At 70.1% G+C, this 54,358-nt stretch carries 59 protein-coding genes, 1 tRNA gene, 4 pseudogenes and 1 riboswitch (1 of these 65 cut by a window edge); of the genes and pseudogenes, 44 read left to right on the top strand and 20 right to left on the bottom strand.

Annotated elements, in window-relative coordinates; all coding sequences use genetic code 11:
* The 4 genes from ACH4VX_RS27865 to ACH4VX_RS27850 all read left to right on the top strand — a co-directional run.
* Window positions 1-62, top strand: the final stretch of a protein-coding gene (locus tag ACH4VX_RS27865) for a type II toxin-antitoxin system death-on-curing family toxin (RefSeq protein WP_398371100.1). Its footprint begins 319 nt before the window's first position; only the last 62 of its 381 coding nucleotides appear in the window; the start codon falls outside the window, past its left edge; it ends in the stop codon at window positions 60-62.
* A 126-nt stretch (window positions 63-188) separates the two neighbouring features.
* Window positions 189-1,982: a DEAD/DEAH box helicase gene (locus ACH4VX_RS27860; RefSeq protein ID WP_398371099.1), complete on the top strand. Its 1,794-nt coding sequence runs from the start codon at window positions 189-191 to the stop codon at window positions 1,980-1,982.
* Between the two features lie 277 nt (window positions 1,983-2,259).
* Complete coding sequence (locus ACH4VX_RS27855; RefSeq protein ID WP_073931606.1) at window positions 2,260-2,901, top strand: IclR family transcriptional regulator; 642 nt, start codon at window positions 2,260-2,262, stop codon at window positions 2,899-2,901.
* 200 nt (window positions 2,902-3,101) lie between these two features.
* Entirely contained in the window at window positions 3,102-3,893 is a 792-nt protein-coding gene (locus ACH4VX_RS27850; RefSeq protein ID WP_398371097.1) for a S16 family serine protease, read from the top strand.
* Here the strand turns inward: ACH4VX_RS27850 and ACH4VX_RS27845 are convergent.
* Genes ACH4VX_RS27845 through ACH4VX_RS27825 form a run of 5 tightly spaced genes read right to left on the bottom strand, consistent with a single transcriptional unit; the run spans window position 3,890 to window position 8,124 of the window.
* Window positions 3,890-4,855: a glycine betaine ABC transporter substrate-binding protein gene (locus tag ACH4VX_RS27845; protein ID WP_398371096.1), complete on the bottom strand. Its 966-nt coding sequence runs from the start codon at window positions 4,853-4,855 to the stop codon at window positions 3,890-3,892. The two genes, ACH4VX_RS27850 and ACH4VX_RS27845, sit on opposite strands and share 4 nt — an antisense overlap.
* Window positions 4,852-5,727 carry an ABC transporter permease gene (locus tag ACH4VX_RS27840; RefSeq protein ID WP_398371094.1) on the bottom strand — a complete coding sequence of 292 codons (876 nt, stop codon included), beginning with the start codon at window positions 5,725-5,727 and terminating at the stop codon, window positions 4,852-4,854. Before ACH4VX_RS27840 ends, ACH4VX_RS27845 begins: the two co-directional genes overlap by 4 nt.
* Complete coding sequence (locus ACH4VX_RS27835; protein ID WP_398371092.1) at window positions 5,724-6,983, bottom strand: betaine/proline/choline family ABC transporter ATP-binding protein; 1,260 nt, start codon at window positions 6,981-6,983, stop codon at window positions 5,724-5,726. Before ACH4VX_RS27835 ends, ACH4VX_RS27840 begins: the two co-directional genes overlap by 4 nt.
* Window positions 6,976-7,623 (bottom strand): ABC transporter permease, encoded by a 648-nt coding sequence (locus ACH4VX_RS27830; protein WP_398371090.1) that lies wholly within the window; start codon window positions 7,621-7,623, stop codon window positions 6,976-6,978. The genes ACH4VX_RS27835 and ACH4VX_RS27830 overlap by 8 nt, the downstream gene beginning before the upstream one ends.
* Before the next feature lie 30 nt (window positions 7,624-7,653).
* Complete coding sequence (locus ACH4VX_RS27825; RefSeq protein ID WP_351999922.1) at window positions 7,654-8,124, bottom strand: Lrp/AsnC family transcriptional regulator; 471 nt, start codon at window positions 8,122-8,124, stop codon at window positions 7,654-7,656.
* A gap of 122 nt (window positions 8,125-8,246) precedes the next feature.
* Between ACH4VX_RS27825 and hppD the strand changes: the two genes are divergently transcribed.
* From hppD to ACH4VX_RS27800, 5 genes and pseudogenes are all read left to right on the top strand, one after another.
* On the top strand, window positions 8,247-9,395 hold the full coding sequence (gene hppD / locus ACH4VX_RS27820) for a 4-hydroxyphenylpyruvate dioxygenase (protein WP_398371088.1): 1,149 nt from the start codon (window positions 8,247-8,249) through the stop codon (window positions 9,393-9,395).
* Window positions 9,396-9,410: 15 nt separating this feature from the next.
* Window positions 9,411-9,818, top strand: a pseudogene (locus tag ACH4VX_RS27815) (IS200/IS605 family accessory protein TnpB-related protein); the annotation flags it as partial.
* Window positions 9,815-11,230, top strand: a complete 1,416-nt coding sequence (locus ACH4VX_RS27810) for an FAD-binding oxidoreductase (RefSeq protein WP_398371087.1) — start codon at window positions 9,815-9,817, stop codon at window positions 11,228-11,230. The pseudogene ACH4VX_RS27815 and the gene ACH4VX_RS27810, both read left to right, overlap by 4 nt.
* Before the next feature lie 114 nt (window positions 11,231-11,344).
* Entirely contained in the window at window positions 11,345-12,826 is a 1,482-nt protein-coding gene (locus tag ACH4VX_RS27805; protein WP_398371085.1) for an RDD family protein, read from the top strand.
* A gap of 82 nt (window positions 12,827-12,908) precedes the next feature.
* Window positions 12,909-13,577, top strand: a complete 669-nt coding sequence (locus ACH4VX_RS27800) for an RDD family protein (RefSeq protein ID WP_398371083.1) — start codon at window positions 12,909-12,911, stop codon at window positions 13,575-13,577.
* Between the two features lie 14 nt (window positions 13,578-13,591).
* Here ACH4VX_RS27800 and ACH4VX_RS27795 read toward each other — a convergent pair whose 3' ends face one another.
* Window positions 13,592-13,900 (bottom strand): hypothetical protein, encoded by a 309-nt coding sequence (locus ACH4VX_RS27795; protein WP_398371082.1) that lies wholly within the window; start codon window positions 13,898-13,900, stop codon window positions 13,592-13,594.
* A gap of 389 nt (window positions 13,901-14,289) precedes the next feature.
* Between ACH4VX_RS27795 and ACH4VX_RS27790 the strand changes: the two genes are divergently transcribed.
* Complete coding sequence (locus tag ACH4VX_RS27790; RefSeq protein ID WP_398371080.1) at window positions 14,290-16,647, top strand: immune inhibitor A domain-containing protein; 2,358 nt, start codon at window positions 14,290-14,292, stop codon at window positions 16,645-16,647.
* A 134-nt stretch (window positions 16,648-16,781) separates the two neighbouring features.
* The gene (locus ACH4VX_RS27785; RefSeq protein WP_398371079.1) at window positions 16,782-17,111 is read left to right on the top strand and encodes a hypothetical protein; all 330 of its coding nucleotides are present in this window, start codon (window positions 16,782-16,784) and stop codon (window positions 17,109-17,111) included.
* A 187-nt stretch (window positions 17,112-17,298) separates the two neighbouring features.
* Here ACH4VX_RS27785 and ACH4VX_RS27780 read toward each other — a convergent pair whose 3' ends face one another.
* Both ACH4VX_RS27780 and ACH4VX_RS27775 read right to left on the bottom strand, forming a co-directional pair.
* Entirely contained in the window at window positions 17,299-17,886 is a 588-nt protein-coding gene (locus ACH4VX_RS27780; RefSeq protein WP_398371078.1) for a nicotinamidase, read from the bottom strand.
* A 252-nt stretch (window positions 17,887-18,138) separates the two neighbouring features.
* Entirely contained in the window at window positions 18,139-19,485 is a 1,347-nt protein-coding gene (locus ACH4VX_RS27775; protein WP_398371077.1) for a nicotinate phosphoribosyltransferase, read from the bottom strand.
* A gap of 177 nt (window positions 19,486-19,662) precedes the next feature.
* On the opposite strand from ACH4VX_RS27775, the gene clpS reads away from it, so the two are divergent.
* From clpS to ACH4VX_RS27740, 7 genes are all read left to right on the top strand, one after another.
* Window positions 19,663-19,980: an ATP-dependent Clp protease adapter ClpS gene (gene clpS, locus ACH4VX_RS27770; protein WP_398371076.1), complete on the top strand. Its 318-nt coding sequence runs from the start codon at window positions 19,663-19,665 to the stop codon at window positions 19,978-19,980.
* A gap of 56 nt (window positions 19,981-20,036) precedes the next feature.
* Window positions 20,037-20,639: a DUF2017 domain-containing protein gene (locus ACH4VX_RS27765; protein ID WP_398371222.1), complete on the top strand. Its 603-nt coding sequence runs from the start codon at window positions 20,037-20,039 to the stop codon at window positions 20,637-20,639.
* 366 nt (window positions 20,640-21,005) lie between these two features.
* Window positions 21,006-22,538, top strand: coding sequence for an alanine/glycine:cation symporter family protein (locus tag ACH4VX_RS27760; RefSeq protein WP_398371074.1), 1,533 nt, complete (start codon window positions 21,006-21,008; stop codon window positions 22,536-22,538).
* A 156-nt stretch (window positions 22,539-22,694) separates the two neighbouring features.
* A complete protein-coding gene (locus tag ACH4VX_RS27755; RefSeq protein WP_398371073.1) occupies window positions 22,695-23,117 on the top strand; it encodes a Mov34/MPN/PAD-1 family protein in 423 nt (140 codons plus the stop codon).
* Between the two features lie 98 nt (window positions 23,118-23,215).
* A complete protein-coding gene (locus ACH4VX_RS27750; RefSeq protein ID WP_324617155.1) occupies window positions 23,216-23,311 on the top strand; it encodes a putative leader peptide in 96 nt (31 codons plus the stop codon).
* A gap of 102 nt (window positions 23,312-23,413) precedes the next feature.
* Window positions 23,414-23,692: a MoaD/ThiS family protein gene (locus tag ACH4VX_RS27745; RefSeq protein WP_398371071.1), complete on the top strand. Its 279-nt coding sequence runs from the start codon at window positions 23,414-23,416 to the stop codon at window positions 23,690-23,692.
* Window positions 23,693-23,698: 6 nt separating this feature from the next.
* The gene (locus ACH4VX_RS27740; protein WP_398371070.1) at window positions 23,699-24,649 is read left to right on the top strand and encodes a PLP-dependent cysteine synthase family protein; all 951 of its coding nucleotides are present in this window, start codon (window positions 23,699-23,701) and stop codon (window positions 24,647-24,649) included.
* A gap of 44 nt (window positions 24,650-24,693) precedes the next feature.
* Here ACH4VX_RS27740 and ACH4VX_RS27735 read toward each other — a convergent pair whose 3' ends face one another.
* A complete protein-coding gene (locus ACH4VX_RS27735) occupies window positions 24,694-24,825 on the bottom strand; it encodes a hypothetical protein (RefSeq protein ID WP_398371069.1) in 132 nt (43 codons plus the stop codon).
* 202 nt (window positions 24,826-25,027) lie between these two features.
* Between ACH4VX_RS27735 and ACH4VX_RS27730 the strand changes: the two genes are divergently transcribed.
* On the top strand, window positions 25,028-25,780 hold the full coding sequence (locus tag ACH4VX_RS27730) for an MBL fold metallo-hydrolase (protein WP_398371068.1): 753 nt from the start codon (window positions 25,028-25,030) through the stop codon (window positions 25,778-25,780).
* Between the two features lie 118 nt (window positions 25,781-25,898).
* On the opposite strand, the gene ACH4VX_RS27725 is transcribed toward ACH4VX_RS27730, so the two are convergent.
* Both ACH4VX_RS27725 and ACH4VX_RS27720 read right to left on the bottom strand, forming a co-directional pair.
* On the bottom strand, window positions 25,899-27,161 hold the full coding sequence (locus ACH4VX_RS27725) for a PTS transporter subunit EIIC (protein WP_398371067.1): 1,263 nt from the start codon (window positions 27,159-27,161) through the stop codon (window positions 25,899-25,901).
* Between the two features lie 278 nt (window positions 27,162-27,439).
* A complete protein-coding gene (locus ACH4VX_RS27720) occupies window positions 27,440-28,747 on the bottom strand; it encodes a PTS transporter subunit EIIC (protein ID WP_398371065.1) in 1,308 nt (435 codons plus the stop codon).
* A gap of 211 nt (window positions 28,748-28,958) precedes the next feature.
* On the opposite strand from ACH4VX_RS27720, the gene ACH4VX_RS27715 reads away from it, so the two are divergent.
* From ACH4VX_RS27715 to rdgB, 4 genes are all read left to right on the top strand, one after another.
* Complete coding sequence (locus ACH4VX_RS27715; protein WP_398371063.1) at window positions 28,959-29,192, top strand: glucose PTS transporter subunit EIIB; 234 nt, start codon at window positions 28,959-28,961, stop codon at window positions 29,190-29,192.
* A gap of 96 nt (window positions 29,193-29,288) precedes the next feature.
* A complete protein-coding gene (gene rph, locus ACH4VX_RS27710) occupies window positions 29,289-30,026 on the top strand; it encodes a ribonuclease PH (RefSeq protein ID WP_398371061.1) in 738 nt (245 codons plus the stop codon).
* A gap of 144 nt (window positions 30,027-30,170) precedes the next feature.
* Complete coding sequence (locus ACH4VX_RS27705) at window positions 30,171-30,569, top strand: hypothetical protein (RefSeq protein WP_398371060.1); 399 nt, start codon at window positions 30,171-30,173, stop codon at window positions 30,567-30,569.
* 37 nt (window positions 30,570-30,606) lie between these two features.
* Window positions 30,607-31,209: an RdgB/HAM1 family non-canonical purine NTP pyrophosphatase gene (rdgB, locus tag ACH4VX_RS27700; protein WP_398371059.1), complete on the top strand. Its 603-nt coding sequence runs from the start codon at window positions 30,607-30,609 to the stop codon at window positions 31,207-31,209.
* A 41-nt stretch (window positions 31,210-31,250) separates the two neighbouring features.
* Here the strand turns inward: rdgB and ACH4VX_RS27695 are convergent.
* The 4 genes from ACH4VX_RS27695 to bcp all read right to left on the bottom strand — a co-directional run bounded on the left by ACH4VX_RS27695 (window position 31,251) and on the right by bcp (window position 33,098).
* A tRNA-Leu gene (locus ACH4VX_RS27695) sits at window positions 31,251-31,333 on the bottom strand.
* 13 nt (window positions 31,334-31,346) lie between these two features.
* On the bottom strand, window positions 31,347-31,817 hold the full coding sequence (locus tag ACH4VX_RS27690; protein WP_398371057.1) for an HNH endonuclease: 471 nt from the start codon (window positions 31,815-31,817) through the stop codon (window positions 31,347-31,349).
* Window positions 31,818-31,855: 38 nt separating this feature from the next.
* Window positions 31,856-32,494: an HNH endonuclease signature motif containing protein gene (locus tag ACH4VX_RS27685; RefSeq protein WP_398371056.1), complete on the bottom strand. Its 639-nt coding sequence runs from the start codon at window positions 32,492-32,494 to the stop codon at window positions 31,856-31,858.
* Between the two features lie 136 nt (window positions 32,495-32,630).
* Window positions 32,631-33,098: a thioredoxin-dependent thiol peroxidase gene (gene bcp, locus ACH4VX_RS27680; protein WP_398371054.1), complete on the bottom strand. Its 468-nt coding sequence runs from the start codon at window positions 33,096-33,098 to the stop codon at window positions 32,631-32,633.
* 140 nt (window positions 33,099-33,238) lie between these two features.
* On the opposite strand from bcp, the gene ACH4VX_RS27675 reads away from it, so the two are divergent.
* The 3 genes from ACH4VX_RS27675 (at window position 33,239) to ACH4VX_RS27665 (ending at window position 34,451) form a co-directional block, all read left to right on the top strand.
* Window positions 33,239-33,568 carry a DUF3618 domain-containing protein gene (locus tag ACH4VX_RS27675; protein ID WP_398371053.1) on the top strand — a complete coding sequence of 110 codons (330 nt, stop codon included), beginning with the start codon at window positions 33,239-33,241 and terminating at the stop codon, window positions 33,566-33,568.
* Between the two features lie 45 nt (window positions 33,569-33,613).
* Window positions 33,614-33,970, top strand: a complete 357-nt coding sequence (locus ACH4VX_RS27670) for a GroES family chaperonin (protein WP_398371051.1) — start codon at window positions 33,614-33,616, stop codon at window positions 33,968-33,970.
* Between the two features lie 65 nt (window positions 33,971-34,035).
* Window positions 34,036-34,097, top strand: a riboswitch (guanidine-III (ykkC-III) riboswitch).
* Window positions 34,098-34,130: 33 nt separating this feature from the next.
* Window positions 34,131-34,451, top strand: a complete 321-nt coding sequence (locus ACH4VX_RS27665) for a DMT family transporter (RefSeq protein ID WP_398371049.1) — start codon at window positions 34,131-34,133, stop codon at window positions 34,449-34,451.
* A gap of 12 nt (window positions 34,452-34,463) precedes the next feature.
* Here ACH4VX_RS27665 and ACH4VX_RS27660 read toward each other — a convergent pair whose 3' ends face one another.
* The gene (locus ACH4VX_RS27660; protein WP_398371047.1) at window positions 34,464-36,788 is read right to left on the bottom strand and encodes a transglycosylase domain-containing protein; all 2,325 of its coding nucleotides are present in this window, start codon (window positions 36,786-36,788) and stop codon (window positions 34,464-34,466) included.
* Window positions 36,789-37,011: 223 nt separating this feature from the next.
* Between ACH4VX_RS27660 and ACH4VX_RS27655 the strand changes: the two genes are divergently transcribed.
* From ACH4VX_RS27655 to ACH4VX_RS27640, 4 genes are read left to right on the top strand one after another with little or no spacing between them, the layout of a single operon-like run.
* Window positions 37,012-37,812 (top strand): ABC transporter permease, encoded by an 801-nt coding sequence (locus ACH4VX_RS27655; protein ID WP_398371046.1) that lies wholly within the window; start codon window positions 37,012-37,014, stop codon window positions 37,810-37,812.
* A complete protein-coding gene (locus ACH4VX_RS27650; protein ID WP_398371044.1) occupies window positions 37,805-38,626 on the top strand; it encodes an ABC transporter permease in 822 nt (273 codons plus the stop codon). The genes ACH4VX_RS27655 and ACH4VX_RS27650 overlap by 8 nt, the downstream gene beginning before the upstream one ends.
* A 6-nt stretch (window positions 38,627-38,632) precedes the next feature.
* On the top strand, window positions 38,633-39,637 hold the full coding sequence (locus ACH4VX_RS27645; protein WP_398371043.1) for an ATP-binding cassette domain-containing protein: 1,005 nt from the start codon (window positions 38,633-38,635) through the stop codon (window positions 39,635-39,637).
* A gap of 43 nt (window positions 39,638-39,680) precedes the next feature.
* Window positions 39,681-40,400 (top strand): DUF1707 domain-containing protein, encoded by a 720-nt coding sequence (locus ACH4VX_RS27640; RefSeq protein ID WP_398371042.1) that lies wholly within the window; start codon window positions 39,681-39,683, stop codon window positions 40,398-40,400.
* Between the two features lie 248 nt (window positions 40,401-40,648).
* Here the strand turns inward: ACH4VX_RS27640 and ACH4VX_RS27635 are convergent, their stop codons facing one another.
* Window positions 40,649-42,016 carry an SGNH/GDSL hydrolase family protein gene (locus ACH4VX_RS27635; protein WP_398371041.1) on the bottom strand — a complete coding sequence of 456 codons (1,368 nt, stop codon included), beginning with the start codon at window positions 42,014-42,016 and terminating at the stop codon, window positions 40,649-40,651.
* A 200-nt stretch (window positions 42,017-42,216) separates the two neighbouring features.
* Between ACH4VX_RS27635 and ACH4VX_RS27630 the strand changes: the two genes are divergently transcribed.
* The 3 genes from ACH4VX_RS27630 (at window position 42,217) to ACH4VX_RS27620 (ending at window position 45,835) form a co-directional block, all read left to right on the top strand.
* Entirely contained in the window at window positions 42,217-43,590 is a 1,374-nt protein-coding gene (locus ACH4VX_RS27630; protein WP_398371039.1) for a DUF445 domain-containing protein, read from the top strand.
* A 309-nt stretch (window positions 43,591-43,899) separates the two neighbouring features.
* Window positions 43,900-45,420 carry an MFS transporter gene (locus ACH4VX_RS27625; RefSeq protein WP_398371037.1) on the top strand — a complete coding sequence of 507 codons (1,521 nt, stop codon included), beginning with the start codon at window positions 43,900-43,902 and terminating at the stop codon, window positions 45,418-45,420.
* 55 nt (window positions 45,421-45,475) lie between these two features.
* Complete coding sequence (locus ACH4VX_RS27620) at window positions 45,476-45,835, top strand: VOC family protein (protein ID WP_398371035.1); 360 nt, start codon at window positions 45,476-45,478, stop codon at window positions 45,833-45,835.
* Between the two features lie 41 nt (window positions 45,836-45,876).
* Here ACH4VX_RS27620 and ACH4VX_RS27615 read toward each other — a convergent pair whose 3' ends face one another.
* Entirely contained in the window at window positions 45,877-46,179 is a 303-nt protein-coding gene (locus ACH4VX_RS27615) for a hypothetical protein (protein WP_398371034.1), read from the bottom strand.
* 214 nt (window positions 46,180-46,393) lie between these two features.
* Here ACH4VX_RS27615 and ACH4VX_RS27610 point away from each other — a divergent pair, with 214 nt between their 5' ends.
* The 5 genes from ACH4VX_RS27610 (at window position 46,394) to ACH4VX_RS27590 (ending at window position 49,237) form a co-directional block, all read left to right on the top strand.
* A complete protein-coding gene (locus ACH4VX_RS27610) occupies window positions 46,394-46,825 on the top strand; it encodes an Hsp20/alpha crystallin family protein (protein ID WP_398371221.1) in 432 nt (143 codons plus the stop codon).
* A gap of 157 nt (window positions 46,826-46,982) precedes the next feature.
* The gene (locus ACH4VX_RS27605; RefSeq protein WP_398371032.1) at window positions 46,983-47,459 is read left to right on the top strand and encodes a DUF2267 domain-containing protein; all 477 of its coding nucleotides are present in this window, start codon (window positions 46,983-46,985) and stop codon (window positions 47,457-47,459) included.
* Window positions 47,460-47,656: 197 nt separating this feature from the next.
* A complete protein-coding gene (locus ACH4VX_RS27600; RefSeq protein ID WP_398371030.1) occupies window positions 47,657-48,031 on the top strand; it encodes a VOC family protein in 375 nt (124 codons plus the stop codon).
* Window positions 48,032-48,090: 59 nt separating this feature from the next.
* On the top strand, window positions 48,091-48,675 hold the full coding sequence (locus ACH4VX_RS27595) for a sugar O-acetyltransferase (protein ID WP_398371028.1): 585 nt from the start codon (window positions 48,091-48,093) through the stop codon (window positions 48,673-48,675).
* A 16-nt stretch (window positions 48,676-48,691) separates the two neighbouring features.
* A complete protein-coding gene (locus ACH4VX_RS27590; RefSeq protein WP_398371026.1) occupies window positions 48,692-49,237 on the top strand; it encodes a TetR/AcrR family transcriptional regulator in 546 nt (181 codons plus the stop codon).
* Window positions 49,238-49,440: 203 nt separating this feature from the next.
* On the opposite strand, the gene ACH4VX_RS27585 is transcribed toward ACH4VX_RS27590, so the two are convergent.
* Window positions 49,441-50,064, bottom strand: a complete 624-nt coding sequence (locus ACH4VX_RS27585; RefSeq protein ID WP_398371025.1) for a hypothetical protein — start codon at window positions 50,062-50,064, stop codon at window positions 49,441-49,443.
* 247 nt (window positions 50,065-50,311) lie between these two features.
* Here ACH4VX_RS27585 and ACH4VX_RS27580 point away from each other — a divergent pair.
* Both ACH4VX_RS27580 and ACH4VX_RS27575 read left to right on the top strand, forming a co-directional pair.
* Window positions 50,312-50,452 (top strand): annotated as a pseudogene (locus ACH4VX_RS27580) (GNAT family N-acetyltransferase); the annotation flags it as partial.
* Window positions 50,443-50,823: pseudogene (locus ACH4VX_RS27575) on the top strand (hypothetical protein); the annotation flags it as partial. The pseudogenes ACH4VX_RS27580 and ACH4VX_RS27575, both read left to right, overlap by 10 nt.
* A 79-nt stretch (window positions 50,824-50,902) precedes the next feature.
* Here ACH4VX_RS27575 and ACH4VX_RS27570 read toward each other — a convergent pair.
* On the bottom strand, window positions 50,903-51,313 hold the full coding sequence (locus ACH4VX_RS27570; protein WP_398371023.1) for a RidA family protein: 411 nt from the start codon (window positions 51,311-51,313) through the stop codon (window positions 50,903-50,905).
* A gap of 79 nt (window positions 51,314-51,392) precedes the next feature.
* Here ACH4VX_RS27570 and ACH4VX_RS27565 point away from each other — a divergent pair, with 79 nt between their 5' ends.
* The 4 genes and pseudogenes from ACH4VX_RS27565 to ACH4VX_RS27550 all read left to right on the top strand — a co-directional run.
* Window positions 51,393-51,764, top strand: coding sequence for a winged helix-turn-helix transcriptional regulator (locus ACH4VX_RS27565; protein ID WP_398371021.1), 372 nt, complete (start codon window positions 51,393-51,395; stop codon window positions 51,762-51,764).
* 462 nt (window positions 51,765-52,226) lie between these two features.
* Window positions 52,227-52,604: a hypothetical protein gene (locus tag ACH4VX_RS27560; RefSeq protein WP_398371019.1), complete on the top strand. Its 378-nt coding sequence runs from the start codon at window positions 52,227-52,229 to the stop codon at window positions 52,602-52,604.
* 204 nt (window positions 52,605-52,808) lie between these two features.
* The gene (locus ACH4VX_RS27555; protein ID WP_398371017.1) at window positions 52,809-53,720 is read left to right on the top strand and encodes an ADP-ribosylglycohydrolase family protein; all 912 of its coding nucleotides are present in this window, start codon (window positions 52,809-52,811) and stop codon (window positions 53,718-53,720) included.
* Between the two features lie 32 nt (window positions 53,721-53,752).
* Window positions 53,753-54,274, top strand: a pseudogene (locus ACH4VX_RS27550) (hypothetical protein); the annotation flags it as partial.
* Window positions 54,275-54,358 lie beyond the last annotated feature (84 nt).

Raw genomic sequence — 54,358 nt, 5'->3', positions numbered from 1 at the left:
CGACCGGCAGCCTGGATGAGATCAAAGCCATCTCCGAAGTGCTGAGGGACCTGGCTGAGTAGGGCGATGTGACCTGAGTCCCATCCCGGGCGGTCTCGGCCCCGTACCGGCGTTGACACCACCGGGCCATCGGTAGGGTGGCCCGGTTGTCATACGCAGACGCGCCGCCCGACCCACCCCCGGAGATCGTGACTACCACCGCCGGCACCGCCTCGCACCACCTGTCCCCGGCCTTCCCCGGACGTGCCCCCTGGGGTACGGCCGGCAAGCTGCGCGCCTGGCAGCAGAAGGCGATGGAGAAGTACATCCAGGCGCAGCCCAGGGACTTCCTGGCCGTGGCCACCCCCGGCGCCGGCAAGACGACCTTCGCGCTGACGCTGGCGTCCTGGCTGCTGCACCACCACGTCGTGCAGCAGGTGACCGTCGTCGCGCCCACCGAGCACCTGAAGAAGCAGTGGGCCGAGGCCGCCGCGCGGATAGGCATCAAGCTCGACCCCGAGTACAGCGCGGGCCCGCTCGGCAAGGACTACGACGGGATCGCGATCACGTACGCCGGTGTCGGCGTCCGCCCCATGCTGCACCGCAACCGCGTCGAGCAGCGCAAGACCCTCGTCATCCTCGACGAGATCCACCACGCCGGTGACTCCAAGTCCTGGGGCGAGGCCTGTCTGGAGGCGTTCGAGCCGGCCACCCGGCGGCTCGCGCTCACCGGTACGCCGTTCCGCTCCGACACCAACCCCATCCCCTTCGTGGTGTACGAGGAGGGCGACGACGGGATCCGGCGGTCGTCCGCCGACTACACCTACGGGTACGGCTCCGCCCTCGCCGACAACGTCGTCCGCCCCGTCATCTTCATGTCGTACAGCGGCAACATGCGCTGGCGCACCAAGGCCGGCGACGAGATCGAGGCCCGCCTCGGCGAGCCCATGACCAAGGACGCCGTCAGCCAGGCCTGGCGCACCGCGCTGGACCCGCGCGGTGAGTGGATGCCGGCCGTGCTGCGCGCCGCCGACCAGCGCCTCACCGAGGTCCGCAAGGCCATCCCGGACGCCGGTGCCCTCGTCATCGCCGCCGACCAGGACTCCGCGCGGGCGTACGCCAAGCTGATCCGCGAGATCACCGGCAGCAGGGCCACCGTCGTCCTGTCCGACGACGCCGGCGCCTCGAAGAACATCGACACGTTCAGCGGGAACACCGACCGCTGGATGGTCGCCGTCCGCATGGTGTCCGAGGGCGTCGACGTACCGCGCCTCGCGGTCGGCGTGTACGCCACCACCATCTCCACCCCGCTGTTCTTCGCCCAGGCCGTCGGCCGTTTCGTACGGTCCCGGCGGCGCGGCGAGACCGCGTCCGTGTTCCTGCCGACCATCCCGGACCTGCTCGGCTTCGCCAACGAGATGGAGCGCGAGCGCGACCACGTCCTCGACAAGCCCAAGAAGGAGGGCGAGGAGGACCCGTACGCCGAGTCCGAGAAGGAGATGGAGGAGGCGAACCGGGAGCAGGACGAGGACACCGGTGAGCAGGACATGCTGCCCTTCGAGGCGCTGGAGTCCGACGCCGTCTTCGACCGGGTGATGTACAACGGCGCCGAGTTCGGCATGCAGGCCCACCCCGGCAGCGACGAGGAGCAGGACTACCTCGGCATCCCCGGCCTCCTCGAACCCGACCAGGTGCAGCTGCTGCTCCAGAAGCGGCAGGCCCGGCAGATCGCGCACAGCCGCAAGAAGCCGGACACCGAGGCCGACCTGCTCGAACTGCCCGCCGAGCGGCGGCCCGTGGTCTCCCACAAGGAGATGATGGAGCTGCGCAAGAAGCTCAACAACCTCGTCGGCGCGTACGTCCACCAGAGCGGCAAACCGCACGGCGTGATCCACACCGAGCTGCGCCGGGTCTGCGGCGGCCCGCCCTCGGCCGAGGCCACGGCGGGACAGCTGCGCCAGCGGATCGAAAAGGTGCAGGAGTGGGCCACGCGCATGCGGTGACTCCGCGTGTACGTATGAGGACAAACGGCACCACTTCCCTGTGAGAGTGCCCGGATTCTGGACGGAGCCTTCCGCTGACCGAACCGGCTCGCTACTGTCCCCGCTACGCACACGCCCCGTGGCAGCGCCGCCGCGGAGCGCAGCCGTGAAGCGACTGTGCCCGGGTCAAGGCCGGGCCGCCGGCCGATCGGCGGCCTCTGAAGCGCGTGACCGACGGGACTCGGTGACGCATCTGCCGCGAGGGGACCGCCGACCTCACCACTAAGGAGTGGGCGTCGTGACCGCGGAGACCTCTCAGACGCTCGACAGGGGACTGCGTGTCCTCAAGCTGCTGGCCGATACGGACCACGGGCTGACCGTCACCGAGCTTTCCCACAAACTGGGCGTGAACCGGACTGTCGTATACCGGTTGCTCGCCACACTGGAGCAGCACGCTCTCGTACGCCGTGACCTCGGCGGACGGGCCCGGGTCGGGCTGGGTGTGCTGAGGCTGGGCCGACAGGTGCACCCGCTGGTGCGGGAGGCCGCGATGCCGGCGCTGCGGTCGCTGGCGGAGGACATCGGGGCGACCGCGCATCTGACCCTGGTCGACGGCGCGGAGGCGTTGGCGGTGGCCGTGGTGGAACCGTCGTGGACGGACTACCACGTGGCGTACCGGGCCGGGTTCCGGCATCCGCTGGACCGGGGGGCCGCGGGGAAGGCGATCCTGGCCGCCCGGCAGCGGGCGGCGGACGAGCCGGGGTACACGCTGACGCACGGGGAGCTGGAGGCCGGGGCGTGCGGGGCGGCCGCGCCGCTGCTCGGGGTGACCGGGGTCGAGGGCAGCGTGGGTGTGGTCATGCTGGCGGAGGTCGTTCCCGAGCGGGTGGGGACGAGGGTGATGGACGCGGCGCGGGAGGTGGCGGAGGCACTGCGCTGACGCCTGCGCGGCTGTGGGCGGGCCTCACCGGTGCCTCACCGGTGCCTGCCGGGAGGAGATCGCGCAGCCCGGCGCTCACGGGGTGCTGTCCGCGCCCACCCGTGCCGCCCTGCGGCACGACTGCCCGCGGGGCGGGTGCCTGCGGGGCGGGTGCCCCTGTGGGGGGACTGCCCGTAGCGGAGGCACGTTAGATTGACTCCGTGTTCTCCCGCCTCACGCGTCCCCAAGCCCTCGCCGTCCTGGCCGCCCCCGTCGCCGCGCTGCTGGCCACAGCCGCGTTCGCACCGCTCCCCTTCTCCGTCGCGCAGCCCGGCATGACCGCGAACGTGCTCGGCGAGAACAAGGGCACCCAGGTCATCACGATCACCGGCGCCCCCGTACGGGAGACCAGCGGGCAGCTGCGGATGACCACCATCGAGGCGACCTCCCCGGACACCCGCGTCGACCTCCCGGACGTCATCGACAGCTGGTTCGGCACCGACCGGGCGGTCATGCCCCGTGACTCCGTCTACCCCAGCGGGGACAGCGTCAAGGAGATCGAACGGTACAACCGTGAGCAGATGGAGGAGTCCCAGGACGAGGCCACCCGGGCCGCCCTGAACCACCTGAACCGCGAGGACGACGGCATCGAGGTCACCCTCGAACTCGCCGACGTCGGCGGCCCCAGCGCCGGCCTGCTGTTCTCCCTCGGCATCGTCGACAAGCTGAACGGCGACGGCAGCGGCGGCGACCTCACCGGCGGCCGGGTCATCGCCGGCACGGGCACGATCGACGCGGACGGCACCGTCGGCGCGGTCGGCGGCGTACCCCTGAAGACGCAGGCGGCCAAGCGGGACGGCGCCACCGTCTTCCTGGTGCCGAAGGACGAGTGCTCCGACGCCCGGGCCGAACTCCCCGAAGGGCTGCGCCTCGTCCCGGTCACCACCCTCAAGAGCGCCGTCGACGCCCTGGTCGCCCTGGAGAAGGGCACCGGGAAAGTCCCCGGCTGCTAGCCCTCCTTGACGAACCCCTCCTCCACCATCCAGTCCAGCGCCACCTCGTGCGGGTCCTCCCCGCCGACGTCCACCTTGGCGTTGAGGTCCTGCGCCACGGTGTTGTCGAGCTTCGCCGTCACCGGGGCGAGGACCTCCGCGATGGCCGGCCACTTCTCGAAGGTGTCGAAGTTGACCGTCGGGGCCGCGTTGTAGTTGGGGAAGAACTTCCTGTCGTCCTCCATCACCACCAGGTTCATGGACTTGATGCGCCCGTCGGTCGTGAAGACCTCGCCGTACGTGCAGGCGCCCTTGGCCGTCTGGGTGTAGATGATCCCGGTGTCCATCTGCGTGACGTCGCGCGCCGGGATGTTCATGCCGTACGCCTTCTCCATGCCCGGCAGCCCGTCCGCGCGGTTGGCGAACTCGCCCTCCACGCACAGCGTCACCGCGCCCGGATCGGACTTCGCCAGCTCCGCCACCTCGGAGAGGGTCCGCGTGCGGTACTTCTCGTAGTTCGCCTGGTTCATGGCGAGGGCGTAGGTGTTGTTCAGCTCCGACGGCTCCAGCCAGGTCACCCCGTTCTTCACGTCCGCGTCGCGCACCGCCTCCCACTGCTTGCGCGGATCCGGGATCGGCTTGCTGTTGCCCTGGTACGTGATCCACGCCGTGCCCGTGTACTCGAACCCGGCGTCCGCCTCGCCGTTGACGACCGCCTCCCGGGAGCCGACCGAGCCCTGGATGCCGGTCCGGTCGATGACCTCCGCGCCCGCCGCCTGGAAGGCGATGCCCATGATCGCGCCGAGGACGAGCTGCTCGGTGAACTCCTTCGACGTGACGGTGAGCTTCGCGCCCTCCAGCGGCTTCCCCCTGCCGACCGATCCCGGTTCCACGTCGTCGACCATGGGGGAACCGCTGGTCAGCCCGCAGCCCGAGGCCGCCGCCAGCAGCGCCCCGGCCAGGAACAGGCGGACACCTCTCATGCACCGGCCTCCAGACCCCGCGGCCGCAGCAGCAGCTCCGCCAGGGAGGCCAGCCAGTCCACCAGCAGCGCGAGCACGACGGTGAGGACCGAGCCCACCACCAGTACCGGCATCCGCTGGCTGGTGATCCCGGTGGTGATCAGTACGCCCAGCCCGCCGCCCCCGCCGAAGGTCGCCAGCGTCGCCGTGCCGACGTTCAGGACGAGCGCCGTCCGCACCCCCGCCAGGATGAGGGGGACGGCCAGCGGCAGCTCCACCCGCGTGAGCACGCCCATCGGGGACATGCCGATGCCGCGCGCCGCCTCCAGCAGCGTCGGGTCGTTGGCCCGCAGACCCGCGATGGTGTTGGACAGCACCGGCAGGATGGCGTAGGCGATGATGCCGATCAGGGCCGCCCTGCGGCCGATGCCCAGCCAGATCACCAGCAGCGCCAGCAGACCGATCGCCGGGGTGGCCTGGCCCATGTTGGCCAGCGCCATCGCCGCCGGAGTGGCCCTGCGGAACATGCGGCGGGTCAGCAGGATGCCCAGCGGGATCGCGATGATCAGCACGAAGAACGTCGAGATCACGGTGAGCTCGATGTGCTGCCACAGCGCCTTGGACACCTGCCCGTTCGACAGCGCGTTCCGGGTGAGCGCGTCGAGGTCCGCCTGCTCGAACCACAGCCAGGTCGCGAGCAGTACGGCGATCAGCGCCACCGGCAGGAACGTCAGCTTCTGCCAGGTCATCCGGGGCGGCTTCGCGGCCGGGGGCGGGGGAGCGGCCTCCGCCTCGTCCGGCGACCCGCCGCCCTCGTCGCGGAAGACGTGGCCCCGCACCTCGTGCTCGCCCTCGGGCCGCCGCCCGGAAGAGCCGGAAGGGGAGGCCCTCACGCCTTCGCCTCCCCGCCGAAGCCCTCCTGCTCGGCGTGCGTCTGCGCGGACCGCTGCTCCTCGAGGTCGTGCTGGGCGTCCATCGCCTCCAGCCGGTCCGCCTCCAGCAGTTCGTGCACGGAGTTCATCAGCGTCTCCACGTCCACGACACCCTCGTACGCGCCACGCCGCCCGGTGACCGGGACCCGGCCGGTGTTGTCGGTGAGGACCGCCTCCAGCGCGTCCCGCAGGGTCGCGTCCTGGGTCACCGTGTCGTGCACCAGCGCGCCCGCGCGGGCCAGTGAACCCTTGGCGCGCATCATGTCGCCGCGCCGCAGCCACTTGTAGGGGCGGCCCCGCTTGTCGAGCACCAGCACCTCGTTGGTGCCGCCGGAGCGGAGCCTGGTGAAGATCTCCTGAAGCGGGTCGTCGACGCTCACCGTCGGATAGTCGGTGATCCCCACGTCCCGCACCCGGGTGAGGTTGAGCCGCTTCAGCGCCGCCCCGGCACCCACGAACCCGGACACGAAGTCGTCGGCGGGGTTGGTGAGGATCGCCTCCGGGGTGTCGAACTGGGCGATGTGGGAGCGTTCGCGCAGCACCGCGATCCGGTCACCGATCTTGATCGCCTCGTCGAAGTCGTGGGTGACGAAGACGATCGTCTTGTGCAGCTCCCGCTGGAGCCGGATCAGCTCGTCCTGGAGGTGGTCCCGGGTGATCGGGTCGACCGCGCCGAACGGCTCGTCCATCAGCAGCACCGGCGGGTCCGCCGCCAGCGCCCGCGCCACCCCCACCCGCTGCTGCTGACCGCCGGAGAGCTGACGCGGATAGCGGCCGTGGAACTCGCCCGGGTCCAGACCGACCAGGTCCAGCATCTCCTCCACCCGGGCCCGCACCCGGGCCGCCGGCCAGCGCAGCATCCTCGGCACCAGCGCGATGTTCTGCGCCACCGTCATGTGCGGGAACAGCCCGCTCGCCTGGATCGCGTACCCGATCTTGCGGCGCAGCCGCACCGGGTCCATGTCGGTGACGTCCTCGTCGCCGATGCGGATCCGGCCGCCCGTCGGCTCGATCAGCCGGTTGACCATCTTCAGGAGGGTGGACTTCCCGCAGCCCGAAGGGCCGACGAGGACCACCGTCTCGCCCGCCCTGATGTCCATGCTGACGTTGTCGACGGCCGGCAGCGCACTGCCCGGATACCGCTTGGTCAGGCCCTCCAGCTCGATGGTCGCCCCGATCGACCCGGACTCCGTCTCGGGCGTCCCAGCGTCAGGCACGGATCCCCCCGGAAATGGTCAGCCGCCCGATCAACACGTACGCGGCGTCGAACAACAGGGCGAGGACGACGATCCCGAGCGTGCCCGCGAGCACCTGGTTCAGCGCGTTCCTGCTGCCCAGTGAGGCGATCCCGCGGAAGATCAGGTTGCCCAGGCCGGGACCGGAGGCGTACGCGGCGATGGCGGCGATGCCCATCAGCATCTGGGTGGAGACCCGGATGCCGGTCAGGATCGGCGGCCAGGCCAGCGGCAGCTCCACCCGGGCCAGCCGCGCCACGCGCGACATGCCGATCCCCTTGGCCGCGTCCACCAGCGACGGGTCGACCCCGCGCAGCCCCACGATCGCGTTCCGCACGATCGGCAGCAGCCCGTACAGCGTCAGCGCGATCACCGTCGGCGGCACCCCGAGCCCCACCACCGGGATCAGCAGACCGATCATGGCCAGCGCCGGAATGGTCAGCAGGGTGGCGGTGGTGGTCGTGGCCAGGTTGCCCGCCCACTCGCTGCGGTAGGTGGCCACCCCGATCAGCACACCGAGCAGCGTCGCCACCACCATGCACTGGAAGACGACACTGGCGTGCTGGTAGGCGTCGGTGAGCAGCTGCTGATGGCGGCTGCCCAGGTACTCCCAGAAGTTCACGTCCGCTCACCCCAGCTCGGCCAGGTCGGTTCACTCGCCGAGCGCGGCCTGCTCCACCAGCGGGATGATCCGCAGCGGAACGGGGTTCTCCATGACGATCGCCGTGGAGGCCCGGACGATGCCATCAAAACCGACGACGCGGTCGATCACCCGCTGGAGATCGGCATTGGAGCGCGCCACGAGGCGGCACAGCATGTCCCCGGTGCCGGTGGTGGTGTGCAGCTCCAGCACCTCCGGAACGGTTGCCAAGTGGGCCCGTACGTCGGCTCCTTGGCCCTGCCGGATCTGCAGCGTGGCGAACGCCGTGACGGGATAGCCGAGGGCCGCCGGATCCACCTCGGGGCCGAATCCGCGGATGACTCCGTTCGACTGAAGCCGGTCCAGCCGGGCCTGCACGGTGCCCCGCGCCACCCCGAGCCGCCGTGACATCTCCAGCACCCCGATCCGCGGCTCACGCGCCAGCAGCAGGATGATCCGCCCGTCCAGATGATCGATCGCCATACCGGTCTCCCCAGTGGTCATCCTGTACAGAAAGCCCGCATGCGGGCGCGTCCGGTTGGACACATTGCCCAGTGAACAGGCGAACTATTGCGCACCTTGCAGAGCTGGCCCACCCTGCCCCTATGACGCAGACCACACACCACACTCCCGCAGCGACCGCCCGGCAGGCCGACCTCTTCCCGGTCAAGGGAATGGACGCGGTCGTCTTCGCCGTGGGCAACGCCAAGCAGGCGGCGCACTACTACTCCACCGCCTTCGGCATGAAGCTGGTCGCCTACTCCGGACCGGAGAACGGCAGCCGCGAGACCGCCGCCTACGTCCTGGAGAGCGGCTCGGCCCGCTTCGTCCTCACCTCGGTGATCAAGCAGTCCACCGAGTGGGGCGCCTTCCTCTCCGACCACGTGGCCGCGCACGGCGACGGCGTCGTCGACCTCGCCATCGAGGTCCCGGACGCGCGCGCAGCGTACGCCTACGCCGTCGAGCACGGCGCCCGCTCCGTCGCCGAGCCGTACGAGCTGAAGGACGAGCACGGCACCGTCGTCCTGGCCGCGATCGCCACGTACGGCGAGACCCGCCACACGCTGGTCGAGCGCGGCGGCTACGACGGCCCGTACCTGCCCGGGTACGTCGCCGCCGACCCGATCGTCGAGCCCCCGGCCCAGCGCAGCTTCCAGGCCGTCGACCACTGCGTCGGCAACGTCGAGCTCGGCCGGATGAACGAGTGGGTGGAGTTCTACAACAAGGTCATGGGCTTCACGAACATGAAGGAGTTCGTGGGCGACGACATCGCCACCGAGTACAGCGCGCTGATGTCGAAGGTGGTCGCCGACGGCACGCTCAAGGTCAAGTTCCCGATCAACGAGCCCGCCATCGCCAAGAAGAAGTCCCAGATCGACGAGTACCTGGAGTTCTACGGCGGCGCGGGCGTCCAGCACATCGCGCTGAACACCAACGACATCGTGCAGACGGTCCGCCAGATGCGCGCGTCCGGCGTCCGGTTCCTGGACACCCCCGACTCGTACTACGACACCCTCGGCGAGTGGGCGGGCGAGACCCGGGTGCCGGTCGAGACGCTGCGCGAGCTGAAGATCCTCGTCGACCGCGACGAGGACGGCTACCTGCTGCAGATCTTCACCAAGCCGGTCCAGGACCGCCCGACGGTCTTCTTCGAACTCATCGAACGCCACGGCTCGATGGGCTTCGGCAAGGGCAACTTCAAGGCCCTCTTCGAGGCCATCGAACGAGAGCAGGAAAAGCGCGGCAACCTGTAACACCCCTTCGCGACAGTGGCCACGGCTGCCCGCTCCCGCTGGGGCGCCGAACACCGGCGGAAGCCCCTCACTGCCACCCGCCGCAGGACCACCCGCCATGACGCAGCCGCCGTGGCGATCGGACGACGCGCCCTGGGACACCCGGTCCGGCGCCGGACGGCACCGCCCCCACACGACCGGAGTGATCGTGTGGGGCATCGGACCGTCCGGGCCGCACCAGGCGCCCCGGGGCGTGAGGGAGCCCGCCCCCGCATTCCCGGACCACGGACACGATCCGTGTCGCCGGAGGCGGAGCGAACGCGGGCGACCAGCGCATCCAAAACCGTTTGGGATGTACCAGTTATGCGGGTTTGGGTCCAAGACTCACTTCTGCTCGCTGATGAGGAACGGTTCACAGCGATGGCTCCCGGTGTCACGCTGTGATCATGAGCCGTATCGAAGCGCGACGCGATGAAGACACGGTGGCGGCCGGCCCCCTCGTCGACCGGCTGCTCGGCGGCCTGCCCCCCGAGGCCGTCCTCACCGACCCCGACGTCACGGCCTCCTACGCCCACGACATGGCGAGCTTCTGCCCGGCCGGCAGTCCCGCGGTGGTGGTCCTGCCGCGCACGGTCGAGCAGGTCCAGCACGTCATGCGCACCGCCACCGAGCTGTGCGTCCCCGTCGTCCCGCAGGGCGCCCGCACCGGCCTGTCCGGCGCCGCCAACGCCACCGACGGCTGTGTCGTGCTCTCCCTGACGAAGATGGACCGCATCCTGGAGGTCAACCCGGTCGACCGGGTCGCCGTCGTCGAACCCGGCGTCGTCAACGCCACCCTCTCCCGCGCGGTGAACGAACACGGCCTGTACTACCCTCCCGACCCCTCCAGCTGGGAGACGTGCACCATCGGCGGCAACATCGGCACCGCGTCGGGCGGGCTGTGCTGCGTGAAGTACGGGGTGACGGCCGAGTACGTCCTAGGTCTCGACGTCGTCCTGGCCGACGGCCGCCTGATGCCCACCGGCCGCCGCACCGCCAAGGGCGTCGCCGGATACGACCTGACCCGCCTGTTCGTCGGCTCCGAGGGCTCCCTCGGCATCGTCGTCCGCGCGGTCCTCGCCCTGCGGCCCCGGCCGCCCGAGCAGCTGGTCCTGGCCGCCGAGTTCGCCTCCGGCGCCGCCGCCTGCGACGCCGTGTGCCGCATCATGGCCGACGGCCACGTCCCCTCCCTCCTCGAACTGATGGACCGTACGACGGTCAAGGCCGTCAACGACATGGCCCGCATGGGCCTCCCGGAGTCCACCGAGGCCCTGCTGCTCGCCGCCTTCGACACCACCGACCCGGCAGTCGACCTCGCCGCCGTCGGTGCGCTGTGCGAGGCCGCCGGCGCCACCCGGGTCGTGCCGGCCGAGGACGCCGCCGAGTCCGAACTGCTGCTCCAGGCACGGCGGATGTCCCTGGTCGCCCTCGAAGCGGTCAAGGGCACGACGATGATCGACGACGTGTGCGTGCCCCGCTCCCGGCTCGGCGAGCTCATCGACGGCGTCGAGCGGATCTCCGAGAAGTACCGGCTCACCATCGGCGTCGTCGCCCACGCCGGCGACGGCAACACCCACCCGACGGTCTGCTTCGACGCGTCGGACCCCGAGGAGTCGCGGCGGGCGAGGGAGTCCTTCGACGAGATCATGGCGCTCGGCCTGGAACTCGGCGGCACCATCACCGGCGAACACGGAGTCGGCGTACTGAAGAAGGAGTGGCTGGCGCGCGAGATCGGCCCCGTGGGACTGGAGATGCAGCGGGCAGTCAAGCAGGTCTTCGACCCGCTGGGCATTCTCAACCCGGGCAAGCTCTTCTGAACGAGAAGGTGCCCGAAAAGGGTGGGGTCCGGCCGGACGGGCGGTCAGGTCCCCGCCCGTCTGATAGATGTGGTTCCCCCCGACCCACCCACCGAGCAGATACGGGACGACGGAATGAGTGCCCCAACCCCGGCCCCGGGCGACGACAGGCCCCGCGAAGGGTACTACCCGGACCCGTCCATTCCTGGATATGTCCGGTACTGGAACGGTGCCTCCTGGGTACCGGGCACGAGCCGTCCGGCGCCCAAGGACGGTGAGTCCCTCGCACCACCGTCCGGCGCGGGCCCGGCGCGGCCCTCCGTCGAGGAGACCGGACCGCACTTCTTCGACGAGGACCCGCCCGAGGAACCGTCCCCGGCCTTCCCGCAGCCGGCCTCTTCGTCCCCGGCCTCTTCGTCCCCGGCCTCTTCGTCCCAGGCTTCTTCGTCCCAGGCCGACTCCCAGCACGGCAGCCGGCCCGAGCCCGCCTCGGCGTGGGGCGCCGACCGCTCCCACCAGACCGGCTTCGGCGGCGACCAGGACCGCAAGGTCTCCTGGGGCGCCGACCCGAGGGTGCCGCACACGGCCTCGCCGTCCGCATCCTCCGCACCCTCCGCACCGGAGACCGGGCCCGCGGGCGCGGACACCCCGGACGAGCAGGCGGAGGCCGCCTCGGGCAACACCTTCGTGTTCCGTAGGCCGGCGCCGAAGCCGCGGCAGGAGACCGGGGCCCCCGACGGAGAACGCGCGGACGAGGGCACGATGACGTTCCGCGCCGTCACCCCGCGCACGGGACAGGGCCCCGCAGGGCAGCAGGCGGGCTCCGCCGCCCCCGGGCGGCCCGGGTTCGGGGCCGGGAAGGCGGCAGCCGCCCGTGCCGCTGCCGCCACGGCACCGTCCGGACCCCAGCAGGCCACCGCCCCGACCGTGCCCCCGCAGACCCCGGGCGCGGCGGGGGCGGCGCCCCGGCCCGCCGCTGCCGCCTCCGCGCCCCTGACGAGCGGCGCCGGCGGGGGCCAGTCCTCCTGGGCGCAGCAGGTGCACCGGCTGGCCGGCGGTGAGGAGCCGCCCGTCGCGCCCTGGAAGCCGCCGGTCGAGGACGTCTTCCAGGCCGCCGCCCGGCGCCAGGCCGCGGCCCGCCCCGCCGCGCTCGGCAGGCGGCTGGCCGCCCGGCTGCTGGACACCGTCGTCCTCGGCGCCGTCACTGCCGTGGCCGCCGTACCGCTCGGCATCAAGGCCATGGACCACACCGAGGCGAAGATCGACGCGGCCAAGCTGTCCGGCGAGACCGTCACCGTCTGGCTGCTCGACGGCACCACCTCCGTACACCTCGGCATCGTCCTCGCCGTCCTGCTCCTCGCCGGTGTCCTCCTCGAGGTGGTGCCGACCGTCAAGTGGGGCCGCACCCTGGGCAAGAAGCTGCTGGGCATCGAGGTGCGGGACATCGAGGGGCACGAGGCGCCGTCCTTCGGCGCGGCCCTGCGCCGCTGGCTCGTCTACAGCGTCCCCGGGCTGCTCGTCGTCGGTGTCGTCGGTGTCCTGTGGTGCCTGTTCGACAAGCCCTGGCGCCAGTGCTGGCACGACAAGGCCGCGCACACGTTCGTCGCCGCCGGCTGAGTCCGCGTCACCCGTACCGCCGGTACTCCGGACGGCCGCTCGCCGGATGCGGGGCCGGGGGGTTCACGATCGACTCGGGGGCATGACCACCGAACCGCCCCCCGGCTCCGGGCGGCAGCCGTCGGACGACGACCCGTTCAAGAAGCACCCCCCGCCGGGCGGCCCCGAGACCCCGGGACCGGGCTCCCCGTACGACACCCCCGGAGGCCCGCCCCCGCCACCCGAAGGCGGCGGCGGGCCCTACGCAGGTGGCGGCGGCGGGCCCTACGGAGGTGCCCCCGGCCCCTCCGGCCCCCTCGCCGGCATGCCCCCGCTCGCCGACAGTGGCAGGCGCACGCTCGCCCGCGTCATCGACATGATCCTCGTCGGCATCGTCGTCTGGCTGCTCACCTGGCCGTTCGGAGTCAGCGAGTACGACGTCGACGGCGACAGGATCAACGTGGGCAACTCCTTCGCGCAGTCCGCCGTCGCCGCGGTGCTCTACATCGCCTACGACACCTTCATGACCGCCCGCAACGGCCAGACCCTGGGCAAGAAGTGGCTGCACATGCGGGTGGCCGACCTCGCCGACGGCTCCAACCCCTCCACGCAGACCGCGTTCATCCGCGCCCTCGTGCTGTGGCTGCCGTTCGCGTTCTGCTGCGCCTGCGTGTGGACCGCGATCTCGGGCGGCTGGAGCTTCTTCGACCGACCCTACAAGCAGGGACTGCACGACAAGGCGGCCAAGACCGTGGTGGTCAGAACCGGATGAGAGCGGTGCCCCGGTCAGGACGCCGCGCGCTCCCGCACCGGCTCGCGGGAAGGAGAAGCGACGGTGGCCCGTACCGGCTGTACCGGTTCCGGCGCCGCGGGCCGTACCACCACGGCGGGGCGGCTCGCCGCGGCGGGCCGCCGGGACGCGGGGAGCGGGACCGCCATGGCCACCAGCAGTCCGAGGGCGAGCGCCGAGACGGCGACGATCGCGACGCCCGCGCCCGAACTCGCTCCGGACAACAGCAGCATGGCGAACGTCGAGAAGATCACGGTGCACGAACCGTAAACGAGCTGAGCGACAGTCGGACGGGGCATGGCCATCGTGTCCTCGGAAGTCGGGGGCTGTCCGCCTGGCTTTCCGCCGGTTCAGGGCGGTTACGCCAAACGACTCTAACCGCGAGCGTGCCCGAGGGGAACGGACAGTAAGCGTGACCTAACCGACAGGGCCGATGCACAGGGGGCGCACGGATTCATGGCATCCACCAAGTGGACGGTTGCGCGCGCCCGTAGGGTTTCGTGCGGGTGCGTCCGGTAAGCGAACATCGTCTCCGCATAGTGCACTTGAACTGTTCAAGTCAAGGTCTGTTTTTTCTGGCGAACCTCTAGTCAAATGTCGTCACTTGACTACACGCGTTGATCACGTGCGTGCGGGACCTTCCATAGACGGAACCTCCTTCGGCCGCGCGCACGCACGCGGGAGGGGATCTCAAGTGACCAGTAGACCCTGGACGTCCAGAGCGGCCGCGATAGGCGTGGCACTCGCGGCGGTCACCGCCACTTGCTCTGCGTTCACCGTGGCCCAGGCCGACTCGGCTGACAAGGCCGACCGTCCCGGCGCCGTGGACCGGCACGACCCGGCGGAGCACAACCACGTCGAGCACGACCTCGCGGGCCCGCTCACCAAGACGCAGGAGGCCCAGCGCGAGGAAGCCCTCAACCAGGTCATATCCGGCAAGGCTTCGGTCAAGAACCGTGAGGGTTCGAAGGTCGTCCAGCTCAAGAGCAAAAAGGGCGACAGCAAGTACGTAGAACTCGGCCGCGAGAAGACCGACAAGATCTTCACGATCCTGGTCGAGTTCGGCGACAAGGTCGACAGCCGCTACGGCGGCGACGCCGGCCCGCTGCACAACCAGATAGCCAAGCCGGACCGCAAGAAGGACAACTCCACGGCCTGGCAGGAGGACTACGACCAGCAGCACTTCGACGACCTGTACTTCGGGTCCGGCAAGGGCGTCGACTCGGTCAAGACCTACTACGAGAAGCAGTCCTCCGGCCGCTACTCGGTCGAGGGCGAGGTCTCCGACTGGGTCAAGGTCCCGTACAACGAGGCCCGTTACGGCAACAACGCGTGCGGCGACACCAACTGCCCCAGCGTGTGGAACGTCGTCAGCGACGGTCTGAACGCCTGGGTCGCCCAGCAGCAGGCGGCCGGCCGCACCGACGCCCAGATCAAGGCGGACGCGGCCCGGTTCGACGAGTGGGACCGCTACGACTTCGACGGCGACGGCGACTTCAACGAGCCCGACGGCTACATCGACCACTTCCAGATCGTGCACGCCGGTGAGGACGAGTCCGCGGGCGGCGGCGCCCAGGGCACCGACGCGATCTGGGCCCACCGCTGGTACGCCTTCGGCACCGACGCCGGCGCCACCGGCCCCGAGCAGAACCGGCTCGGCGGCACGCAGATCGGCTCCACCGGCATCTGGGTCGGCGACTACACCGTCCAGCCGGAGAACGGCGGACTCGGCGTCTTCGCCCACGAGTACGGCCACGACCTCGGTCTGCCGGACCACTACGACACCGCGGGCGGCGAGAACTCCACCGGCTTCTGGACGCTGATGTCCTCCGGTTCCTGGCTCGGCACCGGGAAGAAGGAGATCGGCAACCTGCCCGGCGACATGACCGCCTGGGACAAGCTGCAGCTCGGCTGGCTGAACTACGACACGGCCAAGGCCGGCGTCAACTCCTGGCACAAGCTCGGCGTCGCCGAGTACAACACCAAGCACAAGCAGGCGCTGGTCGTCACGCTGCCGAAGAAGGCCGTGACCACCGAGATCGTCCCGCCGGCCGAGGGCAGCACCCAGTGGTGGAGCGGCAGCGGTGACAACCTCAAGAACACGCTGAGCCGTTCGGTCGACCTGACCGGCAAGTCCTCCGCCGAACTCGCCTTCGACGGCTGGTACGACATCGAGGCCAACTACGACTACCTCTACACCGAGGTGTCCACCGACGGCGGCGCCAACTGGACCGCCATCGACGGCACGGTCGACGGCCAGCCGATCCCGCGCGACGGCAGCGACAAGCCGGCCCTGCACGGCACGCTCGACGGCTACAAGAAGTTCGCGTACTCCCTCGACGCCTACGCCGGCCAGAAGGTCGACCTGCGCTTCCGCTACCAGTCCGACGGCGGCGTGGCCCTCAAGGGCTTCACGGCCGACGCGATCACGGTGACGGCGGACGGCGCCCCGGTCTTCTCCGACAACGCCGAGAGCGCGGACGCCGCCTGGACGGCCACCGGCTTCTCCCGCGTCGGCGCGTCCTTCACCAAGGACTACGCGCAGTACTACATCGCCGAGAACCGCCAGTACGTGTCGTACGACAAGACCCTCGAGGTCGGCCCGTACAACTTCGGCTACACGTCCCGCCCGGACTGGGTCGAGCACTACGCGTACCAGAACGGCCTGCTGATCTGGAAGTGGGACACCTCCCAGGCGGACAACAACACCAGCCAGCACCCGGGCACCGGTCTGGTCCTCCCGATCGACTCCCACCCGACCGCGCTGAAGTGGTCCGACGGCACGCTGATGCGCAACCGCATCCAGACCTACGACGCGCCGTTCAGCACGTTCCGCACCGACGGCATGACGCTGCACAAGGCGGACGTGGCGAAGTGGATCCCGTCGTCGAAGGGCGTGTCGGTCTTCAACGACCGCACCAGCACCTACTACGACGAGTCGAACCCGACCGCCGGTGTCAAGATCACTGACACCAACACGAAGATCAAGATCCTCAAGGAGGCCAAGAGCGGCTCGACGATCGAGCTCGAGGTTGGACCTGCGGGCAGGTAAATAGCATCTTCGCAGGTCAGAGCATGATCGGCGGTGACCCCCTGGCGGGTCACCGCCGATCCGTGTTTAGGTGCCTCCTGTGGCTCTCTTATTGACACCTGTTCCGACACCGGCTGACACGGGGGTATGACCGCATGGCCGCAGGAGGTTTCTGCAAGCTGCCGAACGGCACGGTGGTAGTGGCGATGAACCTGCCCAGCCCCGCCGCCGGCGCACCCGTCGGAGTCCGCGTCCTCGTCCACGCCCGGAACCGCGCCCGCGCCCTGACCAGGCTGCGCAACCTGGGTCTGCGGTCGATCTACCTACGAGGCAACGCCGCCCCGCCCACCCCCGACGAGATCACCGCGGTCCTCCACCACCCGGACGGCCTCATATGGCGCACGGCCCCCACGGCCGACGCCCTGACGGTAGAACTCTGGCACCCCATAAGAGCCCTGCTCAGACGCCCGGCGACCCCCGCGTAGCCGCGGGCAGCCGCACCGTCGCAGCCGCGGGCGGTCGTGCCTCCCCCAGTGCCTCAAGGGCCTGGGAGGTACCCCCGGGGCGGCACGGGCGGGCGATGGGCCCCCCGCTCGAGCGCAGCCGAGAGTGGGGGACGCCCCGGCTCGGCGCCGCGAGCCGGCGAATCCCCCGGCCCACCCCGGCACAGGGCTACTGCACAACCGGCTTCCCCGACAACTCCACCCCCGCCGAGCGCAGCTCCTCCAGCGCACGCTCGGTGGTCTCCGCCCCCACCCCCGCGGTGAGATCGAGCAGCACCTGCGTACGAAACCCCTCCCGTGCCGCATCCAGCGCGGTGGCCCGCACACAGTGGTCCGTGGCGATCCCCACCACGTCCACCTCGTCGACCTCCCGCTCCCGCAGCCACTCCGCCAGCGGCGTCCCGTTCTCGTCGGCCCCCTCGAACCCGCTGTAGGCCGCCGAGTACGCCCCCTTGTCGAACACGGCGTCGATCGCGCCCGAAGTCACCGCAGGGGCGAAGTTCGGGTGGAACCCGACCCCCTCCGTCCCGGCGACACAGTGCGCGGGCCAGGACCGTGCGTAGTCGGGGTTGTCGGCGAAGTGCCCGCCGGGTGCGATGTGGTGATCGCGGGTGGCCACCACGTGCCGGTACCCGGCCGGGGCCTGCCCGATCAGCTCGGTGATGGCGGCGGCCACGTCCGCCCCGCCGGCCACGGCGAGGCTGCCCCCCTCGCAGAAGTCGTTCTGCACGTCAACGACGATCAGTGCGCGGCGCATGGTCGGTGTCCTTCGACTAGGGGGTCGGATGGGGTGGGGTGAGGGCGGGTCCGGCCGGGTGAACCTCCGAGCCTATTGAACGGCGGGCGGCGCGGACAGGGGCACGGCGGAGCGGGCGGGATCCCCCGCCCGCGCAAGGGGAGCCCATGCCCGCGTACGGGGAGCCCATGCCCGCGTACGGGGAGCCCATGCCCGCGTACGGGGAGCCCATGCCCGCGTACGGGGAGCACGGTTCGTACGCGGGGCACGCTTCTAGCTACCCGACGGCCCGTGCGCGTACTCCGTCGGAAGGACGGGTTCCCCCCGGGAGAGCTGGGTCGCGGACAGCGGCAGACCCGCGCGGGCCGCCGCGTGCCGGTCGCGGACCACGTCCAGCGACTCACGGGCGATCACCTCGCCGCCCTCGACCAGCGGCACGAGGAGCTGCCGGCCTGCCAGCCCGTCCGGCACCGCACCGGTGCCGACCACCTCGGCCTCGGCGACCCCGTACTCGTCCAGCCGCCGCGCGGCCCACTTGCGGCCGCCGACGGAGGTCTTGCCGCCGGTGGACTTCTTCGCCACCGGCACCAGCGGCGCCTTCGGGTCGGCGGACTCCGCGCGGGCGACCAGCTTGTACACCATGGAGGCCGTCGGATGCCCGGAGCCGGTCACCAGCTGGGTGCCCACCCCGTACGCGTCCACGGGCGCCGCCGCCAGCGAGGCGATGGCGTACTCGTCCAGGTCCGAGGTCACGATGATCTTCGTACCGGTGGCGCCCAGTTCGTCCAGCTGCTGCCGCACCCGGTGCGCCACCAGCAGCAGGTCCCCGGAGTCGATCCGTACGGCGCCCAGCTCCGGCCCGGCGACCTCCACGGCCGTACGGACCGCCTCGGTCACGTCGTAGGTGTCCACCAGCAGCGTCGTACCACCGCCGAGGGAGTCCACCTGGGCCCGGAAGGCGTCCCGCTCGCTGTCGTGGAGCAGGGTGAAGGCGTGGGCGGAGGTGCCCACGGTGGGGATGTTGTAGCGGAAGCCGGCCGCCAGGTCGGAGGTGGAGGCGAAGCCGCCGACGTACGCGGCCCGGGAGGCGGCCACCGCGGCCAGCTCGTGGGTGCGCCGGGCGCCCATCTCGATCAGCGGCCGGTCACCGGCGGCGGACGACATCCGGGAGGCCGCGGCGGCGATCGCCGAGTCGTGGTTGAGGATCGACAGGATCACCGTCTCCAGGAGCACGCACTCCGCGAAGCTGCCCTCCACCCGCATGATCGGCGAGCCCGGGAAGTACACCTCGCCCTCGGGGTAGCCCCAGATGTCACCGGAGAAGCGGTAGCCGGCCAGCCAGTCCAGGGTCTCCTCGTCGACGATGTCCTTCTCGCGCAGGAACCCGAGGACGCCCGGGTCGAAGCGGAAGTTCTCCACCGCGTCCAGCACCCGCCCGGTGCCGGCCACCACGCCGTAGCGGCGGCCGTCCGGCAACCGCCGGGTGAAGACCTCGAACACGCTGCGCCGCCCGGCCGTGCCGGCCTTCAGCGCGGCCCGCAGCATCGTCAGCTCGTACTGGTCAGTGAAGAGCGCCGTCGACGGAACATCCACCGGCAGCCCAAGGTCCGCTACGTCCACCGAACTCTCCTCGCTGTGACTCGCCGGGTCCCCCGGGCAGGCCGGGGGCCCGGGGGCTGTCCCCCGGTGTGTGCGGCATGGCAGGGATGCTACCCCCATTTCGTCAGTTTGACGATTTCGGTCCGGGGTGCCGGAACAGCGGGCCGGTTTGTGCGACCACCCCCCTGCGGTGGCAGCATGGGCTGTGTGACGTCACCCGCACCCCTGGAGATCGAACGCACCGAATCGGCGGAGGAGGTCTTCGTCGTACCCGAGCCCGATGTCCCGTGGGTGACCATCGTCCACAACGACCCGGTCAACCTCATGAGCTACGTGACGTACGTCTTCCAGTCGTACTTCGGCTACAGCAAGGACAAGGCCACCAAGCTCATGCTCGACGTCCACCACAAGGGCCGGGCGGTCGTCTCCAGCGGTACCCGCGAGGAGATGGAGCGCGACGTGCAGGCCATGCACGGCTACGGCCTGTGGGCCACCCTCCAGCACGACCGGAAGTGACCGAGCCGGACATGACCCGACCCCGCCCGCAGGACCGGAAGCAGCGAATCGCCGCCATGCCAGGAACCTTCGAACCGCTCCCCGGCGGCGGCGCGGCCGTCGCCCTCGACGACGTCGAGATCTCCATCATCCGGTCCCTGGCCGTGCAGCTGATGGAGCTGATCGGCCCCGGACCCGCCGAGGACGCCTCCGGCGACCCGCTCGCCGAACTCTTCACCGAGGGTCCGAGCGAACCCCCCTCCGACCCCGTGCTGCGCCGCCTCTTCCCGGACGCCTACGGCGACCCCGGGGGCACCCCGCGGGCCGAGGAGGCCGAGGAACAGCGGGCCCACTCCGCCGAGTTCCGCCGTTACACCGAGAACGACCTGCGGGCCGGCAAGCGCGACAACGCCCTCGCGGTGATCCGCTCCCTGGACGCGCTGGCCTCGGCCGGCGAGGGCGGCGCGGTGCTGGAACTGTCGCCGGACGAGTCCCGCCAGTGGCTCGGCGCCCTCAACGACCTGCGCCTCGCGATCGGCTCCCGCCTGGAGATCAGCGACGAGGACGACAGCGACCTCCTCTTCCACCTCCCCGACGAGGACCCGCGCAAGCCGATGGTGATGGCGTACCTGTGGCTCGGCGGACTCCAGGAGACCCTCGTCTCGACGCTGATGCCGTAGCCGTATTCGAGTCCGTCCGGAAAGATCTCCTGATCTGTTCGCTCAGAGAAACCTCAAGTCCGGATAACGATCCCGTCACCGCCCCTGCGGGTTTACCCCGTAAGGGCGGTTTCCTGTGATCCGCGTCACTCGGTTCCAGGTGAACGGCGTGGTAGGAATCGGCAACTCGCTTGCGGCCCACCCTTGGCCGTGAGCAGGAAAGCCGGTCACCGCCGGTGTGTACGACCAGCACGACAGGAGGATGACGGTCCCGGTTCACGGGCCGCCGCCCCATCGCCGTTGCCGAACGGGACGTGGACCCCGCCCACACCGTCACCCGCTCTGCTGCGCACGCCAGCACGTCCCCGCGCCATCTGAGGAAGTTCGATGTCACTCGACTCCATCACCAAAAACATCGACGACGCCGTAAGCAATTTTTTCGATCCCGTCGCGACCGCTGTCGGCGACATCGTCTTCTACACCGTCCCGGTCGGCGGCACCGAGCTACCGCTCATCGTGGTGTGGCTCGTGGTCGCCGGTCTGGTCTTCACCGGCTGGTTCGGCCTCATCCAGGCGCGTAAACTCAAACTCGCCTTCGACATCGTGCGCGGCAAGTACGACGAGGAGGGCTCCCCCGGCGAGGTCAACCACTTCCAGGCACTGACCGCCGCCGTCTCCGGCACCGTCGGCCTCGGCAACATCGCCGGTGTGGCCGTCGCCGTCTCCATCGGCGGCCCGGGCGCCACCTTCTGGATGATCCTGTGCGGCCTGCTCGGCATGGCCACCAAGTTCGTCGAGGTCACCCTCGGGGTGAAGTACCGCGAGGAGCACGCGGACGGCACCGTCTCCGGCGGCCCCATGCACTACCTGCCCAAGGGTCTCGCCGAGCGCTTCGGCAGCGGCGGCGCCAAGCTCGGCAAGGTGCTCGCCGTCCTGGCCTCCGTCATGATCCTCTTCTTCGGTCTGTTCGGCGGCAACCTGTTCCAGACCAACCAGAGCTACGCGCAGATCTCCTCGACCTTCGGCGGCGAGGACGGCTTCCTGGCCTCCTCCGCCGGTGCCGTGCTCTTCGGTCTGGTCGTGGCCGCCCTGGTCGGCCTCGTGCTGCTCGGCGGCATCCGCTCCATCGCCTCGGTCACCAGCCGGCTGGTCCCCGCCATGGCGATCATGTACGTGGTGGCCTGCCTGATCGTCATCCTGACGAACATCACCGCCGTGCCCGACGCGGTCGGGGACATCTTCCAGGGAGCCTTCGAGGCGGACGGTGTCGCGGGCGGTGTGATCGGCGCCCTGATCGTCGGCTTCCAGCGGGCCGCCTTCTCCAACGAGGCCGGTCTCGGCTCCGCGCCGATCGCCCACTCCGCGGTCAAGACCAAGCACCCCGCGAGCGAGGGCCTGGTCGCCCTGCTGGAGCCGTTCATCGACACGGTCGTCATCTGCACCATGACCGCGCTGACCATCGTCATCGCCAACCCCGCCAGCTGGGGCGAGGCCCGCAAGGGCGAGAGCATCGGCGGCGTCACGATCACCTCCGACGCCTTCGAGACCGTCCTGCCCTGGTTCCCGAACCTGCTGACCGTCGCGGTGCTGCTGTTCGCCTTCTCCACGATTCTGACCTGGGGCTACTACGGCCTCAAGGCCTGGGCGTACCTCTTCGGCCGGAGCAAGGTCAGTGAGATGACGTTCAAGGTGGTCTGGAGTGTGTTCGTGGTCGCGGGCTCCCTCCTCTCGCTCGACTCGCTGATCAGCCTCGCCGACTCGGCACTCTTCCTGCTCTCGGTGTTCAACATCATCGGCCTGTACCTGCTGGCCCCCGTGGTCAAGCGGGAGCTCAACTCCTTCCTGGACTTCGTACGCCGTCGCACCACCGGTGACGCGACGGATGAGGAGTCCGGCGCTCAGGCCACCAAGGCGATCTGAGCCCGCGGACGGGCTTTTCCCGTCCCCACCCGGGACGCCGGGCCGCAGGGAGTACTCGTGGCGCCCCCTGCGCCCATCCGCTCAAGGTGTCCGGCATACGGGCCGTTCCGTACCACCCCTCGGTACGGAACGGCCCGTCTGTCTATCCTGAGCCCCATGCTGACCATCACCCAGGCCCTGTACGACCAGATCGTGGCCCACGCCCGCGAGGACCACCCCGACGAGGCGTGCGGCGTGGTGGCGGGCCCGGTGGGCACCGGCCGCCCCGAGCGCTTCATCCCCATGCTGAACGCGGCCCGCTCGCCCACCTTCTACGAGTTCGACTCCCAGGACCTGCTGAAGCTGTACCGCGAGATGGACGACAACGACGAGGAGCCGGTGATCATCTACCACTCCCACACCGCGACCGAGGCCTACCCCTCCCGCACCGACATCTCCTACGCCAACGAGCCCGGCGCCCACTACGTCCTGGTTTCCACCGCCGACACCGACGGCGCCGGCGAGTTCCAGTTCCGCTCCTTCCGCATCCTGGAGGGCGAGGTCACCGAGGAGGAGGTCGAGGTCGTCGAGGCCCACTGACCCGACGATCAAGCCCTCATCTCGTATGACGGAAGAAGGGTGTCCGAAGCGTGAGATCACACTCCGGGGACCGGTCCGGGAATCGATACGATGACCCCATGGTTCTCCACGACGTGAGCGAAAAAGCGCCGGGCACGCTGCTCGTGGCGCGGCTGCACGTCGACCTGTGCAGGCTGAACAGCGCCATCTGTTGATCTTCCGCTGCCGCCGTAGGCCGTGAGCCGCGGCGAACTGCCGCGTGCCGCCGCGCGCCCTCTCGAACCCACGACAGACACTTCCGACAGGAGCCCTCAGCCATGGCCATCGAGGTCCGCATCCCGACCATCCTCCGCCAGTACACCGACGGTCAGAAGGCGGTGGAGGGCACCGGGAACACCCTCGCCGAGCTCTTCACCGACCTCGAGACCCGGCACGCGGGCATCCAGGCCCGCATCGTGGACGGCGAGCAGCTGCGCCGCTTCGTCAACGTCTACCTCAACGACGAGGACGTCCGCTTCCTCGACGGCATCAACACCAAGCTGTCCGACGGCGACAGCATCACGATCCTGCCGGCCGTCGCCGGTGGTATGGCCTGATCGGCGATGCGTTACGACTCCCCGCTGGCCGCGGTGGGCAACACCCCCCTGGTGCGCCTGCCGCGGCTCTCGCCGTCCGCCGACGTCCGGATCTGGGCGAAGCTGGAGGACCGCAATCCCACCGGCTCGATCAAGGACCGCCCCGCCCTGTTCATGATCGAACAGGCGGAGAAGGACGGCCGCCTCACCCCGGGCTGCACCATCCTCGAGCCCACCAGCGGCAACACCGGCATCTCGCTGGCCATGGCCGCCAAGCTCAAGGGCTACCGCATGGTGTGCGTGATGCCCGAGAACACCTCGCAGGAACGCCGTGACCTGCTCGGCATGTGGGGCGCGGAGATCATCTCCTCCCCGGCCGCCGGCGGCTCCAACACCGCCGTGCGCGTCGCCAAGGAACTCTCCGCCGAGCACCCCGACTGGGTGATGCTCTACCAGTACGGCAACCCGGACAACGCCGGCGCCCACTACGCCGGCACCGGCCCCGAGATCCTCGCCGACCTCCCCTCCATCACCCACTTCGTGGCCGGCCTCGGCACCACCGGCACCCTCATGGGCGTCGGCCGCTACCTGCGCGAGAACAAGCCCGACATCAAGATCGTCGCCGCCGAACCGCGTTACGACGACCTCGTCTACGGCCTGCGCAACCTCGACGAGGGCTTCGTCCCCGAGCTGTACGACGCCTCCGTGCTGACCACCCGCTTCTCCGTCGGCTCCGCAGACGCCGTCACCCGCACCCGCGAACTCCTCCAGCAGGAGGGCATCTTCGCCGGTGTCTCCACCGGCGCCGCCCTGCACGCGGCGATCGGCGTCGCGAACAAGGCGCTCAAGGCCGGCGAGAGCGCCGACGTCGTCTTCGTCGTCGCCGACGGCGGCTGGAAGTACCTGTCGACCGGCGTCTACACCGCCGCGACGACCGAAGAGGCCATCGACACCCTCCAGGGCCAGCTCTGGGCGTAACACCCCCGCACGACAAGGGGCCGGAGAACAACCTCTCCGGCCCCTCACGTGTTCTCGGAGTCACCCCGCCCGCCGCCCCGCCGCCGCCGGTGCCCCCGCCCCCACCCGTCGACGAGCGCGGTCACGAGCGCGAGCAGTACCACCGCGGTGAGCGCGAGCCACCAAGCCGTGTCCATGCCCCGACCGTACCGGCGCGCACCACCACCGCGCGCCCCTCCCGGCCCCGGCACGCACCGCTTCCAGCCGAACCGGTGACAGCACAGGTGAGTTCGCCCACAACGGCCCCTGGCGGAGGAGCGACCACAGGTTTTGCGCCTTACGCTCGACAAACCGCACGACCCCCGTCTCTCCATACCCGCCAGCGGAGGTTTCTGCTTCATGAAGCTCACCGTCGTCGGCTGCTCGGGGTCGTTCCCGTCCGCGGAATCGGCCTGCTCGAGCTACCTCGTCGAGGCCGACGGCTTCCGGCTGCTCCTCGACATGGGCAACGGCGCCCTGGGCGAGCTGCAGCGCCACTGCGGTCTCTACGACCTCGACGCGATCTTCCTCAGCCACCTGCACGCCGACCACTGCATCGACATGTGCGCCTACTTCGTGGCGCGCTACTACCGGCACGACGGCGGCCGCTGCGCCCCCCTGCCGGTCCACGGACCCGAGGGCACCGAGCACCGGCTCACCACCGCCTACGCCGACACCCCCTCGGCCTCCTCCATGAGCGAGGTCTTCGACTTCCACACGGTCAAGCCGTCCACCTTCGAGATCGGCCCGTTCCTCGTCCACACCGAGCGCGTCGCGCACCCGGTCGAGGCGTACGGCATCCGCATCGAACACGGCGGGAAGACATTCACCTACTCCGGCGACACGGGCGTCAGCCCCGCGCTCGACGACCTCGCCCGCGACGCGGACCTCTTCCTGTGCGAGGCCGCCTTCACGCACGGCAAGGAGAACATCCCCGACCTGCACCTCAACGGTCGTGAGGCGGGTGAGACGGCAGCCCGCGCGGGCGCCCGCCGCCTGATCCTCACCCACATCCCCCCGTGGACCGACCCGCAGGTCAACCTCACCGACGCCCGCACGGTGTACGACGGCCCGGTGGGGCTGGCGGCGCCGGGGGCGACGTACGAGATCTGAGGCAGGGGTCGCCGGCCCGGTCCGGCTGCCCCGGCACGTCCGTACTGCGCGTGTGCGATGAGGCGCAGACAGCGCGGAGGCCCGGCCGGATCGGCCGGGCCTCGCGTGGGTCAGCGGGTTACTTCGCCTCCGCCTTCTGCAGTTCCGCCAGTTCCTCGTCCGACTCCCGGCCCGGTGTCGGCAGGTTGAACTTGGTGATGGCGAAGCGGAAGACCACGTAGTAGACCGCCGCGAAGCACAGGCCCACCAAGGCCAGGCCCCACGGGTTGCTGGCGATGCCGAGGTTGAGGAAGTAGTCGACCGCGCCGGCGGAGAAGCCGAAACCGTCCTTCATGCCCAGTGCCCACGTCAACGCCATGGACACACCGGTCAGCACCGCGTGAATGGCGTAGAGCACCGGCGCGATGAACATGAAGGTGAACTCGATCGGCTCGGTGACGCCGGTCACGAACGAGGTGAGCGCGAGGGAGAACATCATGCCGCCGACGACCTTGCGGCGCTCGGGCCGGGCGCAGTGCACGATGGCCAGGCAGGCTGCCGGCAGGGCGAACATCATGATCGGGAAGAAGCCGGTCATGAACTGGCCGGCGGTCGGGTCACCGGCCAGGAAGCGCGCGATGTCACCGCTCTTGCCCTCGTACTCGCCCGCCTGGAACCACGGGAAGGAGTTCAGCAGGTGGTGCATGCCGATCGGGATGAGAGCACGGTTGGCCACACCGAAGACGCCGGCGCCGACAGCACCCGAGCCCACCAGCCACTCGCCGAAGTTGTGCAGGAGGGTGCCGAGGACCGGCCATATGTAACCGAAGACGATGCCGATCACCAGACCGGCGAAGGCCGACAGGATCGGCACCAGGCGGCGGCCGCCGAAGAAACCGGCCCAGTCCGGGAGCTTCGTGCGGTAGAAGCGCTGATAGAGCAGCGCCACCACGATGCCCATCACCACACCGCCGAGGACCTTGGCGTCCACCGGTGCGTCCACCATCACGACCTTGCCGTCGACGGCCGTGGCCACCTGGGGAAGATTCTCGTCGGTGAAGGTGGCCAGTACGTTCTTGAAGACCAGGTAGCCGACGACCGCCGCGAGAGCGGTCGAACCGTCCGACTTCTTCGCGAAGCCGATCGCGATGCCCACGGCGAACAGCAGCGCCATGTTGTCGAGGATCGCGTTGCCACCGGCCGCCATGAAGCCGGCGATCTTGGTGATGAAGGCGGGGAACGAGTCGCGCCCCAGCATGTCCGGGTTGCCGAGGCGCACCAGCAGTGCCGCCGCGGGCAGCACCGCGACCGGCAGCATGAGGCTGCGGCCGATGCGCTGCAGGACAGCCATCGTGCCGGCGCCCTTCTTCTTTTCGGCGGTTGCCGTGCTCGCCGTGGTCATCGTCTTCCTCCAGTGGGCAAGGCGCCGCCGGGGGACACATGAGGACGGCGGCGTCCCGAATGCGCGGCGGGAAGCCCGCGCGCATGGTCTACACCACTCAGTGGTGTAGACCTGTTGTAGCACGATGAAGGCCGCATAAGGAACCCGCGATTCCTGTTACCGCCGGGATACCCACCGTGCCCGCCCGGGACCGCCGGCCGTAACCCTCCGCAGGCACACCGAAAAGCCCCCGGACCACACGGTCCGAGGGCTCGAACAGCCGCCTCCAGCCTAAGCAATCACGCCTTGGCGGCGTCCTCCACCTCCTCCTCCGCCTCCCGCCCCGGAGTCTTCAGATCGAACCTCGTGATCGCGAAGCGGAAGATCACGTAGTACAACGCGGCGAAGCACAACCCGATCGGAATGATCAACCACGGCCGGGTCGCCAGGTTCCAGTTGATGACGTAGTCGATCAGCCCCGCCGAGAAACTGAACCCGTCGTGCACCCCCAACCCCCACGTCACCGCCATCGACACACCCGTCAGCACCGCGTGCACCACGTACAGCAACGGCGCGATGAAGAGGAAGGAGTACTCCAACGGCTCGGTGATGCCGGTCACGAACGACGTCAGCCCCACCGACAGCATCAGACCGCCCACCTCCTTGCGGCGGTGCGGCTTCGCACAGTGCGTGATCGCCAGCGCGGCGGCCGGCAGGGCGAACATCATGATCGGGAAGAAACCGGTGGTGAACTGGCCCGCGTTCGGGTCGCCCGCCAGGAACATGTTGATGTCGCCGTGCACCACCGTGCCGTCCGGCTTGGTGTAACTGCCGAACTGGAACCACATCGGCACGTTCAGGAACTGGTGCAGCCCGATCACCAGCAGCGCCCGGTTGGCCACACCGAACACACCCGCGCCCCACGCGCCCAGGTCGCTGAGCCAGTCGCTGAGACTCTCCAGCCCGTCACCGATCGGCGGCCACACCCACAGACACAACGCCGCGAACACGATCGCCGCGAACGCCATGATGATCGGGACGAGGCGCCGCCCGTTGAAGAACCCCAGCCAGTCCACCAGCTTCGTACGGTGGAACCGCTGCCAGAAATACGCCGCCATCAACCCGATGACGATGCCCCCGAACACACCCGGATTCTGGTACGTGAACGCCGTCACCGTCCCGTCGGTCACCTGGCAGCCCACCATCGGCACCGCCTTCGACCCCTGAGGACAGTCCTCCGGGAACTGACGCAGCACGTTGTAGTAGACGAGGAACCCCGCCACCGCCGCCAGCGCCGTCGAGCCGTCCGACTTCTTCGCCATCCCGATGGCCACACCCACACAGAACAGCAGCGGCAACCCCAGCGAACCGTCCAGCAGCGCGCCACCCGCACCCACCATCACCCTGGAGACGTTCGTCCAGCCCAGACCCTCGTCCCCGAACACATCCGGCTGTCCCAGCCGGTTCAGGATGCCCGCCGCCGGCAGCACCGCGATCGGCAGCTGCAGACTCCGCCCCATCTTCTGCAAACCCTGGAACAAACGGTTCCAGCGTTCCCGCGCGGGAGAGGCCGTGCTCCCGGCGCCGGCGGCACTCTCGGCACTCATCCGGTCCTTCTCCCTGGAGAGCGGTCTGGAAAGCGGTCTGGAAAGCGGTGACGGCGGGTTTGGCGGCAGTCCGCCCGGTGGTGTAGACCAGTGAGGCAGGACGGTTCCGCGGTCGTGACGCCATCATTCGGCACCCACGACAGGACCGCTCGCAAAGATGGGCCAACTGTGGGTTACTGCGACAAAGCGGTTCGGATCAGGGAGAACGAACATGGCCACCAAGGCTGAGAAGATCGTTGCCGGGCTCGGCGGCATCGACAACATCGAAGAGATCGAAGGCTGCATCACCCGCCTCCGCACCGAAGTCGTGGACCCCGCCAAGGTCGACGAAGCCGCCCTCAAGGCCGCCGGCGCCCACGGCGTCGTCAAGATGGGCAGCGCCATCCAGGTCGTCATCGGCACCGACGCCGACCCCATCGCGGCCGAGATCGAAGACATGATGTGAAGCCCACGCTTCACCCCGGGGCCCCTTCCCACCACGGGAGGGGCCCCTTCCACATGTGGCGCTTCCGCACACACCGCTGACGCTAGGCTCAGCGCCATGTCTCGAATCGACGGCCGCACCCCCGAACAACTCCGCCCGGTCACCATCGAACGCGGCTGGAGCAAGCACGCCGAAGGCTCCGTCCTCGTCTCCTTCGGCGACACCAAGGTCCTCTGCACCGCCTCCGTCACCGAAGGCGTCCCCCGCTGGCGCAAAGGCAGCGGCGAGGGCTGGGTCACCGCCGAATACTCGATGCTGCCCCGCGCCACCCACACCCGCGGCGACCGCGAATCCGTCCGCGGCCGCATCGGCGGCCGCACCCACGAGATCAGCCGCCTCATCGGCCGCTCCCTGCGCGCCGTCATCGACTACAAGGCCCTCGGCGAGAACACCGTCGTCCTCGACTGCGACGTCCTCCAGGCCGACGGCGGCACCCGCACCGCCGCCATCACCGGCTCCTACGTCGCCCTCGCCGACGCCATCACCTGGGCCCAGGGCAGGAAACTCATCAAGGCCGGCCGCCGCCCCCTCACCGGCACCGTCAGCGCGGTCTCGGTGGGCATCGTCGCCGGTGTCCCCCTCCTCGACCTCCGCTACGAGGAAGACGTCAAGGCCGACACCGACATGAACGTCGTCTGCACCGGCGACGGCCGCTTCGTCGAAGTCCAGGGCACCGCCGAAGCCGAACCCTTCGCCCGCGACGAACTCAACACCCTCCTCGACCTCGCCGTCACCGGCTGCACCGAACTCGCCGCCGCCCAGCGCGCCGCGCTCGACACCGTCCTCGAAAGGTAAAAGACACACCAAGACAGGTGGCCGACGCGGGCAACCGCGCCGGCCACCACCGCGTCTGAAAAGGTACGGGCGCACGGCTCAACCCCGGGCGCCCGGCCAACGACCAGGGCCACCCACCGGCCCGACAAGGGGAGGGACCGTTCCATGGCCGCGAGCCGCCGACGCCGCACCGCAGCCGTCGCCGCCACCCTGGCGGCCGTCGCGCTGACCGCCGGACTCACCACCGGCTGCGCCGCCGTCGACAAGGCACTGGACTGCGTCCAGACCGCCGACGCCATCGCCGACAGCGTCACCGACATGCAACAGGCCGTCGAGAACGCCGGCAACGACGTCACCCAGCTCGAGGAATCCCTCGAATCCATAGACAAGAACCTCGGCGACCTCGGCGACAAGACCGACAACGCCGACGTCGGCAAGGCCGTCGACGACCTCGAGAAGGCTGTCGAAAACGTCCGCACCTCCATCCGGAACGGCGACGAGACCCCCGACATCAGCCCCGTCACCGACGCGGCCGGCGAACTGACCAAGGTCTGCACGCCGTAGCGGACGAGCGGCCCACGGGCCCAGAGATACTGGGCCCATGACCCGCCTGATCCTCGCCACCCGCAACGCCGGAAAGATCACCGAACTGCGCGCGATCCTCGCCGACGAGGGCCTGCCCCACGACCTCGTCGGCGCCGACGCCTACCCCGACATCCCCGACGTCAAGGAAACCGGCGTCACCTTCGCCGAGAACGCGCTGCTCAAGGCCCACGCCCTCGCCCGGGCCACCGGCCTCCCCGCCGTGGCCGACGACTCCGGCCTCTGCGTCGACGTCCTGAACGGCGCCCCCGGCATCTTCTCCGCCCGCTGGGCGGGCACCCACGGCAACGACCGGGCCAACCTGGACCTGCTCCTGGCCCAGCTCTCGGACATCGCGGACGACCACCGGGGCGCCTACTTCGCCTGCGCGGCGGCCCTCGCCCTCCCCGACGGTACGGAGCGAGTGGTCGAGGGCCATCTGCCGGGCACCCTCCGCCACACCCCGGCGGGTACGGGCGGCTTCGGCTACGACCCGATCCTCCAGCCGGAGGGCGAGACGCGCACCTGCGCGGAACTGACGCCGGCCGAGAAGAACGCGATCAGCCACCGGGGGAAGGCGTTCCGGGCGCTGGTGCCGGTGGTGCGGGAGCTGTTGGGCTGAGCATGGGAGAGGGGTCGTCCATATGACGACCCCTCTGTGCGTGCGGCCGATGGGAGTCGAACCCACATGGGCAAATGCCCCGAGGCACCTAAAACCTCTGCTTATACCATTCAGCAACGGCCGCGTGCCAGGCCATGCTACCCGTGCTGCGCCGATCGTCTACGCCGGTTCCCACCCCTACACCAGGTGCTGGTAATGGCGTGGCAGTTCGGGCACAGCAATCGCAGGTTCTCCTGCCGGTCGTCCCGCCAGTCTCCGCTGATGTGATCGACCTCCAGCGTCATCGGCCGACCATGCCACTCGGGTCCGATGCCGCAGCGGGCGCACTGCTCGGGAACACCGATTTTGGAGAGGGCGTGGCGTAGGAGCTTTGTCGTTGTCCGGCGATTTCTGTTGTGCAGGACCAGAACCTCTTCAGGACGCTTGGAATTGGCGCTGCGCTTGCCCCGCTGATGCCCCTGACCCAGGAAGTGCGATGTGGATAGGCCAGCCTCGGCGACCCAACGGCGCAGTTGAGCTTGCTGCGATCCGTTGACTGGTCGGTTCAGGCAACGCAGTACGTCTGCGAGGGAGAACGACTGTGCTACTGCCGTCCGCAGCTCATCCATAGTAGGGCGAGGCCTGCGGGAGTACCGGGAAAGCGCGGTCATTTGGTACCCCGTCGGGTAAGCCATGCGCCACGACCTCGATAGCTATCGGTCGTTGAGTGACAGTTGGGGCATAGCAATCGCAGGTTCTCGAGCCGGTTGTTCCGCCAGTTGCCGTCGATGTGGTCGACCTCGAGCGGCAGGGGCTCTCCCAGCCACATGGCTTCGATGCCGCACAAGGCGCAACGGTTTTCCGCACCTTCCCCGATCATCGCCCGCTTCAGGCGGCTTCCATCGATGCGCCTGGCTCGGGCGGGTGGTTGCTCAACGAGGATGCTCTTCGCCTTCCGGGCGCGGCTGGAAGGCATCCTGAAGTGGGATGTGTCGATTCCGTAGGCCTTGATGCGGCGGCTGATGTGGGTGTGGTGGCCGCCGACGACATCGAGACCGAGGTGGCGCAGTACCTCACACATATTCGTCGACGCCGAGACCGCCGCTTGAAGGATGTCTCTAGTCCACTTGACTCCCTCCTGCTCGAAGTGGGACGTGTCCACCCCGAGGCGCTTCATCCGCTCCCGGATGTACGCCCGTGTCGAACTCCTCGGATCCACCCCCAACCGCACCAACGCATCCGACAACGTCCGCGCTCCCTGAGCCGCCTCTTCCAGCCGCTCCCTGCTGTACGCACTGGCCCCCATCGAACCCCTCCGTCTCCCGGCCACCCGTTCGTGGCCTCGTACGGAGTAACGAACCGGATATCGGACGGTCACGTACGAAAAACGGAACGGCCCGTACCGGTGATCCGGTACGGGCCGTTCCGCAGGCGCTGCAAGCTCAGATCCCCAGATCCTTGATGATCTTGGCCACGTGGCCCGTCGCGCGGACGTTGTAGAGGGCGTGTTCGACCTTGCCCTCCTCGTCCACGACGATCGTGGAGCGGATGACGCCCAGGTAGGTCTTGCCGTAGTTCTTCTTCTCGCCGAAGGCGCCGTACGCGTCGAGGACCTGCTTCTCCGGGTCGGCGAGAAGGGTGACCTTCAACGACTCCGCCTCGCGGAACTTGGCGAGCTTCTCCGGCTTGTCGGGGCTGATGCCGATGACGTCGTAGCCCGCGCCGGCCAGCAGCTCCAGGTTGTCCGTGAAGTCGCAGGCCTGCTTGGTGCAGCCGGGGGTGAGGGCGGCCGGGTAGAAGTAGACGATGACCTTGCGGCCCTTGTGGTCGGCCAGGGACACCTCGTTGCCGTCGGCGTCGGGCAGGGTGAAGGCGGGGGCCTCGTCCCCGGGCTGGAGGCGTTCGCTCATCGTCTCTGGTCTCCTCGTACGTACGCGCTGCGTGGATCGGGTGCCGGGATCGAGGGTAACCGGGGGTCCTGACAGTGCGTGGCGGTGTGGAGCTGACAGACTGTCCGGCACAGGTATCAGTGGATTTCGGAGGCGACACGGTGGCGGACACGGCGGACACCAGAACCCCGGCGCAGATCGAGGCGGACATCAAGAGTCGCCGTGCGGTGCTGGCCGAGACCCTGGACGAGATCGGTGTGCGGGTGCATCCGAAGACGATCGTGGGGGATGCCAGGGCCCGGGTCGTCTCGAACGTCGATCACACGCTGGGGCGGGCGTACGTCCGTGTCAACGGTGTGGTGAGCGACGTCAAGGCGCAGTTCGTGGACGAGGAGGGGTCGCCCCGGCTGGAGCGGGTCATTCCGGTGGCGGTGCTGGTGGTGGGGGTCGTGGGGCTGCTGGCCCTGGGGTCCCGTCGGCGCGGGCGCTGACCCCGCCTGTCTCCGTTCGCGGCGATTGCAGGTAGGTTTCAGGACGTGAGCGCCAAGAGACACGAGCACGGTTCCCAGGACGACAAGCTGCCCATCCGGATGCTGCACGATCGCGTACTCGTGCGGCAGGACACGAGTGAGGGCGAGCGGCGTTCGGGGGGCGGCATCCTGATTCCCGCGACGGCGGCCGTGGGTCGTCGGCTGGCCTGGGCCGAGGTGGTCGCGGTGGGGCAGAACGTCCGGACCGTGGAGGCGGGTGACCGGGTGCTGTACGACCCGGAGGACCGGGCGGAGGTCGAGGTGCGGGGGACGGCGTACGTGCTGATGCGGGAGCGTGATCTGCATGCCGTGGCCGCGGACCGTTTCGAGGGTTCCGAGGATTCGACCGGTCTGTACCTGTAGTTCGACGGCCGGATGGGGCTGGTGACCGTTGTCACCAGCCCTTTCCTGTTTCGGGGTTAGGGTGGGGGGACCCGAGAGGGCCCCGACGAGACGCGCCGTACCGGGGTGAAGGCAAAGACGACGCACCCCCGTTTCCGTTCGTGTCCCGGAGGTGCCTGTCATGGCCTGGGTTCTGCTTGTCGTCGCCGGTCTGCTGGAGGTCGGCTGGTCGGTGGGGATGAAGTACACCGACGGTTTCACCCGGCTGGTTCCGAGTCTGCTCACCGGCGCCGGGATCGTGGCGAGCATGCTGTTGCTGTCGTACGCCGCTCGTACGCTGCCGATCGGTACGGCGTACGGCGTGTGGGTGGGGATCGGTGCGGCCGGGGCGGCGGTGCTGGGCATGTGGGTGCTGGGTGAGCCGGTGACGGCCGCGCGGATCTTCTTCATCTGTCTGTTGCTGGTGGCCGTGGTGGGGTTGAAGGCGACGTCCGGGCACTGAGCGGCAGGGAGGTCAGTCCCAGCGGCCGTGCTGGGTGAGTGCGCCGGTGAGGCCGTCCGGGACGGGGCCGTCGTCCCCGTTGGCGTCGTCTTCGCCGGTGTCGTCCGTGGTGGCTTTGCTGTCGTCCTCGGTCTCGCCGCCGGTGGTGCCGCCGTCGGTCTGCCCCTGGGGTGGTTCCGCCTCGTCCTGGCCGGTGGCCTCGTCGTCCGTCTCGGCCTCGCCCGGCGCCTGGCTGCTGCTGCCGCCGCTGTCGTCGCCGCTGGGGTCGCCGGAGGAGGACGGTCCGGTGCTGGAGTCGCCGGGGGGTGGCTGGGTCTTCCAGGCGCCGGGCTGGAGGCGGAGGCTGAAGGACGTGACCGGTGCGCCCTTGAGGGCTTCGCGGGTGTACTGGCCCCAGATCTCGGCGGGGGCGCCGCCGCCGTTGATGCGGGGCAGGCCCATGGCGCCGTAGAGGGGTTTGTGGCCGGCGGTGACGGGGTCCTGGCCCATGACGGCGACGACGGTGGCGAGGTCGGGGGTGTAACCGGCGAACCAGGCGGCGGTGTCCTCCTCGGCGGTGCCGGTCTTGCCGGCGGCGGGGCGGCCTGCGCTCTGGGCGGCGGTGGCGGTGCCGTTCTCGACGACGCCGCGCAGGACGGAGGTGGTGGTGTCGGCGGCCTGGCGGCTGACGGCCTGGCGGGTGCGGCGTTCGGGCAGGTCGATGGTCCGCCCGTTCCGGGTGACCTTCTCGACCATGGTGTAGGCGCCGTGTTTGCCGTGGTTGGCGAGGGTGGCGTAGGCCTCGGCCATGTCGAGGACGCTGGCGGTGGCGACGCCGAGGGCGATGGAGGGTCCGGCGTCGTCGAGGCTGGGGGTGTCCGGGGACAGGCCGAGGTCGACGGCGGTCCGGCGGACCTTGTCGGGGCCCACGTCGACGGCCATCTGGGCGTACACGGCGTTGACGGACTTGTCGGTGGCCTCGCGGACGGTGATGTGGCCGTAGTCGCGGTGGTCCTCGTTCTCGGGGGCGTAGCGGTCGCCGGGCCAGCCCTGGACGGGGCGTTCGCTGGTGCCGTCGTAGAGGGTGTTGGGGGTGATGGGGTGGCCGTCCCGGGTGCGGGAGTTGTTCTCGACGGCGGCGGTGAAGACGAACGGTTTGAAGCTGGAGCCGACCTGGAAGTCCCGGCGGGTGGCGTTGGGGGTGTACTGCTTGACGTAGTCGATGCCGTTGTACATGGCGACGACCTTGCCGGTCTTCGGTTCGACGGAGGCGCCGCCGGCGCGGACGTAGGTGTCGACCTCGCGGTTCTTCTTGTCGAGCCGGTCCATGAGTTTGTCGTTGACGGCGTCGACGAAGGCTTCCTGCTTGTCCTTGTGCAGGGTGGTGGTGATGCGGTAGCCGCCGGTGTCGAGGGCGGCCTCGTCGACGATCCTGTTCTTGATCAGGTGGTTCTTGACGATGTTCACGATGTAGCCGCGCTGCCCGGACATGCTGGTGGAGACGGTGGTCCGCTGGGGCATGGGGAATTTCAGGCCGGCGCGTTCGGAGGCGCCGAGCCAGCCCTCGTCGACCATGCCGTCGAGGACGTAGTTCCAGCGGTGTTCGACGGTGTCGCGGTTCTCGGGGTGGAGGATGACGTCGTACTGGCTGGGGGCGTTGACGAGGGCGGCGAGGTAGGCGGCGCGGCCGGCGTCGAGTTCGGAGGCGTCGATGCCGTAGTAGGCGTGGGCGGCGGCCTGGATTCCGTAGGCGCCGCGGCCGAAGAAGCTGGTGTTGAGGTAGCCCTCGAGGATCTGGTCCTTGCTCTGTTCGCGGTCGAGTTTGATGGCGATGAAGAACTCCTTCACCTTGCGGGTGACGGTCTGTTCCTGGCGGAGGTAGTAGTTCTTCACGTACTGCTGGGTGATGGTGGAGCCGGACTGTCTGCCCTTGCCGGTGGCGGTGTTCCAGGCGGCGCGGACCATGGCCTGGGGGTCGATGGCGGACTCGGTGTAGAAGTCGCGGTCCTCGGCGGCGAGGACGGCGTGCCGGGCGTCCTCGGAGATCTGGGAGAGGGTGACGTTCTCCCGGTTGACCTCGCCGTCGCGGGCGATGACGGAGCCGTCGGCGTAGAGGTAGACGTTGGCCTGCTGGGTGGCGAGGGCGTTGGCGGCGGGGATCCGTACGAGGTGGTAGCCGAGGAAGAAGCCGCCGACGACGAGCAGGGCGGTGATGAGGAAGCCGCCGAGGGTCATCCGCCAGGTGGGGAGCAGCCGGCGCCATCCGGTGCGTTCGGGCCTCTTTCGGGCGGCGGCCGCCTGGGGTCTTCTCGGTGCCCAGCCCTTCTTGGGCTGCTGCGGCTGCGGCTCGTCGCTCATGTCGTGCACGGACTCCTGTTTCGCCTGGCTTGTTCCACTACGCCGTGGTGTGTGCCTCTTATTCAAGCCTGTCCCATCCGGCGGCGCGTCCCCGCTGACGCCGCGCGTGGCGCGCGGACGCGGCTTGTCACACACATGGCCCCAACGAAAATGCGTGGCAGGGGATGTGGCGGGCGCACTAGGCTCCTGCGCTTCGGTGCCGGATGCGGGGGGAGGGCGGGGCGTGGGCTCGGCGCGGTTGTATCTGGCCGTCGCGGTGGGGGGTTTCAGGCGGTACGCGTCGTACCGGGTGGCGACGGTGGCCGGGGTGTTCACCAATACGGTGTTCGGGCTGATCCTCGTGTACACGTATCTGGCGTTGTGGGAGGAGCGGCCGGGTCTCGGCGGGTACGACCAGGCGCAGGCGGTGACGTATGTGTGGCTGGGGCAGTGTCTCTACGCGACGCTGGCGATCCAGGGCGGCGGTGCGGAGAAGGACCTGATGGAACGCATCCGTACCGGTGAGATCGCCGTCGATCTGTACCGGCCGGTGGATCTGCAGCTGTGGTGGCTGGCGGGTGACGTGGGGCGGGCGGCGTTCCAGATGCTGGGGCGGGGGGTGGTGCCGTTCGTGTTCGGTTCGCTGTTCTTCCCGATGGCGTTGCCCGCGGAGGTGGCCGCGTGGGCGGCGTTCGCGGTCACGCTGCTGCTGGCGGCGGTGGTGAGTTTCGCGATCCGCTATCTGGCGGCGCTGAGCGTGTTCTGGCTGATGGACGGCAGGGGTGTCGGCCAGGTGCTGATGATCACGGGGGTGTTCTTCTCGGGCATGGTGCTGCCGTTGAACGCCTTCCCGGGCGGGCTGGGTGACGTCGTGCGGGTGCTGCCGTGGGCGGCGCAGCTGCAGGTGCCGGCGGATGTGCTGATGGGGGAGGCGGATCCGCTGGGGGCGTTCGCGTTCCAGGCGGCGTGGGCGGTGGCGCTGCTGGCGGCGGGGCGGCTGCTGCAGTCGGCGGCGACGCGGCGGGTGGTGGTGCAGGGTGGGTGAGCGCGGTGTGCTCGTGGAGGGGGTGCGGGCCTACGGGCTGATCGCCGGGATGTGGGTGCGGTCGAGCATGACCTACCGTACGTCCTTCGTCTTCACGGTGTTCGGGAACCTGCTGGTGACCGGTCTGGACTTCGTGGGGATCCTGCTGATGTTCTCGCAGGTCGACTCGTTGGGCGGCTGGTCGCTGCCGGAGATCGCCCTGTTGTACGGGCTGTCGGCGACGGCGTTCGGGTTCGCCGACCTGGTGCTCGGTTCGATGGACGTGCTGGGCGGGCGGATACGGGACGGCTCGTTCGACGTCCTGCTGGTGCGTCCGGCGCCGGTGCTGGCGCAGGTCGGCGCGGACCGTTTCGCGGTGCGCCGGCTGGGCCGGATCACTCAGGGCGCGGTGGTGCTGGGGTGGGCGCTGGTCTCGGTCGATGTCGACTGGAGTGCGGTGAAGGTGCTGCTGGTGCCGGTGATGGTGGTGAGCGGCGCGGCGATCTTCTCGGCGGTGTTCGTGGCGGGCGCGGCGTTCCAGATCTACGCGCAGGACGCGGCCGAGGTGCAGAACGCGTTCACGTACGGCGGGAACACTCTGTTGCAGTATCCGCCGAGTGTGTTCGGGAAGGACCTGGTGCGCGGGGTGACGTTCGTGCTGCCGCTCGCCTTCGTCAACTGGGTGCCCGCCGCGTACGTGTTGGAGCGGCCGTATCCGGTCGGGCTGCCGGGGTGGGCGGCGTTCGCGTCGCCGCTGGTGGCGGTGGGGTGTTGTGCGCTGGCGGGTCTGGCGTGGCGGACGGGTCTCAGGTCGTACCGGAGCACGGGGAGTTAGCAGGCGATGGACGCTTTCATCGAACTGAGCGGTGTGGAGAAGGTCTTCGACGTACGCAGGAAGACGGGTTTCCTGAAGCGGGAGCGGCATCGGGTGCGGGCGGTCGACTCGATCTCGTTCACGGTGGCGCGGGGCGAGATGGTCGGCTACATCGGCCCGAACGGTGCCGGGAAGTCGACGACGATCAAGATGCTGACGGGGATCCTGACCCCGAGCGGTGGCCGGCTGCGGGTCGCCGGGATCGACCCGTCCCGTGAGCGGAAGCGGCTGGCGCACCGGATCGGGGTGGTGTTCGGGCAGCGTACGACGCTGTGGTGGGACCTGCCGTTGATCGACTCGTACAGGCTGATGCACCGCATGTACCGCATCCCGGACGCGCGGTACCGGGAGAACCTGGAGCGGTTGACCGAACTCCTCGGTCTCGGTGAGTTGTTGGACGTGCCGGTGCGCCAGCTCTCGCTCGGCCAGCGGATGCGCGGGGACATCGCGGCGGCGCTGCTGCACGACCCGGAGGTGCTGTACCTCGACGAGCCGACGATCGGCCTGGACGTCGTCTCCAGGAGCAGGGTGCGGGACTTCCTGCGGGAGCTGAACGCCGAGCGGGCCATGACGGTGCTGCTGACCACGCACGATCTGCAGGACATCGAGCAGTTGTGCTCGCGGGTGATGGTCATCGACCGCGGCCGGCTGGTGTACGACGGTGCTCTCGCCGGGCTGCACGAGGTGGGGGAGAGCGAGCGGACGCTGGTGGTGGACCTGGAGCGAGAGCTTCCGCCGATCGAGGTGCCCGCGCCGGCGCGGGTGGTACGGGTGGAGGGGCCTCGGCAGTGGCTGGCGTTCCCGGCGTCGGCGTCGGCGTCCGAGCTGGTGGCGCGGGTCGCGGCACGGTACCCGCTGGTGGACCTGTCGGTGCGGGAGCCGGACATCGAGGCGGTGATCGCGACCATGCTGCGTTCGCCGGGGAACACCCCCGAACCTCCGCCGGAACGAGCCGGGCGGGCTCTGTCGTAGTCCTCGTAGCCGTGCGGCGGAGACACCTCGTAGGCTGCTGGGTATGACCGAAGACGCAGCCGTGCCGGACCTTCGTGCCTCCGACGCCGACCGTGAACGGGTCGCCGAGATCCTGCGGGACGCCCTCGCGGAGGGCCGCCTCGACATGGAGGAGTTCGAGGAGCGGCTGGACGCGACGTACAAGGCGCGCACCTACGGGGAGCTGACGCCGATCACCCGCGATCTGCCGGGCCGGGGGGCGGCCGTACCGGCCGTGTCCCTGACCAAGGAGCCGCAGCGCAGCGGTGGTTGGGGGGACAGGATCGTCGGCGGCGACGACGCGGGGACGTCGTCGTGGGCCGTGGCCGTGATGTCGGGCTTCCAGCGCAGGGGCCACTGGACGGCGCCGCGCCGCTTCAACTGCTTCGCCTTCTGGGGTGGCGGGGAGATCGATCTGCGGGAGGCGTACTTCGCGGACCGCGAGATCGTCATCAACGCGGTCGCGATCATGGGCGGGGTGGAGGTCATCGTTCCGCCCGGGGTCGAGGTCGTCGTGCGCGGCGTCGGCGTCATGGGCGGCTTCGACCACCGCGAGGAGGGCGTACCGGGCGACCCGGGCGCCCCGCGCGTGATCGTCACGGGCTTCGCCTTCTGGGGCGGCGTCGGCGTCGACCGCAAACTCCCCCGCGCGGAGAAGCAGCGCCTGCGCGAGGAACGCCGCAGGGAGAAGCTGGAACGCAAGGAGGAACGCCGCCGAGAGCTGGAAGGCTCCGACGACCACTGAACCGAATCCGGCCCTTCCGGCCGACTCGCCACCCGGGGGCTGATCCGCCCTCCCCGGGGCTGATCTGGCCTCTCGGGTTGATCCGGGCTCTCGGGCCGCTCCGGCTCCTCGGGCCGCTCCAGCCTTTCGGGCTAATCCAGCTCCTCGGGCCGCTCCAGCCCCTCCGGCGTTTGAGGAGCGGGGTCCGGGGCGGAGCCCCGGGTACGGGACGGGTAGGGGCGGCGGGGGCGAAACACATGCCCCGCCCCCTACAACCGCGCCGGAGCCCCACCCTTCAGGTCATCCAGATCGAACGCCTCCGCCATCCGGGTGTACCCCCTGTCACTCGGATGAAGATGATCACCGGAGTCGTACTCCGAACGGAACCGGCGCGGATCGTACGGATCGCGAAGCGCCTCGTCGAAGTCGACGACCGCATCGAACACCCGCCCCGCACGGATCTCCGAGTTGATCACCTGCCGCACGGCCTCCCGCGCGTCGGTGTACCCACGGTGCCCCCGGAACGGCATCAGCGTCGCCCCCACGACCTTCACCCCCCGCGCGTGAGCCCGCTCGACCACCGCACCCAGCCCCGCGACGATCGCGTCCGGATCAGCGGTCCCCGGATGACGCAGAATGTCGTTGACCCCGAGCACGACGACAACGACCTTGACGTTCGTCCGCCCCAGGACATCCCGTTCGAACCGGTTCAGCCCACTGGGGTTCCCGGCCGGCCGCCCCAGCCCGTCGGTGAGAACCCGATTCCCGCTGATCCCCTCGTTGACGACGCTGTACCGCGGCACGTCCCGCCCGGACCCGATCGCCGACCGCAGCCGGTCGGACAGCACATCCGGCCACCGGTTGTTCGCCCCGGTCGTCGAGGTGACGCCGTCGGTCAGCGAGTCGCCGAGGACGACGACCGTGCCGTCCGACTCGTTGCTCAGCACGTCCAGCGCGGTCACGTACCGCCAGACCCCGCTCTGCCCGGTGTACGCCGCCCCCGTCGCGTCCCGGGTGTGCTCACCGTCGGCGACGTACGAGATCTGGCGTGCGTGCGGGTGGTAGGTGACCGGCCCGGAGGCGGTGGGGGAGTACGTCGTGATCAGCACGTCCCCGTCGTGCGGGACGACGACGCGCACGGCGTCGCTCGTCACCTGCCCGCCCGCCGGGATGACGACCGTCGGGCTCCCGGTGAAGGTCAGCGGCCGCACGGTCCCCGCGAGCGCCGCCGCCGTGTCCGGGTCCGCGGACACCGCGATGGAGGCGTGGGTGAGGGTCAGCGGCGACTGGCCGTAGAGGTTGGACAGCGTGACGCGGGCGCTCGTGCCGCCGGCGCTGGTGTGGACGACGTTGCGCACCGAGCGGCCCGCGAGCCCCGTCATCTCGGTGTCGGGCTCGCCCCCGACCGGGGAGGTGGCCCAGGAGGCGACCCAGGTGCCGGCGGAGGCGGGCGCGGCCGGGTTGTTCTGTGCGCCGAGGCCACCGGCGAGGGCACCGCGTTCCCGCGTACCGTCGCCGACTCCGGCACCGACGTAGATGGCGGCGGAGACCGCCACGACCGCGGCGACGATCGCGGCGAGCAGGGCACGCTGCTTGGCGGGAGGCGCTCCCGCGCCCCCGTCACGACCCCGGGTCATGCTGTCCTGTTCTCCTTGGGAGACGGGAGCGCGAGGCTCCGATCCGATGAACCCATGATGATCCATGGGCCGGGAAGTCCGATACGCGGGACCCTTGGGTGATCCCCCTGGACAAACCCCCTCCGGACAGACGCCGGGAACTCCTGTCGCGTTCCAGGAGTCGGTCAGGAAGGGACAATGTGTGAGGGATCACCGAACGGATGGAGCGGATGGAACGGACCGAAGCGGCAGAAACGGCAGAAACGACGGAAACCGGCGGCCGGGACGCCGAAGGGCGGAATGCCCGCGCCGGCGCCTTCACGAACCGCACGATGAACACGTTCAGTCCCGCGGACGAGGAGAAGCGGCGCGGGGTGCGCCGTATGAAGCTCACCGCCACCGGACTGCTGCTGTTCGTCGCCGTCGTCTACGTCCTCACCAAATGGGCCTCCCACCAGGGCGCCGGCCCCTGGGCGGGCTATGTCGCCGCCGCGGCCGAGGCCGGCATGGTGGGCGCGCTCGCCGACTGGTTCGCCGTCACCGCGCTCTTCCGCCACCCCCTGGGCCTGCCCATCCCGCACACCGCGATCATCCCCACCAAGAAGGACCAGCTCGGCGTCTCCCTCGGCGAGTTCGTCGGCGAGAACTTCCTCTCGGAGGACGTCGTACGGCAGCGGCTGCGCGCCGTCGGCATCGGCAGCCGGCTCGGCGCCTGGCTCGCCGTCCCCGAACACGCCGACCGGGTGACCGCCGAGCTGTCGGCGGCCCTGCGCGGTGCGTTGACCGTGCTGCGGGACTCCGACGTCCAGGCGGTGGTCGGCGAGGCCATCACCCGCCGCGCCGACGCCCAGGAGGTCGCGCCCGGCATGGGCAAGATGCTGGAGAGGATCGTCGCCGACGGCGGGCACGAGCGGGCCGTGGACGTCGTCGTCACCCGCGCGCACGACTGGCTGGTGCTGCACGGCGACACCGTGATGGACGCCGTCCACGGCGGCGCGCCCGGCTGGACACCCAGATTCGTCGACCGCAAGGTCGGCGAGCGCGTCTACAAGGAACTGCTGCGCTTCGTCACCGAGATGCGCGACATGCCCGCCCACCCGGCGCGCGGCGCGCTGGACCGTTTCCTCACCGACTTCGCCTCCGACCTCCAGTCCGACACCGACACCCGCGCCCGCGTCGAACGCCTCAAGAGCGAGATCCTCGGCCGGGGCGAGGTGCAGGACCTGATCGCCTCCGTGTGGACGGCCGTACGATCCATGATCGTCTCCGCGGCGGAGGACGAGCGCAGCGAACTGCGCCTGCGCGTGCGCGCCTCGCTGCTCTCCCTGGGCGCCCGCATGTCGCTCGACCCCAAGGTGCAGGGCAAGGTCGACGGCTGGCTGGAGAGCGCCGCGGTGTACGTGGTCACCACCTACCGCAAGGAGATCACCTCCCTGATCACGGACACGGTGGCGGGCTGGGACGCCGAGCACACCACGAAGAAGATCGAGGCCAACATCGGCCGGGACCTCCAGTTCATCCGCATCAACGGCACGGTGGTCGGCTCCCTCGCCGGTCTGCTGATCTACACGGTGTCACGGGCCCTGGGGGCGTAGAGCGTCATGCTCCTGCGGGTGCGTCGTGGCCGGGCGCGCAGTTCCCCGCGCCCCTGAGGAGTCGCGGTCACCGTCGGCCGAAACACGAGGGACCCAAGGGGACCCACGGCGGGGTCGCCTCCCAGGGGCGCGGGGCTGTGTTGATATGCGGCTCCGCCGCGTGGGCGCGAACAGCCACGACGCACCCGCAGGGACGACGCGCCGCAAGCCCCACGGGCCCCACCGCACGCCCCGGCGCGACAAAGCGGACGGGCGTGAGAATCCCCGCCCGGGGGCATACGGAGGTTCGCTTCGTCAGGGAGGGAGCCCATGACCACCGCGCAGTCCGAGCCCGGACGCACCATCACCAGCAGCATCCCCGCCCGCCTGGACCGCCTCCCGTGGTCCCGCTGGCACTGGACCGTCGTCATCGGTCTCGGCACCGTGTGGATACTCGACGGCCTGGAGGTCACGGTCGTCGGCAACATCGCGAGCCGCCTGTCCGAACCGGGCAGCGGACTGCCCATCACCTCCGGCGAGGTCACCGGCATCGCCGCCGCCCTCTACGTCGCCGGCGCCTGTGCGGGCGCCCTCTTCTGGGGCCGCCTGACCGACATCTGGGGCCGCAAGAAGCTCTTCATGATCACCCTCGTGGTCTACCTGGGCGCCACCGCCCTCACCGCGATCGCCTTCGACACCTGGTGGTTCTTCCTCTTCCGCTTCCTCACGGGATTCGGCATCGGTGGCGAGTACGCGGCCATCAACTCCGCGATCGACGAACTGATCCCGGCGCAGTACCGGGGCCGCGTCGACCTGATGATCAACGGCAGCTTCTGGCTGGGCGCGGTCGGCGGCTCCCTGCTGTCGATCCTGGCCCTGAACACCGACATCTTCCCGGCGAACGTCGGCTGGCGCCTGACCTTCGCCCTCGGCGCCGTACTCTCCCTGGTCATCCTCCTCGTACGCCGTCACGTCCCCGAAAGCCCGCGCTGGCTGCTGATCCACGGCCGTGACGAGGAGGCGGAACGCATCGTCGGCGACATCGAACGACGGATCGAGGCCGAGCGGAACGAGCCGCTGCCCCGCGCGGAGGGCGAGCTGACCATCCATCAGCGCGAGAACGTCACGTTCACCGAGATCGCCCGCACCGTCTTCGCCAAGTACCGCAGGCGCTCCGTCCTCGGCTTCTCCCTCTTCATCGGCCAGGCGTTCCTCTACAACGCCATCACCTTCGGCTTCGGCGCGATCCTGACCACGTTCTTCGACGTCCCGTCCGGCAACACCGGCTACTACTTCGCCGTGATCGCGGCCGGCAACTTCATGGGCCCGCTGCTGCTCGGCAAGCTGTTCGACACGGTGGGCCGCCGGGTGATGATCTCCGGTACGTATCTGCTCTCGGGCATCCTGCTGTTCGGCACGGCCTGGCTCTTCGACCGGGGTTCGCTCAGCGCGACGACCCTCACCGCCTGCTGGTGCGCGGTCCTGTTCTTCGCCTCGGCGGGCGCGAGCAGCGCGTACCTGACGGTCTCCGAGGTCTTCCCCATGGAGACCCGCGCGATGTCCATCGCCTTCTTCTACGCCCTCGGCACCGCCGCCGGCGGCATCAGCGGCCCGCTCCTCTTCGCCGAGCTCACCGGCACGGGCGAGGTCGGCGACACGGTCCTCGCCTTCCAGATCGGCGCCGGCCTGATGTGCGCGGCGGGCCTGGTGGCCGCGTTCCTCGCGGTGAAGGCGGAAGGCCGCTCCCTGGAGGACATCGCCACGCCGCTCACGGCCGCCGCGCCGAAGGCGAAGACCGACACGGGCACGGACGACCCGGACGCAAGCGGCTCGAACCCGGTGACGGCGTAGCAGAGTCGGACCACCGCAGCATGCGTCCCGTCCGACCGACAGGAGCCACAGCCCGATGACCGTTCGCCGGATCGTGCCCGACATCCAGGTCGCCTCCGAGGAGGCGCTGGACACCAGCCGGACCTTCTACGGCCTCCTGGGCTTCGAGGAGGTCATGGACATGGGCTGGGTGACCACCCTGGCCTCCCCCGCCAACCCCACCGCCCAGATCAGCCTCTTCACCGAGGAACGCACGGCGTCCGTGGTCCCCGACCTCAGTGTGGAGGTGGAGGACGTCGACGCGGTGTACGAGCGGGTACGGGCGTCGGGCGCGGAGATCGTCCGCGAGCTGCGGGACGAGGAGTGGGGCGTACGCCGCTTCTTCACCCGCGACCCGAACGGCCGAGTGGTGAACGTGCTGACGCACCACTCCTGACTCCTGACTCCCGACGAGAACGGCCCCGGACCGGCGGAGGCTCAGCCCCGCCGGTCCGCCACCGCCCACGAAGCGAGCGCCACGGCCCCCGCGACCCCGAACACGGCGGGCCAGGCGCCCACCTTCTTCGCCAGCGGATGCGATCCCGCGAACGCGGCGACGTACGCCACCGACAGCGCCCCCGCGGCCTTGCCGCCGGCCCGCTCCCGCCACTGCTGCGCGGCGGCGGCCCCGGCGGCGGCGAGGACGACACCGCCGAGCTGCCGCTTCCGGGTCCAGCGGGCCACGCCGTACCCCCCGACGAGTCCGCTCGCGGCCACCACCGAACTGGGAACCCTCACCATGCCTGCTGCCTCCTGCCACTGCCCCGGCCCACCGGGCCGGGGTCGTCCGGACTCCGAGGCTAGCGCTCCGGGAGGTCGCCCCGGCGCCCAGGCCCGAAGCCGACCGTGTGACGCAACATGAGCCCAGGCTTGTCAACTTTCCTCCTGCGCGCTATATAAGAAGGCGAGACCGTAAGGGCATCGCAGATGACACCCACGGAAGGAGATGACCGTGATGCTCATGCGTACCGACCCGTTCCGCGAATTCGACCGACTCGCGCAGCAGGTCTTCGGCGCTACCCCTCCCACCGGCCGCCCCACAGCGATGCCGATGGACGCCTACCGGTCGGGGGACGACTTCATCGTCCACTTCGACCTCCCCGGCATCGACCCCGAGACGATCGACCTCGACGTCGAGCGCAACGTCCTCAACGTGCGCGCCGAGCGCCGCTCCCCGGCGCCCGAGGGCGCGGAGACCGTGGTCGCCGAGCGGCCCGCCGGCACCTTCACCCGCCAGCTGTTCCTCGGCGACACCCTGGACACCGAACGCATCGACGCGTCGTACGAGTCCGGCGTCCTGACCCTGCGCATCCCGGTCGCCGAACAGGCCAAGCCGCGCCGCATCCGGATCAGCGGCGGCGACAGCCGCAAGCAGATCAGCGGTTGACCCCCGCGCACCCACGCGTCCCGCGGACCCGGACGGTCCGCGGGGCGCACCCCCGCGCACATCCGGCCCGGAGGGCGGCACATGCCCGGGAGGAACCGGGGCATTGGAGAACCGGAGACCGGGGCACTGGAGAACCGGAGAAGGAGAGAAGTACCGGATGACCACGCTGACACCGCAGAAGCCCGCGACCCTGGAGCCGGCCGGAGCCATCCCGGCCCCGGCCGCCGCGCCCCGGAACGGCAGCTGGCACCAACTGATCGACGCCGTACAGGAGTCGGGCCAGTACGCGACACGGTCGCAGGCGGAGAACGTCACCCGTGTCGTCCTCTCCGCCCTCGGCGGCCACGTCGTCGGCGACGAACGCGTCGACCTGGCCCGCGCCCTGCCCGAGGAGGCGGCGAGAGTGGTCGCCTCGCAGATCCCGGTGACCCGCGGGCTGACCGCCGCGGAGTTCGTCGACTCGGTGGCGGCCCGCACCGAGGGTGCGACCCCGGCCACCGCCCGCTGGGACGTCAGTTCGGTCCTGGGCGTCCTGCCCGAACTGGTCGGCGACGCCCTGGTCACCCGCGTCCTGGCCCAACTGCCGCCGGGCTACGCCCTGCTCTTCGGCCGGGCGGAACTGTCCCCGGCATGACGACCGGGCGGCGGCCCCCCTCACCCGCGAAAGCCGCCACGACATGACCCGGCCCCGGACCCGTGTCCGGGGCCGGGTCATGTCCGGATCCCCGTCGCCGCCCGCCGAATGGTTCGACAAATGGTTCGACGACGGCCCTCCCCGCACGCCATCCTGCGAGCCGGAAGTCACCTCGACCGACCGTCCCCGGAGGACCGTTGAACCCCACCATCCGCCACATCACCTTCGACTGCACCGGCGACCCCTACGACCTCGCCACGTTCTGGAGCGCGATGCTGGGCAACCCGCTCGCCGACGACGACAAGCCCGGTGACCCGGAGGCCCTGATCGCGGACCCGGCCGGCGGGCCCGGCCTGCTCTTCGTGCGTGTGGCGGAAGGCAAGACCGCCAAGAACCGCCTCCACTTCGACCTCAGGCCGACCGGCCGCACCCGCGAGCAGGAGGTCGCCCGCGCCATCGGGCTCGGCGCCCGCCGACTGGCCGACCACACCCGCCCCGACGGCGGAGGCTGGGTCACCCTGGCCGACCCCGAAGGAAACGAATTCTGCATAGAGCGGGGCGAGCTGGACTAGAACGAACACGCGGCGACCGAGGTGTACGTTCGTACGCCCAAGAGCGTACGATCGTACGCATGCCGACGGACGACCACTTCGCCAACGACCCGCGCACGAACCTGGAGCGCATGCTCGCGGGCGACCTGTACATCGCCGACGACCCGGAGATCGCCCGCCGCCAGCAGCGCGCGATGCGGCTCGCGGCCCGCTACCAGGCCGCCTACCCCGAGAACCCCGCCGAGGCGAGGCCGATCCTGACCGAGCTCCTCGCCTCGGTGGGCGAGGACGTCGACGTACGCCCGCCGCTGTACGTCGACTACGGCAGCAACATCAGCATCGGTGCCCGCACCTTCGTCAACTACAACCTGACCGCGCTGGACGTCGCGCGGATCACCATCGGCGAGGACTGCCAGATCGGCCCGAACGTCCAGCTCCTCACGCCCACCCACCCCGTGGAGCCGGGACCCCGCCGGGACAAGCTCGAGGCCGCGCTCCCCATCACCATCGGCGACAACGTCTGGCTCGGCGGCGGCGCGATCATCTGCCCCGGCGTGACCATCGGCGACAACTCCGTCATCGGTGCCGGCGCGGTGGTCACCAAGGACATCCCGGCGAACGTGGTGGCCGTGGGCAACCCGGCCCGCCCGGTCCGCACCCTCTGAGCCCCGACCACGTCTCATGGCCACCGGACACACCGACCCCCGCCGTCGCGAGCGCATCCTCGCGGCGGCGCTCGACCTGATCGCCGAGGAGGGTGTCGCGGGCGTCTCCCACCGCAAGATCGCCGCGCGGGCCCAAGTCCCCCTGGGCTCGATGACGTACCACTTCACCGGCATCGACGACCTGCTGCACGAGGCGTTCACCGGCTACGCCGACCACGTGGTGACCGTCTTCGAGCACCACCTCGCCGGCGCCACCACCGCCGACGAGGCCCGCGAGGCGGTCACCGACCTCGTCCACACCCTCTCCGAAGGCCCCCGCCGCGACCTGATCCTCACCCAGGAGCTCTACACCCTGGCCGCCCGCCACGAGCGGTACCGCGAACTGTGCGCGCGCTGGATGCGACACAGCCGCACCCTCCTGGAACACCACTTCCCCCCGTCCACGGCCCGCCGACTGGACGCCCTCATCGAGGGCCTGACCCTCCACCGGGCCCTGGACGACACCCCCTCCGACCGCGAACTGACCCGCGAGGCGGTCGCCCGCATCACCGCCGCACCCTGATCCGTGAAAGACCGTGATGCCAAAGGCGGTTGACGGTCCCACGACCCGACGACCGGCCTCCGCCCCCTGTCCGGCGGATCCCCCTGCGTCCTCCGGGGCCGACAACGGCCCGGCACCCCGCCACCATGCCGCACCCCTGCATCGCCCGCCCGCACCGCTTCACTCCCGGCTCCCGCACCCGAGTGCCCGGGTGCGGGCCGTTCTCAGTTCAGCATGTTCCAGATGACCGCCGAACGGGCCTCGGAGACCAGATCGTCGAAGACCGAACCGCCGACACCACCGCCTTGGGGCTCCGGTGTCCGCTGCTCGGGCTTCTCCGGCCTGATGTACCACAACGGAGCGCCGCCGGGGAGGGCCGCGACGGCCGGGAAGCGCAGATCACCGGCGAACCACAGCACCCCCCGGCCGTCGGCCATCCCGAGCCAGACGTCGGTGGGGACAGCTCCCCGGAAGGACGCCGCGACGCTCTTGTCCGGGGCCAGCAGTACGACGCGGCGCTCGGACGACTCCCCCGGGACCTCCTCGAGCCGGCACGGCCACACCTGCCAACGGTTGTTCCCCAGGATGCGCAACAGCCGCTTCGGAGCCAGCCTCGTCATCGATATCCAGGCGGCCACGAGGCCGAGGGCGACCGGACCGGCGAGGAAGGGCAGGAGTTCCGCCCCGAACACCGCACTGACGACGAGCACGAGGAGGAGGGCGAACAGGGACGTCCAGAGGACAGCGCGGTGTGCGGCTTTTCCGGCCTGCTCCACCTGTGCCCGCACCCCGGGCGTGCCCGCCGCGGGATGCGGTGAGACCTGGTATCCGTACTCCTCGGCAAGCATCCGTCCCCCGGCGCGTCGGCTGTGCTCAACGTGTCGGTCGAATGCTAGTGACGCTCGATCGGGTTCGCGCGGTTGTCCGTCGGGCGGTCCGTTCGTCGTCAGCCCTGTCGACCGCTGCCGGAGGCCCACGGCATCCGGCAGCGGCTGCCCGCCGACCCCGTCACGCGTCTCCCCGGCCCTGCTTCTTTCCTGCCGTCGCGCGTGGACCCGCCGAAGTCGAAGATCATCGGCGTGCAGAATGCCCCGCATGCCGATGACGAACATCCCGGAGAGGGCGAAGGCCGACGATGCGCAGGCGGTCGGCCGCGCTCTCGCCAGAGCCTTCGGCGACGACCCGATGATGCGGTGGTTCTTCCCCGACGACTCCTCCCGCGAGGCCGGGTCGGGACCACGGCCGACCGCGTCAAGCTCAAGCACCTGCGCCACGACCCGCGTGCGGCGCCGCACGTGCGGGGCGGTGACGTGTGGTCGTTCGCCGTCGCCGTCGCCGTCGCCGAGGGCGAGGCCGAGACCTCCGGGATCACGACGGTCCCCGGCGACGCGGTCGGCCGCGAACTCCTCGGCATGATCCCGGAATCCGCGAGGCCGGAGGACGAGGACGCGTTCCTGGAACAACTGGTCGCCGAACGCCGGCTGGTCATCCGGCTGAAGGTGAACCGGCTGTACGGGACGGCCCTCGGCATCGAGGGCCGGGAGCCGCCGTCGCATGTCACGCCGGCCGCTCCTCCCACGCCGGGGAGGAGCGGGGCACCACACTGAACTCCTCCCGGCGGTACCGCTACGGCCAGGCCGGCAACCTCGTCTGCCCCAGGCGGACCGGGCCTGTGCGGGCGGTCGGTCAGTCGACGAGGGCGGTGGCTTCGATTTCGACGAGGACGCCCGGCTCGAAAAGGCAGTCGACGCCGATGAGTGACGACGGGGGGAGGGGCTGCGGCAGCCCGATCTCGTCGGCGACGCTTTCGACGCCCGCCATGAAGGCGGTGATCTTCTCCGGCTTCCACTGGGTGACGTAGATCGTCAGCCGTACCACGTCGTCGAACGTCGCGCCGGCCCCGGCGAGACCGCGTGCGGTGTTGCGCAGCGCCTGCGCGACCTGTCCGGAGAGATCTCCCGGCGCGACGGGTGTCCCGTCCGCGAGGCTGGAAGTCTGCCCACTGACGTGGACGTGCCTGCTGCCGGTACCGACGGCGACGTGATGGTAGGGCGCGGGCTGCAGCAGACCCTCGGGGGTGAAACGTCGAACGGACATGGTTCTCTCCTGTCGGTGACGGACTTGGTATAGCTTTGATACCTAGGAGACGCAGGAAACTTCAACGAGACCAGGTTTCATGACCGATACCGCCCCTTCCCGCGACGACGAGCTGAGCATCCCGGCGCCGCACCGCGAACTGCTCGACCAAGTGCTGGACAAGTGGTCCTTGAGCGTGCTCAGCGAGCTGTGCGAGGGGCCGCGCCGGTTCAACGAGCTGCGTCGCGCGATCCCCTCGGTCACGCAGAAGTCGCTGACCGCCACCCTGCGCAGACTGGAGCGCAACGGCATCATCGAGCGCGAGGTCGTGGCCTCCAGGCCTGTCGCGGTGGAATACCGGATCACTCCACTGGGGAAGACCATGCGCCCTCCCGTCGATGTCCTCCTGGACTGGGTACGGACGTACATGCCCCAGATCGAGAAGGCACGGGATGCCTTCGACTCCGAGTGAGGAGAGGAACGGGAAATCCGCCCGCGCTCCGCCACACGCTCTGGTCCTCACCGGCAAGGCGAAACACTTCTCCGCCCCTTCCACGGGCGAACCCGCCGGGTCCGTCATCGGTTGCGGACGGGGCGGTCCGGCGCCTGCTCGGTGCCGCGGCGCCCGTCCTGGCCTCCTCTCCGTCGGCGCGGGGATCCCGAAGCGGACGGCCGGCCCTGCTTCACCGACGTCGTGGACCGCGCCGAAGTCCGTCCTGCGACCCGTCCTCCGGACATGGGGGACCGTCCCGGTCGGGGGACCGCAGGGTCAGGTCCCAGGCCCTGACGCGTAGGCGGACCTCGGTGCTTGTGCCGGTCGGCGGAATCGCGCCGAGTCGGCTTCGGATCGGCCGGGAAGGCCGAAAAGTGATGCTTGACGATTCAACATACTTATTGTGAGCATGCGCATGACGTCCTGAGATCGGAGTCCTTCATGCGTCTGAAGTCCCTTGTCCTCGCGGCGGTACCCGCGGCTTTCCTCGGTGTCGTGGCCTCCGCGCCCAGCGCGTCGGCGTGGTCTCCCGGGAACTGCCAGACGGGCACGTTCTGCGTCTGGCCCGAGTACTGGTACGGCGACACGGACATGCAGCCGTCGCTGGTGACCGACGATGAATGGTCGGGCAGCGCTCTCGGCCACATCTTCTACAACAGGACGTCCCAGGACGTCACGATGACGTACGTCGTCGTCGGACAGGAGGAGAAGGGCCCCAGGACGGCATGCGTCTCCGGCAACAACGGCAGCTACTTCACGATGCCCATGTACGTCACGGACATCGCCTGGCGTGAGGACGACGGCAGCCCCTGCTGGTGACCGGCCCCCAGGCACCGTCTCCAGCGGCGCTGGAGCACGTCGGGTGTCCTCTGCTCCGCGCTCACGATCTCTCGCTCCTCGGTCTTCCCCGTCCCGCGAAGAGCGTTCCGCACGTCTGCACCCTGTGCGGGCATCGCCCGGATCAGAAGCCCGGCGGCTCCGAAAGGGAGTGCGGGAGAGCCGTCGCGCTGCGAGACTGCGTCGATGATCGACGTGCCTACCGCTGTGCTGGACTCGTTGTACGGGCTCGCGTTCGGCGACGCGTTCGGCGACCGCTGGTTCGGCATCCTGCGCAGGCATGGTCCGGCAGCCCTGGAGGCGCGGACGCTGCCCCCGGAACCGCTGTGGCGGTGGAGTGACGACACCGCTCAGGCGCTGGTTCTCGTCCGGGAGCTCGTCGAGGGCGGGGGCATCGTCGACCAGGACCGCCTGGCCCGGCGCCTCGCGGCGGCCTACGCCGAGGACACGCACCGCGGCTACGGAGCCTCGATGCACGATGTGCTGCGCCGGATCGATGCGGGCGAGCCCTGGCAGGAGGTGGTCGCCGGACAGTTCGGCGGCCAGGGCTCCTGGGGCAACGGCGCGGCCATGCGGGCCGCCCCGCTCGGTGCCTGGCACGGCGCCGACCTCGATGTGGTCGCTGAGCAGGCCGCCCGCCAGGGTGCGGTCTCGCACCACCACCCGGAGGCGGTCACCGCAGCGGTGGCGGTCGCCCTGGCCGCGGCGCTGGCGACCCGCAGCCGGGGCGGGCCCGCCCCGGCCGGACCGGACTTCCTTCAGGCGGTCGCCGAACGGCTCCCCGACAGCGACGTCCGGTCGGGAGTGCGGATCGCGGCCCGGATGCCGGAGCGCACCTCGGTCCGGCACGCCGCGGAGGTCCTGGGCTCCGGCTACCGGATGTCAGGGCCCGACACCGTCCCGTACGCCCTGTGGTGTGCGGCGGGGCACCTCGACGACCTGCACGAGGGCCTGTGGGTCACGGTCGCCGGGCGCGGCGACATCGACACCACCTGCGCCATCGCGGGCGGGGTCATCGCCGCCCGCACCGGCGTCGCCGCCCTTCCTCCCGCATGGCACGCGGCCTGTGAACCGCTGCCCCCGGTCGTGGCGCGGTGAGGACTCCCACCGGGTGGAGCGGTGCCGGGTCCCTGCCGGTCCCACCGTGCGGCCGTGTCAGGCCGGCCGACGTCACCGCGCTCTTCCCCGAACTGATCCCGCTGGCACGCCCGGCGATCCGGTTGCATCCCCGCCCCGGCTCGCCGTCGCCGCACGAGAGTTCGGTCGGCGGACCGCTGCTGTGGCCCGCCGGCGAGCCGTGGCCGTACTGCGACGAGTCGCACGACGAGGCGCACGAGCTGTACGAGGCGTACGAGGTGTGCGCCGATGGGTTCGACGAGTGGCGCGAAGGCCCGAACCCCATGGTGCCCGTCGCCCAGCTGTACGTGCGCGACGTACCCCTGCTGCGACCGCCCGGCCGGGCCGATCTGCTCCAGGTGCTGTGGTGTCCCTTCGAGCACGAGCCGGACTGCAAGCCTCCGACCGCGCTGTTCTGGCGATCCTCCGCTGAGGTCACCGACACCCTCGTCGCGCCGCCCGGCCCGTTCGCGGTGCAGTACGACGGCTACGTGCCGCGACCGTCCGTGCTCGCGCCGGAGGAGATTACCGGGTTCCTTGCAGAAAGCCCCGGCGTTCACGCCGGGGATGAATGCATCTCAGGAGTGCTTTGACGTGCACTTCAGAGCGGACGTTTCTGC

It is taken from the genome of Streptomyces sp. NPDC020731, from assembly GCF_044334705.1.
In the GTDB taxonomy this organism is placed as follows: Bacteria; Actinomycetota; Actinomycetes; order Streptomycetales; family Streptomycetaceae; genus Streptomyces.
The sequence above is the reverse complement of the archived record's forward strand: the minus strand, read 5'-3'. Positions and strand labels throughout refer to the sequence as shown.

Coding starts and splice junctions, on each gene's coding strand:
- ACH4VX_RS27845 (WP_398371096.1), bottom strand. CDS start 4,855: ATGAGAGGTGTCCGCCTGTTCCTGGCCGGGGCGCTGCTGGCGGCGGCC.
- ACH4VX_RS27825 (WP_351999922.1), bottom strand. CDS start 8,124: ATGGCGATCGATCATCTGGACGGGCGGATCATCCTGCTGCTGGCGCGT.
- hppD (WP_398371088.1), top strand. CDS start 8,247: ATGACGCAGACCACACACCACACTCCCGCAGCGACCGCCCGGCAGGCC.
- ACH4VX_RS27805 (WP_398371085.1), top strand. CDS start 11,345: ATGAGTGCCCCAACCCCGGCCCCGGGCGACGACAGGCCCCGCGAAGGG.
- ACH4VX_RS27800 (WP_398371083.1), top strand. CDS start 12,909: ATGACCACCGAACCGCCCCCCGGCTCCGGGCGGCAGCCGTCGGACGAC.
- ACH4VX_RS27795 (WP_398371082.1), bottom strand. CDS start 13,900: ATGGCCATGCCCCGTCCGACTGTCGCTCAGCTCGTTTACGGTTCGTGC.
- ACH4VX_RS27785 (WP_398371079.1), top strand. CDS start 16,782: ATGGCCGCAGGAGGTTTCTGCAAGCTGCCGAACGGCACGGTGGTAGTG.
- ACH4VX_RS27780 (WP_398371078.1), bottom strand. CDS start 17,886: ATGCGCCGCGCACTGATCGTCGTTGACGTGCAGAACGACTTCTGCGAG.
- clpS (WP_398371076.1), top strand. CDS start 19,663: ATGGGCTGTGTGACGTCACCCGCACCCCTGGAGATCGAACGCACCGAA.
- ACH4VX_RS27765 (WP_398371222.1), top strand. CDS start 20,037: ATGCCAGGAACCTTCGAACCGCTCCCCGGCGGCGGCGCGGCCGTCGCC.
- ACH4VX_RS27760 (WP_398371074.1), top strand. CDS start 21,006: ATGTCACTCGACTCCATCACCAAAAACATCGACGACGCCGTAAGCAAT.
- ACH4VX_RS27755 (WP_398371073.1), top strand. CDS start 22,695: ATGCTGACCATCACCCAGGCCCTGTACGACCAGATCGTGGCCCACGCC.
- ACH4VX_RS27750 (WP_324617155.1), top strand. CDS start 23,216: ATGGTTCTCCACGACGTGAGCGAAAAAGCGCCGGGCACGCTGCTCGTG.
- ACH4VX_RS27745 (WP_398371071.1), top strand. CDS start 23,414: ATGGCCATCGAGGTCCGCATCCCGACCATCCTCCGCCAGTACACCGAC.
- ACH4VX_RS27740 (WP_398371070.1), top strand. CDS start 23,699: ATGCGTTACGACTCCCCGCTGGCCGCGGTGGGCAACACCCCCCTGGTG.
- ACH4VX_RS27735 (WP_398371069.1), bottom strand. CDS start 24,825: ATGGACACGGCTTGGTGGCTCGCGCTCACCGCGGTGGTACTGCTCGCG.
- ACH4VX_RS27730 (WP_398371068.1), top strand. CDS start 25,028: ATGAAGCTCACCGTCGTCGGCTGCTCGGGGTCGTTCCCGTCCGCGGAA.
- ACH4VX_RS27725 (WP_398371067.1), bottom strand. CDS start 27,161: ATGACCACGGCGAGCACGGCAACCGCCGAAAAGAAGAAGGGCGCCGGC.
- ACH4VX_RS27720 (WP_398371065.1), bottom strand. CDS start 28,747: ATGAGTGCCGAGAGTGCCGCCGGCGCCGGGAGCACGGCCTCTCCCGCG.
- ACH4VX_RS27715 (WP_398371063.1), top strand. CDS start 28,959: ATGGCCACCAAGGCTGAGAAGATCGTTGCCGGGCTCGGCGGCATCGAC.
- rph (WP_398371061.1), top strand. CDS start 29,289: ATGTCTCGAATCGACGGCCGCACCCCCGAACAACTCCGCCCGGTCACC.
- ACH4VX_RS27705 (WP_398371060.1), top strand. CDS start 30,171: ATGGCCGCGAGCCGCCGACGCCGCACCGCAGCCGTCGCCGCCACCCTG.
- rdgB (WP_398371059.1), top strand. CDS start 30,607: ATGACCCGCCTGATCCTCGCCACCCGCAACGCCGGAAAGATCACCGAA.
- ACH4VX_RS27690 (WP_398371057.1), bottom strand. CDS start 31,817: ATGGATGAGCTGCGGACGGCAGTAGCACAGTCGTTCTCCCTCGCAGAC.
- ACH4VX_RS27685 (WP_398371056.1), bottom strand. CDS start 32,494: ATGGGGGCCAGTGCGTACAGCAGGGAGCGGCTGGAAGAGGCGGCTCAG.
- bcp (WP_398371054.1), bottom strand. CDS start 33,098: ATGAGCGAACGCCTCCAGCCCGGGGACGAGGCCCCCGCCTTCACCCTG.
- ACH4VX_RS27665 (WP_398371049.1), top strand. CDS start 34,131: ATGGCCTGGGTTCTGCTTGTCGTCGCCGGTCTGCTGGAGGTCGGCTGG.
- ACH4VX_RS27660 (WP_398371047.1), bottom strand. CDS start 36,788: ATGAGCGACGAGCCGCAGCCGCAGCAGCCCAAGAAGGGCTGGGCACCG.
- ACH4VX_RS27645 (WP_398371043.1), top strand. CDS start 38,633: ATGGACGCTTTCATCGAACTGAGCGGTGTGGAGAAGGTCTTCGACGTA.
- ACH4VX_RS27640 (WP_398371042.1), top strand. CDS start 39,681: ATGACCGAAGACGCAGCCGTGCCGGACCTTCGTGCCTCCGACGCCGAC.
- ACH4VX_RS27635 (WP_398371041.1), bottom strand. CDS start 42,016: ATGACCCGGGGTCGTGACGGGGGCGCGGGAGCGCCTCCCGCCAAGCAG.
- ACH4VX_RS27630 (WP_398371039.1), top strand. CDS start 42,217: ATGGAGCGGATGGAACGGACCGAAGCGGCAGAAACGGCAGAAACGACG.
- ACH4VX_RS27625 (WP_398371037.1), top strand. CDS start 43,900: ATGACCACCGCGCAGTCCGAGCCCGGACGCACCATCACCAGCAGCATC.
- ACH4VX_RS27620 (WP_398371035.1), top strand. CDS start 45,476: ATGACCGTTCGCCGGATCGTGCCCGACATCCAGGTCGCCTCCGAGGAG.
- ACH4VX_RS27615 (WP_398371034.1), bottom strand. CDS start 46,179: ATGGTGAGGGTTCCCAGTTCGGTGGTGGCCGCGAGCGGACTCGTCGGG.
- ACH4VX_RS27610 (WP_398371221.1), top strand. CDS start 46,394: ATGCTCATGCGTACCGACCCGTTCCGCGAATTCGACCGACTCGCGCAG.
- ACH4VX_RS27605 (WP_398371032.1), top strand. CDS start 46,983: ATGACCACGCTGACACCGCAGAAGCCCGCGACCCTGGAGCCGGCCGGA.
- ACH4VX_RS27595 (WP_398371028.1), top strand. CDS start 48,091: ATGCCGACGGACGACCACTTCGCCAACGACCCGCGCACGAACCTGGAG.
- ACH4VX_RS27590 (WP_398371026.1), top strand. CDS start 48,692: ATGGCCACCGGACACACCGACCCCCGCCGTCGCGAGCGCATCCTCGCG.
- ACH4VX_RS27585 (WP_398371025.1), bottom strand. CDS start 50,064: ATGCTTGCCGAGGAGTACGGATACCAGGTCTCACCGCATCCCGCGGCG.
- ACH4VX_RS27570 (WP_398371023.1), bottom strand. CDS start 51,313: ATGTCCGTTCGACGTTTCACCCCCGAGGGTCTGCTGCAGCCCGCGCCC.
- ACH4VX_RS27565 (WP_398371021.1), top strand. CDS start 51,393: ATGACCGATACCGCCCCTTCCCGCGACGACGAGCTGAGCATCCCGGCG.
- ACH4VX_RS27560 (WP_398371019.1), top strand. CDS start 52,227: ATGCGTCTGAAGTCCCTTGTCCTCGCGGCGGTACCCGCGGCTTTCCTC.
- ACH4VX_RS27555 (WP_398371017.1), top strand. CDS start 52,809: ATGATCGACGTGCCTACCGCTGTGCTGGACTCGTTGTACGGGCTCGCG.